The organism is Kitasatospora sp. SC0581 (genome assembly GCF_048159585.1).
In the GTDB taxonomy this organism is placed as follows: Bacteria; Actinomycetota; Actinomycetes; order Streptomycetales; family Streptomycetaceae; genus Kitasatospora.
Genome location: NZ_JBLRWA010000021.1, coordinates 57,672 through 114,416, shown reverse-complemented (window position 1 = coordinate 114,416; position 56,745 = coordinate 57,672). Strand labels below are relative to the sequence as shown.

At 74.0% G+C, this 56,745-nt stretch carries 48 protein-coding genes, 3 pseudogenes and 1 riboswitch (2 of these 52 running past the window's edge); of the genes and pseudogenes, 24 read left to right on the top strand and 27 right to left on the bottom strand.

The genetic code is table 11. The annotated features are described in order from the left end of the window. A riboswitch (M-box (ykoK) riboswitch) is annotated at positions 1–85 on the bottom strand (it extends 92 nt beyond the left edge of the window). Between the two features lie 202 nt (positions 86–287). The 3 genes from ACLWS4_RS26760 (at position 288) to ACLWS4_RS26750 (ending at position 2,935) form a co-directional block, all read left to right on the top strand. Continuing rightward, positions 288–1,067 carry a DUF4118 domain-containing protein gene (locus ACLWS4_RS26760; RefSeq protein ID WP_416875418.1) on the top strand — a complete coding sequence of 260 codons (780 nt, stop codon included), beginning with the start codon at positions 288–290 and terminating at the stop codon, positions 1,065–1,067. Between the two features lie 63 nt (positions 1,068–1,130). After that, on the top strand, positions 1,131–1,493 hold the full coding sequence (locus ACLWS4_RS26755) for a hypothetical protein (protein ID WP_198959392.1): 363 nt from the start codon (positions 1,131–1,133) through the stop codon (positions 1,491–1,493). 182 nt (positions 1,494–1,675) lie between these two features. Continuing rightward, on the top strand, positions 1,676–2,935 hold the full coding sequence (locus tag ACLWS4_RS26750; RefSeq protein WP_416875417.1) for an APC family permease: 1,260 nt from the start codon (positions 1,676–1,678) through the stop codon (positions 2,933–2,935). Positions 2,936–2,984: 49 nt separating this feature from the next. Here ACLWS4_RS26750 and ACLWS4_RS26745 read toward each other — a convergent pair whose 3' ends face one another. The 4 genes from ACLWS4_RS26745 to ACLWS4_RS26730 all read right to left on the bottom strand — a co-directional run bounded on the left by ACLWS4_RS26745 (position 2,985) and on the right by ACLWS4_RS26730 (position 6,216). After that, positions 2,985–3,623 (bottom strand): class I SAM-dependent methyltransferase, encoded by a 639-nt coding sequence (locus ACLWS4_RS26745; RefSeq protein WP_416875416.1) that lies wholly within the window; start codon positions 3,621–3,623, stop codon positions 2,985–2,987. Between the two features lie 140 nt (positions 3,624–3,763). Then, positions 3,764–3,964 (bottom strand): ferredoxin, encoded by a 201-nt coding sequence (locus ACLWS4_RS26740; RefSeq protein WP_380741111.1) that lies wholly within the window; start codon positions 3,962–3,964, stop codon positions 3,764–3,766. 3 nt (positions 3,965–3,967) lie between these two features. Beyond that, the gene (locus ACLWS4_RS26735; RefSeq protein ID WP_416875415.1) at positions 3,968–5,173 is read right to left on the bottom strand and encodes a cytochrome P450; all 1,206 of its coding nucleotides are present in this window, start codon (positions 5,171–5,173) and stop codon (positions 3,968–3,970) included. A gap of 200 nt (positions 5,174–5,373) precedes the next feature. Continuing rightward, on the bottom strand, positions 5,374–6,216 hold the full coding sequence (locus tag ACLWS4_RS26730) for a helix-turn-helix transcriptional regulator (RefSeq protein WP_416875414.1): 843 nt from the start codon (positions 6,214–6,216) through the stop codon (positions 5,374–5,376). Between the two features lie 125 nt (positions 6,217–6,341). On the opposite strand from ACLWS4_RS26730, the gene ACLWS4_RS26725 reads away from it, so the two are divergent. Then, entirely contained in the window at positions 6,342–7,079 is a 738-nt protein-coding gene (locus ACLWS4_RS26725; protein WP_416875413.1) for an SDR family oxidoreductase, read from the top strand. A gap of 91 nt (positions 7,080–7,170) precedes the next feature. Here ACLWS4_RS26725 and ACLWS4_RS26720 read toward each other — a convergent pair whose 3' ends face one another. Both ACLWS4_RS26720 and ACLWS4_RS26715 read right to left on the bottom strand, forming a co-directional pair. Next, positions 7,171–7,866, bottom strand: a complete 696-nt coding sequence (locus ACLWS4_RS26720) for a hypothetical protein (protein ID WP_416875412.1) — start codon at positions 7,864–7,866, stop codon at positions 7,171–7,173. Between the two features lie 43 nt (positions 7,867–7,909). Then, positions 7,910–8,584, bottom strand: a complete 675-nt coding sequence (locus ACLWS4_RS26715; protein WP_074003376.1) for a hypothetical protein — start codon at positions 8,582–8,584, stop codon at positions 7,910–7,912. Positions 8,585–8,963: 379 nt separating this feature from the next. Here ACLWS4_RS26715 and ACLWS4_RS26710 point away from each other — a divergent pair, with 379 nt between their 5' ends. Genes ACLWS4_RS26710 through ACLWS4_RS26680 form a run of 7 tightly spaced genes read left to right on the top strand, consistent with a single transcriptional unit; the run spans position 8,964 to position 17,219 of the window. Continuing rightward, positions 8,964–9,788 (top strand): alpha/beta fold hydrolase, encoded by an 825-nt coding sequence (locus tag ACLWS4_RS26710; RefSeq protein ID WP_416875411.1) that lies wholly within the window; start codon positions 8,964–8,966, stop codon positions 9,786–9,788. 23 nt (positions 9,789–9,811) lie between these two features. Beyond that, a complete protein-coding gene (locus ACLWS4_RS26705; RefSeq protein WP_416875410.1) occupies positions 9,812–10,807 on the top strand; it encodes a 3-oxoacyl-ACP synthase III family protein in 996 nt (331 codons plus the stop codon). Continuing rightward, positions 10,804–12,477 carry an AMP-binding protein gene (locus ACLWS4_RS26700; protein ID WP_416875409.1) on the top strand — a complete coding sequence of 558 codons (1,674 nt, stop codon included), beginning with the start codon at positions 10,804–10,806 and terminating at the stop codon, positions 12,475–12,477. The genes ACLWS4_RS26705 and ACLWS4_RS26700 overlap by 4 nt, the downstream gene beginning before the upstream one ends. Then, positions 12,474–13,469 carry an NAD-dependent epimerase/dehydratase family protein gene (locus ACLWS4_RS26695; RefSeq protein WP_416875408.1) on the top strand — a complete coding sequence of 332 codons (996 nt, stop codon included), beginning with the start codon at positions 12,474–12,476 and terminating at the stop codon, positions 13,467–13,469. The genes ACLWS4_RS26700 and ACLWS4_RS26695 overlap by 4 nt, the downstream gene beginning before the upstream one ends. A gap of 33 nt (positions 13,470–13,502) precedes the next feature. After that, on the top strand, positions 13,503–13,775 hold the full coding sequence (locus tag ACLWS4_RS26690; RefSeq protein WP_074003372.1) for an acyl carrier protein: 273 nt from the start codon (positions 13,503–13,505) through the stop codon (positions 13,773–13,775). Next, complete coding sequence (locus ACLWS4_RS26685; protein ID WP_416875407.1) at positions 13,772–14,995, top strand: beta-ketoacyl-[acyl-carrier-protein] synthase family protein; 1,224 nt, start codon at positions 13,772–13,774, stop codon at positions 14,993–14,995. The genes ACLWS4_RS26690 and ACLWS4_RS26685 overlap by 4 nt, the downstream gene beginning before the upstream one ends. Next, positions 14,967–17,219 (top strand): MMPL family transporter, encoded by a 2,253-nt coding sequence (locus tag ACLWS4_RS26680; protein WP_416875406.1) that lies wholly within the window; start codon positions 14,967–14,969, stop codon positions 17,217–17,219. Before ACLWS4_RS26685 ends, ACLWS4_RS26680 begins: the two co-directional genes overlap by 29 nt. A gap of 943 nt (positions 17,220–18,162) precedes the next feature. Here ACLWS4_RS26680 and ACLWS4_RS26675 read toward each other — a convergent pair. Then, a complete protein-coding gene (locus ACLWS4_RS26675) occupies positions 18,163–18,735 on the bottom strand; it encodes a hypothetical protein (protein ID WP_416875405.1) in 573 nt (190 codons plus the stop codon). 686 nt (positions 18,736–19,421) lie between these two features. Here ACLWS4_RS26675 and ACLWS4_RS26670 point away from each other — a divergent pair. Next, positions 19,422–20,570 carry a hypothetical protein gene (locus tag ACLWS4_RS26670; RefSeq protein ID WP_416875404.1) on the top strand — a complete coding sequence of 383 codons (1,149 nt, stop codon included), beginning with the start codon at positions 19,422–19,424 and terminating at the stop codon, positions 20,568–20,570. Positions 20,571–20,895: 325 nt separating this feature from the next. Here ACLWS4_RS26670 and ACLWS4_RS26665 read toward each other — a convergent pair whose 3' ends face one another. Together ACLWS4_RS26665 and ACLWS4_RS26660 are read right to left on the bottom strand one after the other, a co-directional pair. Beyond that, entirely contained in the window at positions 20,896–22,632 is a 1,737-nt protein-coding gene (locus ACLWS4_RS26665) for an amidase (protein WP_416875403.1), read from the bottom strand. Positions 22,633–22,782: 150 nt separating this feature from the next. Further along, positions 22,783–24,279, bottom strand: a complete 1,497-nt coding sequence (locus tag ACLWS4_RS26660) for an APC family permease (protein WP_416875402.1) — start codon at positions 24,277–24,279, stop codon at positions 22,783–22,785. Positions 24,280–24,375: 96 nt separating this feature from the next. On the opposite strand from ACLWS4_RS26660, the gene ACLWS4_RS26655 reads away from it, so the two are divergent. Further along, the gene (locus ACLWS4_RS26655) at positions 24,376–25,005 is read left to right on the top strand and encodes a TetR/AcrR family transcriptional regulator (protein WP_388050965.1); all 630 of its coding nucleotides are present in this window, start codon (positions 24,376–24,378) and stop codon (positions 25,003–25,005) included. Positions 25,006–25,162: 157 nt separating this feature from the next. Here the strand turns inward: ACLWS4_RS26655 and ACLWS4_RS26650 are convergent, their stop codons facing one another. Further along, the gene (locus ACLWS4_RS26650; protein ID WP_416875401.1) at positions 25,163–25,843 is read right to left on the bottom strand and encodes a TetR/AcrR family transcriptional regulator; all 681 of its coding nucleotides are present in this window, start codon (positions 25,841–25,843) and stop codon (positions 25,163–25,165) included. A 99-nt stretch (positions 25,844–25,942) separates the two neighbouring features. Between ACLWS4_RS26650 and ACLWS4_RS26645 the strand changes: the two genes are divergently transcribed. Continuing rightward, a complete protein-coding gene (locus tag ACLWS4_RS26645; RefSeq protein WP_416875400.1) occupies positions 25,943–26,908 on the top strand; it encodes an NAD(P)-dependent alcohol dehydrogenase in 966 nt (321 codons plus the stop codon). 407 nt (positions 26,909–27,315) lie between these two features. Further along, positions 27,316–27,633 carry a cytoplasmic protein gene (locus ACLWS4_RS26640; RefSeq protein ID WP_074003360.1) on the top strand — a complete coding sequence of 106 codons (318 nt, stop codon included), beginning with the start codon at positions 27,316–27,318 and terminating at the stop codon, positions 27,631–27,633. A 133-nt stretch (positions 27,634–27,766) separates the two neighbouring features. On the opposite strand, the gene ACLWS4_RS26635 is transcribed toward ACLWS4_RS26640, so the two are convergent. Continuing rightward, positions 27,767–28,540 (bottom strand): thioesterase II family protein, encoded by a 774-nt coding sequence (locus ACLWS4_RS26635; RefSeq protein ID WP_416875399.1) that lies wholly within the window; start codon positions 28,538–28,540, stop codon positions 27,767–27,769. Between the two features lie 173 nt (positions 28,541–28,713). Between ACLWS4_RS26635 and ACLWS4_RS26630 the strand changes: the two genes are divergently transcribed. The 5 genes from ACLWS4_RS26630 to ACLWS4_RS26610 all read left to right on the top strand — a co-directional run bounded on the left by ACLWS4_RS26630 (position 28,714) and on the right by ACLWS4_RS26610 (position 41,077). After that, entirely contained in the window at positions 28,714–36,426 is a 7,713-nt protein-coding gene (locus ACLWS4_RS26630; protein WP_416875398.1) for an SDR family NAD(P)-dependent oxidoreductase, read from the top strand. Positions 36,427–36,931: 505 nt separating this feature from the next. Then, on the top strand, positions 36,932–38,224 hold the full coding sequence (locus ACLWS4_RS26625; RefSeq protein ID WP_416875436.1) for a molybdopterin-dependent oxidoreductase: 1,293 nt from the start codon (positions 36,932–36,934) through the stop codon (positions 38,222–38,224). Beyond that, positions 38,221–38,733: a hypothetical protein gene (locus tag ACLWS4_RS26620; RefSeq protein WP_416875397.1), complete on the top strand. Its 513-nt coding sequence runs from the start codon at positions 38,221–38,223 to the stop codon at positions 38,731–38,733. The genes ACLWS4_RS26625 and ACLWS4_RS26620 overlap by 4 nt, the downstream gene beginning before the upstream one ends. An 86-nt stretch (positions 38,734–38,819) precedes the next feature. Beyond that, complete coding sequence (locus tag ACLWS4_RS26615; RefSeq protein ID WP_049658829.1) at positions 38,820–39,677, top strand: S-methyl-5'-thioadenosine phosphorylase; 858 nt, start codon at positions 38,820–38,822, stop codon at positions 39,675–39,677. A 62-nt stretch (positions 39,678–39,739) separates the two neighbouring features. Then, a complete protein-coding gene (locus ACLWS4_RS26610) occupies positions 39,740–41,077 on the top strand; it encodes a glycosyltransferase 87 family protein (RefSeq protein ID WP_416875396.1) in 1,338 nt (445 codons plus the stop codon). A gap of 35 nt (positions 41,078–41,112) precedes the next feature. On the opposite strand, the pseudogene ACLWS4_RS26605 reads toward ACLWS4_RS26610, so the two are convergent. The 5 genes and pseudogenes from ACLWS4_RS26605 to ACLWS4_RS26585 all read right to left on the bottom strand — a co-directional run. Further along, positions 41,113–42,092 (bottom strand): annotated as a pseudogene (locus ACLWS4_RS26605) (IS5 family transposase). 73 nt (positions 42,093–42,165) lie between these two features. After that, positions 42,166–42,411, bottom strand: coding sequence for an acyl carrier protein (locus tag ACLWS4_RS26600; protein ID WP_416875395.1), 246 nt, complete (start codon positions 42,409–42,411; stop codon positions 42,166–42,168). 47 nt (positions 42,412–42,458) lie between these two features. Further along, positions 42,459–43,130: a methyltransferase domain-containing protein gene (locus ACLWS4_RS26595; protein ID WP_049658826.1), complete on the bottom strand. Its 672-nt coding sequence runs from the start codon at positions 43,128–43,130 to the stop codon at positions 42,459–42,461. Continuing rightward, the gene (locus ACLWS4_RS26590) at positions 43,127–43,585 is read right to left on the bottom strand and encodes a TIGR04282 family arsenosugar biosynthesis glycosyltransferase (protein WP_416875435.1); all 459 of its coding nucleotides are present in this window, start codon (positions 43,583–43,585) and stop codon (positions 43,127–43,129) included. Before ACLWS4_RS26590 ends, ACLWS4_RS26595 begins: the two co-directional genes overlap by 4 nt. Before the next feature lie 168 nt (positions 43,586–43,753). Beyond that, positions 43,754–44,476, bottom strand: a pseudogene (locus ACLWS4_RS26585) (glycosyltransferase family 2 protein); the annotation flags it as partial. A 199-nt stretch (positions 44,477–44,675) separates the two neighbouring features. Between ACLWS4_RS26585 and ACLWS4_RS26580 the strand changes: the two are divergent. Next, entirely contained in the window at positions 44,676–45,449 is a 774-nt protein-coding gene (locus ACLWS4_RS26580; RefSeq protein WP_049650449.1) for a response regulator transcription factor, read from the top strand. Then, positions 45,446–46,603 carry a sensor histidine kinase gene (locus tag ACLWS4_RS26575; RefSeq protein ID WP_416875394.1) on the top strand — a complete coding sequence of 386 codons (1,158 nt, stop codon included), beginning with the start codon at positions 45,446–45,448 and terminating at the stop codon, positions 46,601–46,603. Before ACLWS4_RS26580 ends, ACLWS4_RS26575 begins: the two co-directional genes overlap by 4 nt. 2 nt (positions 46,604–46,605) lie before the next feature. On the opposite strand, the gene ACLWS4_RS26570 is transcribed toward ACLWS4_RS26575, so the two are convergent. The 4 genes from ACLWS4_RS26570 to ACLWS4_RS26555 form a co-directional block, all read right to left on the bottom strand. After that, on the bottom strand, positions 46,606–47,661 hold the full coding sequence (locus ACLWS4_RS26570) for an NAD-dependent epimerase/dehydratase family protein (protein ID WP_416875393.1): 1,056 nt from the start codon (positions 47,659–47,661) through the stop codon (positions 46,606–46,608). A 53-nt stretch (positions 47,662–47,714) separates the two neighbouring features. After that, complete coding sequence (locus tag ACLWS4_RS26565) at positions 47,715–49,196, bottom strand: flavin-containing monooxygenase (RefSeq protein ID WP_416875392.1); 1,482 nt, start codon at positions 49,194–49,196, stop codon at positions 47,715–47,717. A gap of 263 nt (positions 49,197–49,459) precedes the next feature. Next, positions 49,460–49,879 carry a RidA family protein gene (locus tag ACLWS4_RS26560; RefSeq protein ID WP_416875391.1) on the bottom strand — a complete coding sequence of 140 codons (420 nt, stop codon included), beginning with the start codon at positions 49,877–49,879 and terminating at the stop codon, positions 49,460–49,462. Positions 49,880–49,923: 44 nt separating this feature from the next. Then, positions 49,924–50,430, bottom strand: a complete 507-nt coding sequence (locus ACLWS4_RS26555; RefSeq protein ID WP_416875390.1) for a cupin domain-containing protein — start codon at positions 50,428–50,430, stop codon at positions 49,924–49,926. 85 nt (positions 50,431–50,515) lie between these two features. Between ACLWS4_RS26555 and ACLWS4_RS26550 the strand changes: the two genes are divergently transcribed. Next, entirely contained in the window at positions 50,516–51,019 is a 504-nt protein-coding gene (locus ACLWS4_RS26550; RefSeq protein ID WP_416875389.1) for a MarR family winged helix-turn-helix transcriptional regulator, read from the top strand. 338 nt (positions 51,020–51,357) lie between these two features. On the opposite strand, the gene ACLWS4_RS26545 is transcribed toward ACLWS4_RS26550, so the two are convergent. Next, the gene (locus tag ACLWS4_RS26545) at positions 51,358–51,672 is read right to left on the bottom strand and encodes a DUF6980 family protein (RefSeq protein WP_074003347.1); all 315 of its coding nucleotides are present in this window, start codon (positions 51,670–51,672) and stop codon (positions 51,358–51,360) included. Positions 51,673–51,878: 206 nt separating this feature from the next. On the opposite strand from ACLWS4_RS26545, the pseudogene ACLWS4_RS26540 reads away from it, so the two are divergent. Further along, positions 51,879–52,334, top strand: a pseudogene (locus ACLWS4_RS26540) (hypothetical protein); the annotation flags it as partial. Positions 52,335–52,364: 30 nt separating this feature from the next. On the opposite strand, the gene ACLWS4_RS26535 reads toward ACLWS4_RS26540, so the two are convergent. The 6 genes from ACLWS4_RS26535 to ACLWS4_RS26510 all read right to left on the bottom strand — a co-directional run. Beyond that, positions 52,365–52,910 (bottom strand): EF-hand domain-containing protein, encoded by a 546-nt coding sequence (locus ACLWS4_RS26535; protein ID WP_380776974.1) that lies wholly within the window; start codon positions 52,908–52,910, stop codon positions 52,365–52,367. A gap of 143 nt (positions 52,911–53,053) precedes the next feature. Continuing rightward, on the bottom strand, positions 53,054–53,575 hold the full coding sequence (locus ACLWS4_RS26530; RefSeq protein ID WP_380776973.1) for a pyridoxamine 5'-phosphate oxidase family protein: 522 nt from the start codon (positions 53,573–53,575) through the stop codon (positions 53,054–53,056). Then, positions 53,572–53,940, bottom strand: a complete 369-nt coding sequence (locus tag ACLWS4_RS26525) for a hypothetical protein (protein ID WP_416875388.1) — start codon at positions 53,938–53,940, stop codon at positions 53,572–53,574. Before ACLWS4_RS26525 ends, ACLWS4_RS26530 begins: the two co-directional genes overlap by 4 nt. Before the next feature lie 29 nt (positions 53,941–53,969). Further along, positions 53,970–55,175, bottom strand: a complete 1,206-nt coding sequence (locus ACLWS4_RS26520) for a GNAT family N-acetyltransferase (protein WP_416875387.1) — start codon at positions 55,173–55,175, stop codon at positions 53,970–53,972. Positions 55,176–55,220: 45 nt separating this feature from the next. After that, on the bottom strand, positions 55,221–55,958 hold the full coding sequence (locus ACLWS4_RS26515) for a class I SAM-dependent methyltransferase (RefSeq protein WP_416875386.1): 738 nt from the start codon (positions 55,956–55,958) through the stop codon (positions 55,221–55,223). Positions 55,959–56,036: 78 nt separating this feature from the next. After that, positions 56,037–56,745, bottom strand: partial view of a hypothetical protein gene (locus tag ACLWS4_RS26510; RefSeq protein ID WP_380744210.1) — the 3' portion only. It continues 254 nt past the right edge of the window; the window shows 709 of its 963 coding nt (coding positions 255–963); the start codon falls outside the window, past its right edge; its stop codon occupies positions 56,037–56,039.

Here is a 56,745-nt window from a genome sequence, read left to right as displayed (position 1 = left end):
GATCTGTCCTAACCCTGGGCGTCTCTCGACGTCGTCGGATCAGTGGCCTGTGTCCGTGAAGAAGCCTCACCGAACGAGGTGCCTTCTTCAAACCTCGAAAAGCATAGTCCTCCGCCCCGGGCATACTTGCGCACTTGGTAGAATCTTTACCTTTCCGCGTCATGTGGAGGGCGATGGCGCGAGTGGCCGGCGCTGCCGAGGGGCCGGCCCGCAAGGATCGCGTTAAGGCTTCGCCGGCCGCTTGCCACCGCCGCAGGGGCTGCTACACCGGAACCAGGAGGTGCGCGATGCCCTGGTACGTTCGGCAGGTCCGGCTCGTTCGGCGCCTGATGGCAGGGCCGTCCTCGCTGGTGGTGGCCGTGGTGATGCCGCTCGCGCTGAGTGCGGTGCTGCTGCCGGCGCGTGGCCACCTGGCCAACACCAACGTCGCCCTGCTGCTGGTCGTCGCGGTGGTGGCGGTGGCCGCCGTGGGGCACCGGCTGGCCGGTGCCGTCGCCGCGCTGAGTGCCGCCGCGTGGTTCGACTTCTTCTTCACCGCCCCCTACGAGCGGTTCAGTATCAGCGACTCGTCGGACATCACGACGGCGGTGCTGCTGCTCGCCGTCGGCCTCACGGTGTCCCAACTCGCCGCCCGTGCCCGCCGGTTCGAGGTCATCGCCGTCACCGACGCCGGCCACCTCGCGCGGATCCACGACGCGGCGGTCCTGGCCCGCTCGAAGCCCGCCCCGACCGTGGTGGACCACGTCCGGGCCGAACTGGTGGACCTGTTGGGCCTGCGGGCGTGCCGGTTCGAGTACGGCTCCCTGATCGGCCACCCGCCGCGCCTGGAGCACGACGGGTCCGTCGTCGTCGGCCGCAAGGTCTGGCCGACCGAGGAACTGGGCCTGCCCGCCGAGGAGGTGGAGCTGCGCGTGTTCGGCGGCAACGGCCGCTACATCGGCCGCTACCTGCTCGACCCCGTCCCCGGCAGCCGCCCCGACCGCCAGACCCTCCTGGTCGCGGTCACCCTGGCCGACCAGGCCGGCGCGGCCCTGGAGAACTCCACGGGCCACGTGACGGCCGCCTGACCCCTCACCTCGCCAATCCCGGGCACCCACCGCGCCGGGCGGTGATCCGGTCTAGCGTGAACGGTGCTGACGACGAGGACGAAGGAGGTGGCGGCCGTGCGGCTGGAGATGCTGACGGTTCCGCAGTGCCCGAACGAGTCGGTGCTGGCGGAGCGGCTCGCCGTGGTGCTGGCCGACCTGCCGGGCGTCGGGCTGGTGCGGCACGTGGTCGAGGACCAGGAGGACGCCGAACGCCTGGGCATGCACGGCTCGCCCACCCTGCTGGTCGACGGGAACGACCCGTTCGCCGCCCCCGGAACACCGCCGAGCGTGTCCTGCCGGCTCTACCGGAGTGCGGACGGCCGGGTGGACGGGGCGCCGAGCGTCGAGGAGCTGCGGCGGGTGCTCGGTGCCCCGGCCCGGTCCGCCACCCGCGAGGTCGGATGACGTGCTCCGCGGGGACCGACCCGCGGGCTCGTGCCCACTCACGGTGAGGCGTCCTGGCTCGCGGGCGGTGGCCAGACCCTCGCCTCGGTCCGGTCCGCGAGGCCGGCTCGACACCTTGCTCCTATAGCGTGCGCCGGAACCGAAGTCCGGAACGGCCGTGCGCCGTGGTCGAGGAGCGAGCGATGGGGACACCGGCAGCGGCCCGGGCCGGGGAGCTGGGGCGCCACCTGGGCGTGTTCGACGCCGTGGTGATCGGGCTCGGGTCGATGATCGGCGCGGGGATCTTCGCCGCGCTCGCCCAGGCCGCCGGCGCGGCCGGGGCCGGTCTGCTGCCGGGCCTCGCGCTGGCCGCGGTGGTGGCGTACTGCAATGCCACCTCCTCGGCCCGGCTGGCCGCCCGCTACCCGGAGTCCGGCGGCACCTACGTCTACGGCCGTGAGCGGCTCGGCGAGTTCTGGGGCTACCTGGCGGGCTGGGGCTTCGTGGTCGGCAAGACCGCCTCCTGCGCGGCGATGGCCCTCACGGTGGGCTCCTACGTGTGGCCCGGACAGGCGCACGCGGTCGCGGTCGCCGCGGTGGTGGCGCTCACCGCGGTGAACTACGTCGGCGTGCGGAAGTCCGCGTGGCTGACCCGGGGGATCGTCGCCGTCGTCCTGGCGGTTCTCGCCGCCGTGGTCACCGCCTGCCTGACCGGCCCCGCCGCCGAGGGCGCGCGGCTCGCCGTCGGTGCGGACGCGACCTTCGGCGGGGTGCTCCGGGCCGCCGGCCTGCTGTTCTTCGCGTTCGCCGGCTACGCGCGCATCGCCACCCTCGGCGAGGAGGTCCGCGACCCGAAGCGGACCATCCCCCGGGCGATCCCCACCGCGCTCGCCATCACGCTCGTCGTCTACGCCGCCGTCGCCGTGGCCGTGCTCGCCGTGCTCGGGCCCGACCGGCTCGCCCACACCGCCGCACCGCTCACCGAGGCCGTGCGTGCCGCCGGCGTCCCCGCACTCGCCCCGGTCGTGCGTACCGGGGCGGCCGTCGCGGCGCTCGGCTCGCTGCTCGCGCTGATCCTCGGGGTCTCGCGCACCACCCTGGCGATGGCCCGCGACCGGCACCTGCCCCACGTCCTGGCCGCCGTCCACCCGCGCTTCCGGGTGCCGCACCGCGCCGAGCTCGCGGTCGGCGCGGTGGTCGCGGTCCTGGCCGCCACCACGGACGTCCGCGGCGCGATCGGCTTCTCCTCCTTCGGTGTGCTGGCCTACTACGCCATCGCGAACGCGTCCGCCTGGACCCTCACCCCCGTGAAGGGCCCCGTGCGGATCGTGCCCGCCGTCGGCGCCGTCGGCTGCGTGCTCCTGGCCTTCGCCCTGCCGCCCTCCTCGGTCCTGTGGGGAGCCGCGGTGATCGCGGCCGGTGCCGCCGCCTACTGCCTGCGCAGGGCCGCCGCCAGCGCCTGACAGACGGGAGCACCGTCCCGGCGGCTGGGCAGGGCCCCGGGAGGTGGCGTTACGCCTGGGCGCGGCTCAGGACCCAGACGCCGTAGGTGTCGTTCGCGGGGTGCAGCTGGTAGGTGCCGGCCCGCAGGTCGACGCGCAGTCCGGCGGCGGCCAGGTCCGCCTCGAACTCCTCCGCCGGGTAGGTGCGGGCGTGCGGTGGCGGGTCCTGGAGGTGGAAGCCGACCAGGATCCGGCCGTTCTCGCCGAGCACGTCGCGCATCGCGCCCAGCGCCCTGCGTTCCGTGTCCTCGGCGAGGAAGACGATGACGTTGCCCACGCAGACGACCAGGTCGAACGGGCCGTCGTCGGGGCTCAGGTCGAGGATGTCGCGCTCCTCGATCGCCAGCCCGGGGTAGGTCTCCCGGGCCTGGTGGACCAAGGCCGGGTCGGGCTCGATCGCGACCACGTCGTGCCCCCGCCGCAGCAGCGCCGCGGCGACCCGGCCCATGCCGGCGCCGGCGTCGAGGACCCGGGCGCCGCGCGGCAGGAGGGTGTCGGCGAGCCGGGCCTCACCGTCGACGTCCTCGCCGGCGGAGATGAGGTCGGCGAACCGCTTGCCGTAGTTCCCGCTCTGCCCCGCCTCCTGCCAGCGGGTTCGCCGCGTCGTCGTCGGTATGGGCTCTCCGGGGGGCGGCGTGGTGCTGTTCATGTCCCGCATCCTAAGGCGAGACCGTCGGCGCTGGTCACGGCCACCGAACGCCCGGCCACGGGCCTTGGCGCCGCAGGCCCTCCCGGGGCCTCGGGCTCTGCGAGACGACCGGACGATCATGTGTCGGACCGGCCCGGCCGTCACAGCTCGGCCGACAGGCTGATCGCCGAGGCGGGGCACAGAGCGACCGCCTCGCGCACCGCGTCCAAGGCCTCGGCGGGAGGGTCGGGTTGCCGTACGACCGAGGTGCCGTCCTCCTCGCGCTGGTCGAAGACCTCGCCGGCCGTGAGGGCGCACATTCCGGAGCCGATGCAGCGGTCGACGTCCACGGTGATCCTCATCGGTCACACGTCCCAGGTGACGGGGAGGCTCTTCACCCCGTAGATGTCCGCGAGCTCCGGGCGCAGGGCGACCTCCTCGGGCGGTACGGCCAGCCGCAGCGTGGGGAAGCGGCCGAGCAGCGCGGGGAAGGCGACCCGCATCTCGATGCGGGCCAGCTGCTGGCCCAGGCACTGGTGGATGCCGTGGCCGAAGGCCAGGTGTCCGCCGTCCTGCCTGCCCAGGTCGAGCACGTGGGGATCGGGGAAGCGCTCGGGGTCGCGGTTGGCGGTGTTGAACGAGAGGATCAGCCGGTCGCCGGCCTTGACGGTCCGGCCGCCGAGTTCGACGTCCTCCAGGGCCGTCCGCATGAAGGTCTTGGCGACGCTCAGGTAGCGCAGCAGCTCCTCCACGGCCCGGTCGGCGAGCGCGGGATCGGCGCGCAGCGCGGCCAGTTGGTCCGGGGTGCGCAGCAGCGCGAAGGTGCCGAGGGCCAGCATGTTCGCGGTGGTGTCGAGACCGGCCGCGAGCAGGATCAGGCTGATCCCCTTCAGCTCCTCGTCGGTCAGGTCGCTGTCGGTGAGGTCGCTGAGCACGTCGTCGGTGGGGTTGGCGCGTTTGGCGGCCACCAGTTCCGCCAGGTACTCCTGGGTCGCGGCGTAGGCCGCCATGAGGTCCTCGTCGCTGGTCTCCCCGTTCATGAACGAGTCGACCTGCTCCTGGAAGGAGCCCCGGTCCTCGTACGGCACCCCGAGCAGTTCGCAGATCACGATGGCGGGGATGGGCTTGGCGAACGCGGTCACCAGGTCGGTCGGAGGCCCGGCGGCCTCCATGGCGTCCAGGCGGGCGGCGGTGACCTGCTCGATGCGCTCGGTGAGCAGCCGCATGCGCCGGACGGTGAACTTGCCCGTCAGGGGCTTGCGGTAGCGGCTGTGCTGGGGCTCGTCCATGAGGACGAACTCCCCGGGCGGCGCCGGCGGGATCTGGAAGTCGCCGTAGTCGATGGTCGGGTGGAGCATCAGGTCCTTGCGCGAGCTGAACCGGGTGTCGGCCAGCACCGCCCGGACCAGGTCGTAGCCGGTGACCAGCCAGCCGGGCTGCCCGCCGGGGAAGGTGTAGCGGCTCATCGGCCCGTGCCGGCGGGCGTCGATCAGCTCGGCGGGCGGGTCGAAGGGACAGCCGGGGCGGCGTGCCGCCGGCATGGTCGTGACGGTGTGCGGGGATTCCCCCATGGCCGTGCCTCGTTTCGCGTTGCCGCACGTTCGGATAACTGGAAAGCTACGGCTTTTCCTGACGTGGCGTCAATCGCATGAAAGGCATTATGCCAGCTCAGTAGCGGTAAACTGATGCAATGACGCTGAACTCGAACGCAACGGCCCGTTGCAATGGATGAAGGTTAAGGCAAACTCGCCGGGCGTCACGGAGCGGGCTGTCACCCGGCGGGCCGGTGGGCGCGGTTCGCTGTGGCGTGCACGGAGCCGAGCAGGCTGAGTGCCTCGGCGCTGGGGCTGCCGGGTTCGGCATGGTAGATGATCAACTGCTGGCCGGGGGCGTCCCGCACGTCGAACGCGTGGTGGGTGAGGGTCATGCCGCCGACGTCCGGGTGGTGGACGTGCTTGTGTTCGCGGGTCTTGCCGCGCACGGTGTGGGTGTTCCACAGCTGGGCGAAGTCCGTGCTGCGCGTGCTGAGTTCGCCTACGAGAGCCCGTAGGCGCGGGCTGCCCGGGTCGACGCCGGACGCCTGGCGCAGGTGCCCCACCACCGTCTCCGCCGTCCGGTCCCATCGGGGGTGGAACGGTCGACCTGCCGGGTCGAGGAAGACCATGCGGGCCAGGTTGTCCATCGCTTCGAAGGGGGAATACAGGGCCTCGGCCAGGGCGTTGGCGGCCAGGACGTCCAGGGCCGGGTCGATGACGAACGCCGGAGTGCCGGGGTAGCCGTCCAGCAGGACGCGCAGGGCGGGGGCGACCCGGTCGGTGGCGGCGACGGGCCGCCGGGACGGTGCGGTTCCGGACAGGTGGTGAAGGTGCGCCCGGGCGTCGGTGTCCAGCAGCAGCGCGCGGCTGAGCGCGTCCACCACCTGCGCGGACGGGTGGCGTTCGCGGCCCTGTTCCAGCCGGGTGTAGTAGTCCGCGTTCACCCCTGCCAGTACGGCGACCTCCTCGCGGCGCAGCCCGGCGACCCTGCGCACGCCATGGCTCGGCATCCCGACCTCGTCCGGCCGCACGGCCGCACGGCGTGCCCGCAGGAACTCACCCAGCTGGTTGTCGGTCATGTGCCCACGCTATGCCGAGGGCTCGGTGTGCTGCCTGGGTGTACCGCACCCGGGCAGCACACGGCCTGGGCCGCCTGGAACACCTCGCCCAGACTCGGTGCCCTACCGAGAGATGAGGGGCAGTCATGCACGACCGGACAGTCAAGGTTGTAGCGATCACCGGTGCCAGCAGTGGGATCGGCGAGGCGACCGCCCGCCGGCTCGCCGCCGACGGCCACCGCCTGTTCCTGGGAGCGCGGCGCACCGATCGCCTGGAGCGACTCGTCACGGAGATCACCGCCGCGGGCGGCACGGCGGTGACCCGGCGCCTGGACGTGACCGAGGCCGCCGACGTGCGGGACTTCGTGGCAGCGGCCGAAGAGCGGTACGGCCGCGTGGACGTGATGGTCAACAACGCCGGGGTGATGCCGCTGTCGCCGCTGGAGGCGCTCAGGACGGAGGAGTGGGACCGCATGATCGACGTGAACCTGCGGGGCGTCCTGCACGGCATCTCCGCCGCCTTGCCCGTGATGCGCGCCCAGGGTGGCGGGCACATCGTGAACATCGCCTCCGTCGGTGCGCACGAGGTCTCTCCCACCGCCGCCGTGTACTGCGCCACCAAGTTCGCGGTCCGCGCGATCTCCGAGGGCCTGCGTCAGGAGTCCACCGGTGACGTCCGGGTCACGCTGGTCTCGCCGGGCGTCACGGAGTCCGAACTCGCCGACGGCATCGCGGACCCGGCCGCCCGGGCGGCCATGCGGACCTACCGCGCCGTGGCCCTGCCGGCCTCCGCGATCGCGGACGCCGTCGCCTACGCGATCTCCCAGCCGTCGTACGTCGACGTGAACGAGATCGTCGTACGGCCCGCGGCGAGCGCCCAGTGACGGAAGATCCCGGAATGCTGCCGGCACCGGCGCTACGGCACCGGGCCGGGGCACGGCAGGTGCCGCGCCCCGGCCCGGTGCCGAGGGAGTCTCAGACGAGGCTGTTGAAACGCAGGACGATGTCACTGTTCGGGAGGCTGCTGAGGGTCCCGGTGCTGCATTTCGTGATGTCGGCCCCCGGGTAGAGGGTGCCGGTGACGGTGGCACCGGGCAGGACGGTGCTGTCGAGGGAGACCACGCCGTCGAGATTGTTGGTGATCTCGTTCTTCGAGGCGTCGGCCTGGACGCGCTGCATGCCGTCGGCGTTGATGGTGGAGACGCCGGCCGAGTTGCCGCTTCCGTCGGACCAGTTGACGACGATGGTGCCGGTGAGCTGGCCGACCTGGCCGCACGAGAGGGTGGCCGCCCCGGTGAGCGAGACCGTTCCGGCGGACAGCTCGGGTCCGCCGTTCTGCGTCAGGCACCTCTCGACGACGCCGTTGGTCATGGAGATGTCGACCGAGGTGGGGGTGTTGGTGACCGGCTGGGTGCTCTGGATCGTACCGTTCGCGCCGCACATGAGCTTGAGCAGGGGGGTGGCCCGGGGTTTGGCAGCCCCGTCGGCGCCGTCGGTCACGACCGGCGTGTCGGCGGCCGAGGCGGGGGCGGACTGCTGGAGCAGCACGGCCGAGGCGGCGGCCACGGCGGCCAGGGCGAGCGGGACGACGGCCAGGTGCCACCGGCGGGGCTTGGAGGGCGTCGTTTCCCGCGTCGGGACGGGGTCGGAGTCCCAGGAGTGCGAAGGCATGGTGTTCCTGTTCTGTGAGATCGGGCGGCTGGGAGAGGAGGGGTCAGAGGAGGGCGGAGAACGCGGCGTCGTGTTTCACGGTCATGCTGCTCAGGCCGTTGGAGCAGTTGCTGATGTCGCTGGTGGGCTCGAAGGTGGCGACGACGCCGGCCCCCGGCAGGACGGTGCTGCCGAGGGACACCGTGCTGTCGGTCGAGTCGAGGATCTCCTCGTGCGCGGGGTCGCCTTCGACGGGCTGTGCGCCGTTGGTGGTCACGGTGGAGGTTCCGACGACGCTGCCGGTCTGGTTCAGTCCGCTGTACCAGGTGATGGTCTCGGTGCCGCTGAACGAGCTGGGGGAGGAACACGAGATCGTGCCGGAGCCGGCGAAGGTGAACGTCGCCGACAGGACGTTCGCGGGCCCGCCGTTCTCGGCGAAACAGTCGTCGTAGGTGCCGACCGCGGTGATGGACACGCTCGTGGGGGCGTCCGTGATCGGCGCACTGGTGGTGACGACCGCCTGCCCGGAGCAGCTGAGCTTGGTCAGGAGCGTGTCGCGGTGGCCGGTGGAGCCGCTGGCGGCGGCCGGAGTGGGGGCGGTCTCCTGGATGAGCAGGCCGGCACCGGCGACCGTGGCGGCCAGGGCGAGCGGGACGGTGGCGAGGCGCCAGCGCCGGGTCGAGGAGTTTCCGGCGTGTGGACCGGACGGGGTGTCCGCGGCGGTGGGCTGAAAGCCCATAATGTCCTCCTTTTGATTGTGTATACGAACTGCTGGTGCCAGGATCACCACTGGCATGGAACTGCGCGATCCAGGCGGGACCGGATTCGCCTTTACGGTGCGATATTGATCCGACTGTCGCAGCGTGTGGGAAGAGTCATGAATGGGTTGACTTTTGCCACTAAAGATCGCTGACGATCTTTACTGTCCGGCAGTCGAGGGATAGCGGCGTGCGCCTGCCGGGTCTTCCGCCGGCGTCGGGCTACGTTCTGCGGCAGACCTTTCAGCGCCGGCCCGCCGGGCCGCCGACGGACCAGGGGAGACCCCCATGCTGCCCAGTCGACCTCGTCTGCCCGGCTTTCCGGGTACGGAGCACTGGCGGCGCGAGGAGGAATCCGGATTGCACTACGTCGACCAGGGGTCCGGCGACGTCGTGTTCATGCTGCACGGGAACCCGACGTGGGGATATCTGTGGCGGCGCCTTGTCACCGCGCTGGCCGAGGACTTCCGTTGCGTCGTGCCGGACCAGCTGGGCATGGGCCTCTCCCGGCGGAGCGTCGGCGCCGCCCCTATTCCCTTCGTGGAACGGCTGGAGCACCTCGACGTGCTGGCGGCCCACCTGATCGAGCGGTGCGGGGCACCGTCGGAGGGTTGGACCCTGGCGGTGCACGACTGGGGAGGGCCGATCGGTCTGGCCTGGGCGAGGCGGCATCCCGGGCTGGTGACCCGGCTGGTCGTGCTGAACAGCGTGGGCTTCCGCTGGCCCGAGGGTTACCGGCTGCCGCGCTCGCTGGCCCTGCTGCGCGACGTCGGGCCGCTCGGTGAGGCGGCGCACCTGCTGAACGCCTTCCCGCGGGCGGCGCTGCGGGCCGGGGTGGTCCGGCCACTGCCCGCCGAGGTCCGTTCCGCCTACCTGTGGCCGTACCGCGGCGCGTGGCGGCGGCGGGCGGTACGGGACTTCCTGCGGCAGATCCCGCGCAGCGGCGAGGACCCCGCCTGGTCCCTGGTCGATCCCGGTGGAGACAGCGCCGACCACGCCGGGCTGCCGGTGTTCATCGGCTGGGGCCTGCGCGACCCGGTGTTCACGCCGCTCGTCCTGGGGGAGTGGCGCCGCAGATTCCCGCACGCCGAGGTCCACGCCTTCGCCGACGCGGGCCACTTCGTCCTGGAGGACGTCGGCGAGGCCCTGGTCGGGCCGCTTCGGCGCTTCCTGTCCGCGCGGTGACGACCTATCACAGGGAGGTACCCATGCCCTCGCCCCACAGCAGGATCGGTCTCGTGCGGGTCCATGTCCCCGAGGCCCGCCAGAGCTCCCGCGAGATCGAGGAGGAGCTGTGCCGGCAGAGCCCCGGGGCCGCGCTGCCGGCGGGGCTGCTGGAGCACATGTTCGGGCTGCGCGAGCGGTGCGTGGCGGCGCCGGGGGACCTGCCGTCGGACCTGGCGGCCCGGGCGGGTGCGGCCGTCCTGGAGGACGCCGGCCTCCCGCCCGAGGCGATCGACCTGCTCGTCTACACCGGGATCAACAAGGACCTCGACGAGCCGGCGACCGCGAACGTGGTGGCCGCCAAACTCGGTGTCACCGCACCGGTCTTCGACCTGATGAACGCCTGCAACGGCGTGCTCAGCGCGCTGGAGAGCGCCGATGCGCTGATCAGGCTCGGCTCCTACCGGCGGGTGCTGGTGGTCACCGGGGAGGCGCCCAGCCGGCTCACCCGCTGGCGCGTCCCGGACCGCGGCCGGCTCGCGTCGGCGATGGCCAGCCTCACGCTGGGTGACATGGGGGCGGCAGTGCTGGTGGAGGCGAGCGAACGGCCCGGCATCCTCGGCAGCAGGTTCTTCGCCAACCCCGCCGCGTGGCCGAGCGCGGTACTGCGCAGCCCGTACGCCACCGGCCGGATGCACGAGTTGGAGGTCGACGACGCCGCGTTGACGGCCTCCTTCGCGGGGCTGCGGGAACAGACCGTCAAGGCCGCGGGCGAGCTGATCGGTGCCGTGGCCGACTGCGCGCTGTTCTGTGTCCACCAGCCCTCGGCGGCCATGACCCGGATCCTCTGCTCGACCACCGGTATCCCCGAGGAGGCCGTGATCCCCACCTTCGCCGACCACGGCAACGTCGCCACCGCCACCATCCCGCTGCAGTTGGTCCTCGCGCAGGAGCAGGGCCGGCTGCGCGAGGGCGATCTGGTGGGGATCGTCGGCCTGGCCAGCGGCACCAGTGTCGGCGTCATGGCACTGCGGTGGTGACCGCGGACTCCGGGGCCGTCCGGGCGGACGGGGCCTGGCCGGAGACGCTCGCCGCCCGCCTGGCCGGCTGGGCCGACCTGCAACCGGACCGTACCGCGCTCGTCTGGCCCGCTCCGCGCGGGCGTTGGCACACCGTCGACTTCGCGACGCTGGAGGCCGCCTGCCGCGCGCGCACCCGCGAACTGGGTGAGGCGGGGGTGAGCGCCGGGCAGAAGGCCGTGGTGATGGCCCGTGACCCGTACGAGCTGGTGGCCACCGTGTACGGGCTGCTCGCCCTTGGTGCGGTACCGGTGCTGATCGACCCGGCACTGCCCCGGCCGGCCCTGCGGGCCTGCCTGGAGGAGACCCGGCCCGAGGTGTTCATCGGCGACCCGCTCGCCCACCTGGCCCGGGTGCTGTTCGGCTGGGCCCGCCGGCACGTCACCACCACGCTGGTCACGGGACGTGCGCGGCGCGGCCCGCGGCCGGACCCGGCCCGGCCGGGTCCGCCGTGGCCGAGCCCGCCGCCCGCGACCTCGCTCGCGCTGATCGCCTTCACCTCCGGCTCGACCGGTCCGCCCAAGGGCGTCGAGTACGAGCACCGGCAGCTGGCCGCTCAGGTCCGCTCCGTCGCCGGGCTGCTGGAGCTGGGCCCCGATGAGGTGCTGCTCGCCGGGTTCCTACCCTTCGCCCTGTTCGGGCCCGCCACCGGCGCCACCACCGTCGTCCCGGCCGTCGACCACCTCAGGCCCGCGCGCACCCGTGGCGCGGACCTGGTCCGCGCCGTCGCCGACCACCGCACCTCGGTGGTGTGCGCCTCCCCCGCGGTGCTGCGGGCACTGACCGAGGGGTGCGAGGGCGGCCGGCTGCCGCTCGCCCCGGTACGGCGGATCTGCTCCTTCGGCGCCCCGCCGCCCGACCGGCTGGTGCGTGCGCTGCGCCGGGCGCTGCCGGAGGAGGCGACGCTGCTCAGCGCGTACGGCGCCACCGAGTGCCTGCCGGTCAGCGTGATCGACAGTGCCGAGCTGGCCGCCGCGCACGCCGATCCGCTGCACACCCACCGCGGGGTCTGCCTGGGCCGCCCGGTGCCCGGCATGGCGGCCCACGTCCTGGCGCCGGCCGGCCGGTCGGCCTCCGACCGGCCGATGGCGCGAGGGAGGTACGGAGAGATCACGGTCGGCGGCCCGCAGGTCAGCCGGGCCTACCACGCCCGCCCGGAAGCGAACACCGCCGCCAAGGTCGGCACCGGGGAGGACCTGCTGCACCGCACCGGCGATCTCGGCTGGCTGGACGAGAGCGGCCGGCTGTGGTTCCTCGGGCGCTCCGCGCACCGGGTGCACGGCACCGGGTTCGTGCTCGACACCGCCGTGGTCGAGCGGATCACCGACGCGGTGCCCGGCATCGGCCGCACCGCGCTGATCGGCCTCGGGCCCGTCGGCCGCCAACGGCCGGTGCTCTGCGTCGAGTTGGCGCCATCGGCGGCCAACTCCGGGACGGCTGTCCGCCAGAGTCTTCGGCAGGCCCTGTCGGCGGTGCCGGGCGGGCACCGGATCGCCACCGTGCTGGTCCACCGCCGGCTGCCCACCGACCCGAGGCACAACTCGCGCGTCGACCGCGCCCGCCTGGCCCGCTGGGCCCGCCGACAGCTGCGCCGACGAGGCCCGGGCGGCGTGCTGGGAGGCGGGCGATGAGGGTCCTGGTCACCGGGGGCAGTGGCTTCCTTGGTCTGGAGCTGTGCCGGCGCGTCGCCGGGCGTGGCGACATCGCGGTCTCGCTGCACCGCCGCTGGAGTCCTGAGCTGGAGCGGCTCGGGGTCCGTCAGCACCTGGGCGACATCGCCGACCCGGGTGCGGTCCGGCGGGCCCTCGCCGGGTGCGAGGCGGTGATCCACAACGCGGCCCTGGCCGGAGTCCGGGGGCCCGAGCGGCCGTACCGCGCGGTCAACGTCGAGGGCACCCGCAACGTCCTGAGCGCCTGTCGCGCCCTCGGCGTCCCTCGGCTGGTCTATACCTCCACCGCGAGCGCGGTCTTCACCCCTGACGGCATCACGGCAGGGGACGAGTCGCTGCCCCGGCCCCGGCGCCATCTGGCCGCCTACCCCCGCACCAAGGCCGAGGCCGAGGCGGCCGTCCTCGCCGCCAACGGCCCGGACCTGGCCACCACCGTGCTGCGGCCCCACCTGATCTGGGGGCCCGGTGACCCCCACTTCCTGCCCGCCCTCCTGCGGGCGACCGAAACCGGACGGCTGCTGATGCCGGGCCGCGGCGGCAACCTCGTCGACACCTGCCACCTCGCCACCGCCGCCCACGCCCACCTGCTCGCGCTGGACCGGCTGCGACCGGGCCACCCGGCGGCCGGGCGGGCCTACTTCGTCGCCCAGGGCGAACCGCGGCCGCTGCGCGAGGTGGTGACCGGGCTGCTCGCCGCGGCCGGACGCCACACGAGCTGGCACCCGGTGCCCTACCCCGTGGCGCTGGCCGCCGCCGTCCTGGCCGACGCCACGACGGCGACGGTCCGCCGCCACACCGGCCACGGCCTGAGCCGGTTCCTGCTCCACCAGCTCACCCGGCCGCACTGGTTCGACCTCACGGCGGCCCGGCGCGACCTCGGCTTCGAACCGCCCACCACCTTCGACCAGGGCATCGCCGAACTGACCCGCCACCACCGCACCACCGGCAGCTGAGCCCGCCCCCTCGCCCTCCGGAAAGGAACCACCATGGACACGACGCTCTCCGTGGACGCCGTCTGCGACACCGCCCAGACCCTGCTCGTCGAACGGTTCGGCGTATCCGCGGACGCCATCAGCCCCGACGCCACGTTCGAGGAGATGGAGGTCGACTCGCTCGCGCTGGCCGAGTTCGCCTTCGTCCTCCAGGACGAGTTCGGCATCCTGATCAGCCAGGAGGACGCCGACCGGCAGAGCACGCTCACCGACATCGCCCGGATCGTCCAGGCCCGCCTCGGCGACGCGACCGAACCCGTCGCGTGAACCGCCCCGAGATCGCCGTCACCGGCCTGGGGCTCGTCACCCCGGCCGGGGTCGGCACCGAGGAGACCTGGCGGCGGGTCTGCGCCGGAACCCCCACCGCGTCACCGGACCCTGACCTCGACGCCGCCCCGGTGGCGTTCTCCTGCCGCATCCCCGCCACGGACCTGGACACGGCGGTCGGGCGCAAGAAGGCATGGCGGATCGGACGGTTCGGAAAGCTCGCGCTGCTCGCGGCCCGGGAGGCCGTCCGGAACGCGCGGCTGGACACCGGCGGGTGGGACGGTGCCCGGGTCGCCGTCGTCCTCGGGGTGGGCTTCGGCGGCGCGCCGCACTGGGAGGACCAGCTGCGCCGATTCCAACAGCGCGGGCCGGCCCACGTCTCGCCGACACTGGTCCCGATGGTCATCGGCAACATGGCCGTCGGCGAGGTGGCCCAGGAGTTCGGCGCGCGCGGCCCGACCCTCGCCTGCGCCACCGCCTGCGCCTCCGGCGCCACGGCGCTGGCCGTCTCCCACGACCTGCTGGTCGCCGGGTCCTGTGACATCGTCCTGGCCGGTGGCACCGAAGCCGCCCTCAGCCCGCTGGTGGCGACCGGATTCCACCGGATGGGCACCCTGTCGGCACGCGGACACGACGTACCGGGCGCCTCCCGGCCGTTCGCCGCCGACCGGGACGGCTTCGTCCTGGCCGAGGGCGCCGCCGTCCTCGTCCTGGAGCGCGCCGCGGACGCGAAGGCGCGCGGCGCCCGGGCGCGCGCCGTGCTCGCCGGACACGGCGCCAGCAACGACGCCCACCACCCGACCGCGCCGCCCCAGGGCGCCGCCGGCGCCGAGCAGGCGCTGCGCACCGCGCTGCGCACCGCGGACCTGGGCGCCGACGACGTCGACCACGTCAACGCCCACGGCACCTCCACCCCGCTCAACGACGCCGCCGAAGCCGGCCTGATCTCCCGCGCCCTGCCGCACCGGCCCAGCGTCACCGCCCCCAAGGGCGTGCTCGGCCACAGCCTCGGCGCGGCCGGCGCGATCGAGGCGGCGCTCACCGTGCTGACCATCGAGCACGGACTGGTACCGCCGATCGCCAACCTCACCCCCGACCTCGCCGAGTTCGACATCGACTGCGTCACCGGGACCGCTCGCCGACAACGCATCGACGCGGCGCTCAGCAACTCCTTCGGCTTCGGAGGCCACAATGTCGTCCTCGCCCTGCGCCGAAGCTGACCCCCGGGCGAGCGCGGCCCGGGGCGCCCCGGCACCGCCGGACGGCGCCGGGGCCCGGCTCGGCGCACTCGTCGCCCGCCACCGCTGGGCGGTGCTGTGGACCACCGCCCTGCTGCTGGCCGTCGCCGCGGCCGTCGGGGCAGGGCTGCCCGCGCGGCTGTCCCACGGCGGCTTCACCAACCCCGGGGCCGAATCCGGCCGGGCGCTCGAAGCCGTCGAACACCACTACAACGCGGGCGGCACCAGCACGGTCGTGATCTTCCGCAGCGAGACCCTCACCGTGCACGACCTGGAGTTCGGCGAAGCCGTGCGCACCGCGCTCGGCGACGTCCCCAGGACCGTGATGGCAGGCGCCCAGCACTACTGGAACACCGGCAAGCGGGAACTCCTCTCCGCCGACGGGCACGCGGCCTGCGTGGTCGTCGGCCTGGCCGGCACCGGCGACCAGGCCAAGGACGCCTCCTACGAGCGGCTGCGCCGGCTGCTGCACGTCGACGGGTTCACCGTCGCCTACGCCGGGGAGGTGCCGCTCCAGGTCGACCTGGACCGCACCGTCGACGACGACCTCACCCGCGCCGAACTCTACGTCTTCCCCCTGCTGTTCCTCCTGCTGCTGCTGTTCTTCGGCAGCCTCACCGCGGCCCTGCTGCCGCTGGCCGTGGCCGGCACGAGCCTCGCGATGTCCTTCGCGGTGCTGCGCCTCCTCTCCCCGCTGGTGCCGGTCAGCTACATCACCCGCAACGTCGTCGTCATGATCGCCCTCGGGCTGTCGGTCGACTACGCCCTGTTCGTCGTCGTCCGCTTCCGGCGCGAGCTGCGCCACCGAGGCGACCCGCACCGGGCCGTCGCCGCCACCATGGCCACCGCCGGGCACACCGTGCTCTACTCCGCGACGGCCATCTCGCTCGCCGTCCTGGGCCTGACCCTGCTTCCGTTCCCCATCACCCGCTCCCTCGGCATCGGCGCCGCCGTCACCGTCGCGCTGGCCGGCGCCGCCAGCCTCACCATGCTGCCCGCCGTGCTGGCCGTGCTCGGCCCGCGTGTCGAGGCCGGGTGCGTCCGGCTGCCGGGCTTCGGGCGGGCCGGTCTCGGCCGCGCCTGGGCCGAGGGCGAGGAGACGGGATTCTGGTGCCGGCTGGGCCGGAGCGCCGTCACCCACCCCTGGGCCTGGCTCACCGCCGCCGTCGCGGTGATCGCCGTGCTGAGCGTCCCGGTCGTCGGGCTGCACCTCGCGGCGAGCGACCTGCGGACCCTGCCCGCCGGGGCGGCCAGCCGCAGAGCGCAGGAACTGCTGCACGAGGACTTCCCGGCGGCCGGGCTCGACCAACTCCAGGTCGTCGCCCACCTGCGGGACGACATCGGCGGCCAGCCGGGCAGGGACGCACTGGCCCGCTGGCAGCAGCGGCTCGCCGGGCTGCCGAACGCCCAGGACGTCCGACTTCGCGCCACCACCGCGCACAGCGCGCTGATGAGCGTCACCGTCCCCGCCGCCCCGGACGCCCCCGTCGCCGAGGAACTGGTGCGCGCGGTGCGGGCGCTCGACCCGCCTGACGGCGGTCGCGTCCTGGTCGGCGGACCGGCCGCCGTCAACGTCGACGTCCTGGACACCCTGAAGGCCAGGCTTCCGGCGCTGGTCGGGTACCTGCTGGTGGTCACGTTCGGCCTGCTCTTCCTGGCCTTCCGGTCGCTGCTGGTCCCGCTCAAGGCCGTCGTCACCACGACGATGTCCCTCGGCATCGCCTTCGCGGCCGTCACCTGGACCGTCCAGGACGGCCACGGCGCTCGGCTGCTGGGCCTTCAACCCGCCGGGTACGTCGGAGCGTTGGAGTCCGCCATCATGCTGATGTTCGTCTTCGCGCTCTCCGTCGACTACGAGCTCTTCCTGATCGCGCAGATCCGCGAGCTCCACCGGGGCGGCATGGACAACGCGAGCGCCGTGGTGACCGGCCTCGGGCGCACCGGCGGGCTGATCTCGGCCGCCGCCGCTCTGATCGTGCTGGTCGCCGCCGCCTTCGCGACCAGCCCCGTCCTGACCGTGAAGGAGATCGCCCTCGGTGTCGTGGTGGCCGTGGCCGTCGACGCCACCGTGGTGCGCATGCTGCTGGTGCCCGCCACCATGCGGCTGCTCGGCGAACTCAACTGGTGGACACCGCGCCTACGGCGGCGGACGGCACCGAGCGGGCCTCGTCCGGAGCCGTTGCGGGACCTGGGGGCGGTCGAGTGAGCGCGTGAGCGACGTGGCTGGCGGGCGGGGCGCCGCGCAGGATGAGGCCGTGGTCGGTGGTGGGCCGGCGGCTCCGCGGCTGACGGCGAGTCCGCCGGAGTGCTGTCCGGCGCTGGAGGCGTGGGCGGGGCGTGCGGTCGCGCGGGGCCCGTCGTGACGGTGTGGAGGGGGTAGTTCCTCTCCCGAGGCCGGGTGTTCGTTCCCACCTGCCGGCACCGCCGGACGCGGGGGTGCGGGCGGCGGGTCGGCGTCCGTCTCCCCCATCACGCGCTGTTCGGGGACAGTGACGCAACTGCCCGGTAATCCTGGGACGGTCGGCCAGGCCGGTGCTGCGGGCGACGGTGGCATCACTGGCGGCCAGGGTACGGAGGGCAGGCCCGGTTCGGGCGAGCGCGGTGGTTCGGGCGGCGCCGACGGAACCGGTTCCGTCGGCGCCGCCGCTCCGGTGGCCTCCGTCACCCCGCCCGCCGGTACCGGAGCCGGAGGAAGCGGTGGCAACGGCAGCGCCGGCGGCACGGGAGGCCAGGGAGGAAACGGCGGCGCCCCGAGCCCCAACCCCGGCTCGCAGCCGGGCGGCTCCGGCACCGGTGGCGATGTCGGCCGGCAGGGCGGCGCGGGTGGCCCCGGCTACGTCCTGATCACCTGGTAGCAACACCCTTGGCGTGGCCGGACCTTCACCGAGCGCCGGTCGGGGAAGGCCCGGCTACGGTGAGGAGCGGCGTCGGCAGGGCCCCGCCACCCAAGCCGCCAAGACGTCGAGAGCGGTGGGAGGAGCCCGAGCGGGGCGGGCCCCTCCCTGGTGGGTTGGTGGAGCGCGTCGCGAAGAGCCCCTCCGGCCCGGTGGGCGTGACCTCGGACGGGTCGGATCCGTGCGTGGCCGAAGGGGCGTCCGCCGCTTTCATGTCCGGGCTGGGATCGGGCCCGACCTGCCGGTGAGCGGGGCTCAGACCTGGATGAGACTGAAGTCGAAGAAGTTGTCCCCGGTGAGGGCTGTCACCCCGCCGGGGTCGGTGCACGAGCCGGTGAAACCGGTCGGCGCGAAGCTGCTGTCGTAGTTGTTGAGGGGTGCGACGGTGCTGGTCGCGTTGGTGATACCGGTCTCGTGGTTGGAGATGTCGCCGGAGTCCGAGGTGCCCTTTCCGCCGCCCTGGAAGGAGACTGTGGTGGTGCCGACGTTCCTGTTGGAGGCGTCGTACCAGGTGAAGGTCGCGTTGCCGTTGAAGGAATCAGTGGCGCCACAGGAGAGCGTTCCGGAGCCCACCGCGACGACGGTGCCGTGGTCGACGTTCGGATAGGCCCCGGACATGCTTTCGCAGTTGATGAGGTTGCCGGTGAGGGTGTAGCTGTTGGCGGCGGGGGTGTCGGTCACCCCCTTCGCGAATGTCAGCGCGGCGTCCTTCGCCTCGCAGGTGAGGTTGTCGACCAGTGACGTCGCGTGCGCGGTACCTGCGCCCGCCGCGCACAGTGCGGCCAGCAGACCGCTGGCCATGCTCGTGGCCATGAGGCTTCTCATCATCGGATGTTGCTCCTTCTGCTGAGTTCGGTTGTGCGATCCGGCCGCGTCCGGTCTCGGCGAGACTCGGAGGGCCAACTTGCGCTTCCGGCCGCCCGGTTGTCGGGATGATCGGGGTACGGTGACCGCCGGTCACGCCCTCCAGCGGTGTTCCGCGGGTGGAAGACCTGCGGTGGGAGGCCGGCTCTGGCGCGGTGGTTCCAGAGGCGGAGTGGTGCTGTTGCCCGGTTCAGGACTGCGGTGCAGTTCGGCCTTGACGGCCGCGGCGACACCGATCCCCTGACTCAGGGAAGTCGCGCGACTACAAAAAAGTCCGCATGCGTCCTATATGCCATGCCTCCGCTCCCGCCGCCACGCCGGCGGGGCCTTTGGGGTCGACCGGTCCTGCATTCCAGCGGTAAAGGCAGCACGACCGTCACCGTGTCACGGCTGGCGGGTGGGGAGCTCCGCCCGTTGGCCGACCCATTGGAACGACCCACCCGAACGAGGTAGTTCGCATCGAAAGCGCAGCGGTGCCATGGGAGTTGGCACACGATGCAGCCATGAGACTCCATGGTCCCCTCGGTTCCCGCCCCGGCGGGTTCCTAGTGTCATCGCCGATGTCGGCCTCGGGTGGTGGGCCCGCTTTCGGGCGCGCTCGCCGGCGGGCCCTGCTGTGCGTGTCCGCCGCACTGTGCTGCGTCCTGGGTGTGACCGCTGCCCCCGCTCAGGCCGAGGTCGGCAGGGCCGGGCCCCGGGCGGCGGTCGATCAGCCCCACGGCCAACAGGGGTACCTCCAGGCCGGAAAGTACTCGTTCACCGTGCCGGAGGGCGTCAGCACCATGACCCTGTACGCGCTCGGCTCCGGCGGTGGTGGAGCGGCCGGGGGCGGAGGCGGCGGTGGGGGCGGCGGTGGCGGTGGCGGGAACTGGACCTTCCTGGGCCAGGCCACGGGCGGCGGCGGGGGCGGCGGAGCGGGTGGCGGAGGGGGAGGAGGTGGCGGTGGCGGTGGCGCGGGGGTGTTCGTGACCTGCGCCGTGTCGGTCACTCCCGGAACGGTCCTCTCGGTCACGGTCGGCAAGGGCGGCCCGCCGAGGAGGAACAACTCCCAGGGCGGTACCGGCGGTGCCGGAGGCCGGGAGGGTGCCACCGCGCGGCCCGCCAAGCCCGGTGCCGCGGGCACCCCGGGCAGGGGCGCCAGTCTCGCGAGTCCGGACGGAAGCTACACCCACGTCCGCGCGAGCGACCGCTCCGTCGAGCTCCTCTTCGGCGGTGGCCACAGCGGGTTCCCCGGTGAGCCAGCCGGTGCGGGGCGGGGCGGCCGGGGCGGGGAGGCGTCCACCGGCTCGCTCGGCGGCGCGGGCGGAGGCGGTGGGACCGGAGCCGCGGGCGGTCCGGGCGGCCTGGGCGGAAGCGGCGCCGCGATCAAGGCGTCCCCGAAGACCTGTGGCAGGAACACGGTCTCGGTCAGCGTGGCCCGAGGCGGTTCCGGGGGCTCCGGCCAGGCTGGCACGGCCAGCTCCGACGCCGCCCCTGGCGGGCACGGCGCCAACGCTCTTCCCCCCGGCGGTCTCCCGGGTGGCGGGGGCAACGGCTCCCGCGGCGGCGAAGGCGGCACCGCCGGCGGCGCGGGCGGTATCCCGACGGTCACCCTGCCGGCCGGCGCCACCCTGCCGCCCGGCGCAGGGAAGGGGGGCGCCGGCAGCGACGGCACCGACGGCGGCGCCGGCGGCTCGGGCGGCCACGGCGGCGAGAACCCGCCCGGTGAGGACGACGTCCCCGGCGCCGGCGGGGCCGGAGCCCGGAACCCGTCCGACGCGGCCGGCGGCGGCGACGGCTACATCCTCATCGCCTGGTAGTACCCGCTGCCCCGTGCGGCGGTGTTCCGATCGGGGTTGCCTACCTCGCACCGGCGCCGGTGCGAGGACATGGACCTGTGCTCACCCCGGCGCCGTGAACGGTCCTTCCAGGTAACGCCGGGCGCAGGGGTTGGCTCGTGCGGTGCGCCCGGTCGAGTGCCTGGGCCGGTTGGCTCAAGGCTTCGAGCTGACCCGCGGATGGGGCGGAAGGGCCGGAGAGGCCGCCTCCACCTTCTGGTGGAAGCAGCCTCTCCGGTCTGTGGAATGATGGTCGGGAAGGTGTAAGCCCGCTAATTCCTCGCTGTCTTGACGGTTCGTCAGGTCGTCAGACGACCGGAAGGCGCGGGGTGCGCGGCGGCTCCGTGCGGCGGTGTCCGGTCGACTCGAAGGCGGCGGCGAGTCGGAGCAGGCTGTTGTCGTCGTAGGCGCGGCCCGCGAAGGTCAGTCCGACGGGCATGCCGGTGTCCGCCATGGTGCCCATGGGCACGGTGACCGTCGGGATGCCGAGGTGGCGGGGGGCGAGGTTGCCGTTGGCGACCCAGACGCCGTTGCGCCAGCCGAGGTCGGCGGAGGCCTCGTTCACGTCCATGTCCGCGGGGCCGACGTCGGCGACGGTGGGGAAGACCACGGCGTGCAGGCCGAGTTCGTCCATCCACGTCTCCAGGTCGATCCGGCGGGTCTCCTCCAGGCCGCGCAGGCCTTCCTCGAGGTGCGGCATGTCGGTGATCGACGCGTAGGGGTGGTCGCGCACCAGCCGCGGGTAGTCGGCGATCCCGTCGTCGAAGCCGGCGTAGCGGTCCGGCAGTTCGCCGGGGTGCTTGGGCCAGATGAGCGCGCCGTCGACGTCGGCGAGGGTCGCCAGCGCGGGGTCCCCGTTGGCGCGCAGGAAGTCGTCCCAGGCCCAGGCGGAGAGGTCGAGGATCTCGTGGGTGAGGAAGTCGCGGCTGACCAGGCCTCGGGTGAGGAGCGACGGCGCGCCGGGGCGGTCCGACTCGTAGTTGGTCACCACGGGGAAGTCGACCTCGACGACCTCGGCGCCGGCGGCCTCCAGGTCGCGGCGGGCGGCCTGCCACAGGGCGATCACCGAGGCGCGGGTGTCGATCGGCTGCCCGGTCTGGCCGCCGATGCCGCCGTCGGGGTTGGTGCCGGCGTCGGGGTCGGCGTTGATGTACATCCGGGGGACGCCGACGCGCCGGCCGGCGAGCGTCGCGCGCGCCGCCGCCGCGTCGGCGGGGGCCAGCGCCGGGTAGGAGGCCGGACGGACCTGGGACGGCGCGGGCAGCAGGATCCAGGGCTGGGCGCGCCACAGGTCGCCGCGGGTGTCCGGGTCGTCGGCGACGATGACGTCGAGCAGTTCGAGCAGGTCGGCCATGGTGCGGGTGTGGGGGACGACGACGTCCATGGTCGGGACGAGCGGCCAGTTGCCGCGCACCGAGATCACGCCGCGGCTGGGCGTGTAGGCGCACAGCGCGTTGTTGGAGGCGGGGGCCCGGCCCGAGGACCAGGTCTCCTCGCCGAGGCCGAAGGCGCCGAACGAGGCGGCCGTGGCGGTGCCGGAGCCGTTGGAGGAGCCGGAGCCGTAGGCGCTGGTCAGCCAGTCGGCGCTGTACGGGCTCTCCGCGCGGCCGTACACGCCGCGCTGCATGCCGCCGTTGGCCATCGGCGGCATGTTGGTCAGGCCGATGAGCACGGCCCCGCCGGCGCGCAGGCGCTCGATGGCGAAGGCGTCGCGCTGGGCCACGAGGTGCTCGAAGGCCGGTGAGCCGGCGGCGGCGGTGAGGCCCTCGGCGAGGTAGCTGTCCTTGGCGGTGTAGGGGATGCCGTCGAGGGGGCCGAGGGTCTCGCCGCGGGCGCGGCGGGCGTCGGAGGCCTCGGCCTCGGCGCGGGCGCGGGGGTTCGTCACGACCATCGCGTTGAGCGCGGTGGCGGTGCCGGGCCGGTCGTAGGCGTCGATCCGGGCGAGATAGGCGTCGAGCAGGCCGACCGCGGTGGTCTCGCCCTTCTCCAACGCCGCGCGCAGGTCGGCGATACCGGTCTCGACGACGTCGAATGCGCGTGTCATGCGGGTGCCTCCAGGGTTTTCGGTTGAACGGTCCGAGGTGTCGGGCCTCGAAGGTGCGGCGCTGGGCCGCTGGTGGGACGTGACCCCGCCCGGGGGTGGGATGCAGCTTCGCACGCGTCGGCCGAGCGGTGCCGCCCGGGCCGACGCCGGCTACAGGACGGCGGGGGCGAGTTCGGCGGTGTGCGGGTGCTCCTGGTCGGTGTCGGTCATGCGGCGGTCGGGGCGGCGGGCCAGCAGGTAGGCGAGGCCGGCGAGGGTGACGGTGCCGACGCCGAGCGGTGCCGCCCAGATCTGGTACCAGGGCGCTCCGGCCGGGGCGAGGATGGCGCGCGGCCAGCAGATGTTGACCAGCTCGAAGCCGGTCCACAGCACCGCGAGGACGTTGAGCGGGGTGCCGAGGCGTCCGTAGCCGACCGCTCCGGCGGGCTTCCAGGTGCCGCGCAGGCGGGCGACGAGGGCGACGAGGGCGAGGATGAAGAACGGCACGAAGATGGCCGCGCTGCCGAAGGTGATCAGGCTGCCGATGGCCGAGGTGTTGAGGCCGAGCACCAGCGCGGCGCAGCTGACCGCCGTGGCGGCGACGAGGCCGCCGATCGGTGCCTTGTGCCGGTTGACCTTGCGGACGTGGCGGGAGAAGGGGAAGACGTCGTCGCGGGCGAGGGAGTAGAGGCCGCGGGCGGCGCCGCCCTGGGAGGCCATCAGGCAGGCCGTGAAGCTGATCAGGACGACGAGGACGAAGGGCTTCTCGGCCCAGCCGCCGAAGGCGTGGGTGACGGCGGTGGTGACCGGGTCGAGGTCCTTGACCGCGACGACGTCGGCGGGGTCGGGGTGGGCGAGTTCGACGGAGACCGCGTTGAGGATGACGACGAGTCCGACGCTGAGCAGCGACCACCACATCGCCCTGGGGACCTGTCGGGCGGCGTCCTTGGTCTCCTCGGCGGTCGACACGCAGGCGTCGAAGCCCATGAAGGCCCAGCCGGCGACGGCCACGGCGGCGAGCAGGGCACCGGTGTCGCTGATGCCCAGCCCCTTCGGCGCGTTCAGGAAGTCGGTGAGCAGGGAGAGGCCGTGCTGCCGGAAGACCAGCAGCAGGGTGAGGCCGACCAGGACGGAGGCGACGGCTTCGGCGGCGATGCCCAGGCCGACGAACCAGCGCAGGAAGTTGATGCCGTAGGCGTTGACCAGGGTGCAGCAGAGGATGAAGCCGGCCGAGACGAGGACCTGTTCGGCGGGCGTCGGGACGGTGCCGAAGAGCGCGAAGAGCCAGGGCGAGGCGAGGTAGGCGACGGTGGTGTTGCCGAACATCACGGCGAACTGCCACATCCAGCCGCTCAGCCAGGCGACGGCCGGTCTGGCCAGGCGTCTGCTCCACTGGTAGGCGCCGCCGGCCAGCGGCCACTGCGAGGCGAGCTCGGAGTAGACGGCGACGACCAGGCACTGCCCGAGCAGGCACAGCGGCAGCGCCCAGACCCAGGCCCCGCCCGCGACGCTCATGCCGACCTGCACGGCGGCGTACAGCCCCACGACCGGGGAGACGACGGCGAAGCCCATGGAGATGTTTCCGAGCACGGTCAGGCTGCGCCGCAGCTCCTGCTGGTAGCCGAGCGTGGCCAGCCGGTCGGCATCGGTCGGGGTGGTCTCGGCCACGGGCTGCGCCTTTCAGATAAAACTAACTTTGTTAGCAACCGCTGTTGATCTGGCACGATAGCCTCCGGACATGGAGAGCGGAAGAGGGGATTTTCGGTGGGCCGACCGAGCAGGGCAGTGCTGACCCGCGAGCGGATCGCGCTCGCCGCGCTCCAGGTGGTGGACGAGGACGGCCCCGACGGCCTGACCATGCGGGCGCTGGCGGAGCGGCTCGGAGTCAAGGCGGCCTCGCTCTACAACCACATCCAGAGCAAGGACGAGCTGGTCGACGCGGTCTCCGGGCTGGTCAACGACGAGATCGACCACACACCGCTGGGTGATCCCGACTGGCGGGCCGGCCTCGCGGCGTACGCGCGCGGCTACCGCGCGGTCTTCCTGAGGCACCCGAACGCCATCGCCCTGCTTGCCCGCCGCCGCGTCGAAGCAGCCAGCGCGCTGCGCGGCTACAACGGGCTGCTCGCCCTCCTCGGCCGGGCCGGCCTCGGCCCCGCGGACGCGGCGGAGGTCGCCGCGGCGGTGGACTACCTGGTACTCGGCTCCGCGGTGGAGACCTTCGCGGCCGGCTTCACCCGGGCACCGGCCGAGTACCGGCCGGAGTACCCGGCGCTCGCGGACGCCCTGGACGGCTCCTTCGCCCGCGGCGGCGGTGCCACGGGCCTCGACGACCGCGGGTTCGAGCTGGGGCTCGGCCTGCTGCTCGACGGCGTGGAGCGTCGGACGCCGTAGGGCTGGGGCGGTTCGTCGTTCCCCGGGGAGGGGAGTGAAGCTCCTGGTCCCCGACGCCAGCGTGAGAGCACCGGCCCCGAGCACTCCGCAACCGGACGGGCGGGACGCCGGCGGAGCCGTCGGACTGGCCTGCCCCTGCGGCAGGTGCTGTCTCGTGTCAGCCCCTGAGGTGCCGCTGCCGCTGTGAACTGTCCGTCACCATCGGGAGGTTGCGCAGTGTCAGCGCGGCCGGCGGAGGCAGCGGTCCGTTGGCCGCGTCGGCGCGGAACGACTGGAGCAGGTAGGCCACCAGGCGCCGGGACGCCGCACCGTCGTCCGGCAGGGCGGTCACCAGGGCGCAGTGTGCCAGCAGGACCACGGTGAGGTCGGAGGGGTGGAAATCGGCCCGCAGCGAGCCCGAGGCCTGGGCCCTGCGCACCAGGGTCGTGAGGTCCCGCTCGGCCCGTCGCCGGGACTGCGCGTGCTCCGGCGTGCTGTCCGGGAAGGCCGTGACGAACGCGGCCGGGAAGCCGCGTTCCTCCCGTTGCAGGGCGCAGACCGTCTCGACCAGCTGCTGGAAGCCCTGCCACGGGTCGGGGGCGGCCAGCGCCTCGGTGAGCGCCCGCGAGCAGGTCTCCATCTGCCGCGCGAACGCGCCCCGCACCAGGGCGTCCCGGGTCGGGAAGTGCCGGTACAGCGTCGCCACGCCGACCCCGGCCCGACGGGCCACGGTCGCCATCGGGGCGTCGATCCCGTGCTCCGCGAAGACCGCACGGGCGGCGACGAGGACGCGCTCCCGGTTGCGCCGGGCGTCCGCCCGCACCCCGTCCCGGGCTGTGATCCGAGAGGATTCCGCCATCACTGTCTCTCGCTTCCGGTCGAAACGGACGATCGCGTCCACTTGAGAGCCTACGGTCGCTGCCAGATCCCTACGGCCCCCGGCGGCAGAGGCGGAACGATGAACGACCACATGATGAAGGCAGTGCTCTACGACCGCTACGGCGGCCCCGACGTGCTCTACACGGGCCGCGTGCCGCGCCCCGAGCCGGCCCGCGGCGAGGTCCTCGTGAAGGTGCGCGCGTTCAGCGTCAACGGCGGCGAACTGGCCGTCCGCTCCGGCCGTCTCCGCCTCCTGAGCGGCCGGACGTTCCCCAAGCGCGTCGGCCTGGACTTCACCGGCGAGGTCGCCGCACCGGGAGCCGGAGTCACCCGGTTGGCGGCCGGCGACCGCGTCTGGGGGGTCCTGGGCCGCACCTCCGGGTTCGGCAGCGCCGCCGAGTACGTCACCGTGCCCGCCGAGCGGGTCGGCCGGCTCCCCGACGGCCTCGACCCGGTGGACGCCGCCGCGCTGCCCGTGGCCACCGCCGTCATCACCGCCCTGCGGGACAAGGCCGGGCTGCGCCCCGGCGAACGACTCCTCGTCCGGGGCGCGGCGGGCGGTGTCGGCAACGCCGCCGTCCAGCTCGGACGGGCGTACGGCGCCGAGGTCACGGCTCTCGCCCGCGCGGCGAGCCTCGACTTCGTCCGCGGGCTCGGCGCGCACCGGGCCGTCGACCACCGGACCGTGCGGCCGGCCGAGTTGGGCCGCTTCGACGTGGTCCTGGACGCCGTGGGGACCGACCTGCGGGCCTTCCGGCACCTGCTGACCCCCGGCGGGCGCATGGTCGCCCTCGCCTTCGACCCGAAACGGCCCGCCGCGACGTTCGGCTACGTCGCGGCCAGCACGGTCCACGGACACCGCCGGGTCCGCTTCTTCAGCGGCGACCCCAAGCGGGCGGACTTCGACGACCTCGCCCGCCACGTGGCCGAGGGCAAGCTGCGCCCCGCGGTGGACACGGTCTTCCCCCTGGAGGAGACGGCAGCGGCACACCGGGCGCTGGAGGCGGGCGGCGTCCGGGGCAAGTACGTGGTCAGGGTCGCGTAGGAGCCGGTGGAGGCGCTGAGCGCAGTCACCCGTACGGGTTCGTGCGGCCCCGTCCGAGCAACGGTTTCATCCGGCTGACCAGGGGTTGTAGGACCAGTACGTCCACGTTCGGCGCAATCGCGGGTTGGGGCCGGTTGGCGGTGTCAGGCTGCGCCTCGTTCTTGATCGCGGCAGTGTCGGAGGCCCGGGGTTGTCGTCGCGCGTGGCGGTCCGCCGAGGGTCGTCATCGCCCCGTTCGCCGCCGTCGCCGGCCGCCCACGGCCGGTTGTTCTCCCTCAAGTCGAAAGGCCCAGCATGACGCAGAGCACCGCCCAAGCTCCCGCTTCCACGGGCCCCCGGGGTCCCGACAGCCTGCCCGGACAGCGCGGCGCCGATCCGGCGCCGGCCGGCGAGGCGGCTGCCGCCGTATGACGGGCCAAGGAGATGCCGAGGACCAGGACCCCACCGTCACCGACCCTGATCTCTACCGCATCGTCTTCGAGAACGCGCGCGTCCGGGTGCTCGAGTACCGCGACACCCCGGGGGTCAAGACCGGGCTCCACTACCACCCCGACAGCGTCATGGTCGTCCTGAGCACCTTCCGACGCCGCATGACCGAGGGCGACACCGTGGTCGAGGTCGAACGGAAACGGGCACCTGAGGCGAACTGGCTACCGGCCCGGACCCACGTCGGCGAGAACATCGGGACGACGGACACCCACATCATCTTCGTCGAACTCAAATGACCGGCTGACAGGGTCCCGAAGCCGACCGGGCGGAGGGGAGGTGTTTCGCCCGGGTGGTACCGGCAGGGCTCGGCCGCCCGGGCCCTGGACGTCTCGCACGACCGGGGGGGGGTGACCTCGCGCGACCGTCCGGCTAGTGAAGGCGTCGCAGGCCCTCGCGCAGGGCGCGGGTGATCGGTTCGACGGCCTGTGGGGAGTCGAGGAAGTGGTGGGGGACGGGGAGGACGTGGTGGGTGAGGGGGTGACGGGTCATCGGCTGCCAGCGTGGTACGGAGGCGGCCGGGACGATGGCGTCGTCGCGGGCCGTCCACACGGTGACGGGGTACTCCAGGGGCCTGGGGCGCGGGTCGTACGCGTAGGTGTCGATCAGGGTGAGGTCGGCGCGGACGGCCCGTAGCGCTTCGCGCCGGTCCGCCTCGCGCTCCTCGGCGGGCAGCGGGATGGCCAGGGTGGCGGTGAGCGCGGTCAGGGCGTGGTCGGTCAGGGACCGGCCGGCCGCGTCGAAGGCGGCGTACTCCGGCGGCGAGAAGGCGGCGCACACGTGCAGGGCGAGGGCGGGCCGGCCGCGCTGCTGGAGGCACCACGCGACCTCGTAGCCGATGACGGCTCCCATGCTGTGCCCGAGGATCACCAGGGGTTCCGTCGTGTAGCGGGCCACGGCGTCGGCCAGTTCGGCGGCGAGGTCGGCGAGGCCGGGGGCCGGGGCGGCGCCCGGGTCGGCCTTCCTACCGGGGTAGCGGGCGGTCAACGCCCGTACCGTCGAGGTGAGATGACGCGGCCACAGGGAGAAGTCGGTGACGCCGCCGCCCACCCCGGGAAGCAGCAGGACGGCGACCTCCGCCTCGGTCCATCCCCCTCCGGCCGACAGCTCCCACAGCGGGCCGTCGCCGAGCATCCTGCCCCTCACGCCACCCTCCCTCCCCGTGTGCACCCGTTCCGGTGAGGCAGCCTTCCCCGGACGGGGCACACCGATAGCCGGAACCACCCGATCGTGGTAACCGCGGGACTTCGACGTGTCCCCGCGCCCGGGCTGGGCAGGCTCGGGCGGAAAGGCCTGGTCAGGGCGGGAAGGAGGCGGTTGTGCGGGGTACGGAGAACGTCTGCGGGGGCGGTGGCGTCCAGGTGCGGGACGTGGCGGTCATCGGCGTCTCCTGCCGCCTCCCGGGCGGCCTGAACGACCTCGGTTCGCTGTGGTCGGCCCTGATCGAGGGCCGGGACGTGGTCACCCGGATGCCTGCCGAGCGCTTCGACGCGCGGGAGTTCACGGATCCCGATCCGCGTCGCCCGGGCCGGAGTTACACGGCGGCGGCCGGGGTGCTCGACGACATCGCGGGCTTCGACGCGGAGTACTTCTCGATCTCCCCGCGCGAGGCGGCCCGGATGGATCCCCAGCAGCGGCTGCTGCTGGAGCTGGCCGTCGAGGGCCTGGACGACGCCGGCCTCGACCCGGCGGCGCTGGCCGGCTCCGGCGCCGGGGTCTTCGTCGGGGTGTCCAACCACGCCTACGGCAACCTCCAGCTCAGCCGGCTGGAGACGGTCGACCGGCACACCATGACCGGCCTGGCGAGCGGCAACACCGCGGGCAGGCTCTCGCACGCCCTCGACCTGCGCGGTCCCAGCCTGGCCGTGGACACCGCCTGTTCGTCCAGCCTGACCGCCCTCCACCAGGCCTGCGGGTTCCTCGCGTCCGGCGGGGAGCTGGCCCTCTCGGCCGGGGTCAACGTCCTCATCGGTCCACACGAGTTCGTCGGATTCTCCAAGGCCGCGATGCTCTCGCCCACCGGCCGCTGCCGGGCCTTCTCCGCGGCCGCCGACGGGTTCGTCCGGGCCGAGGGCGGGGTGGTGCTCGTCCTCAAACCGCTCGATCGGGCGATCGCCGAGGGCGACCGCGTCCACGCCGTGATCGCGGCCACCGGCGTCAACAGCGACGGCCGCACCGCGGGCCTGGCCCAGCCCAGCGTCCAGGCACAGGCCGCCCTGCTGCGCCAGGTGTACGGCGGGCCCGGCCCGGACGCCCGCGAGCTGGTGTACCTGGAGGCGCACGGTACCGGCACCCCGGTGGGCGACCCGTTGGAGCTGGAAGCCGTCGCGGCTGCGCTGGCCGGCAGGTGCGCGCCGGGCAGGCCGCTGCCGATCGGGTCGGTCAAGACCAACCTGGGGCACCTGGAGTCCGCTTCGGGGCTGGCGGGGCTGCTCAAGGCGGTGCTCGTCCTGCGGCACCGCGTCATCCCGCCGTCCCTGCACGGCCTGCCCGTCACGTCGGCCGTCGACTTCGCCCGGCTGGGCCTGCTGCCCGTGCCCGCCGCCCTGCCGCTGCCCCCGGGCCCGGGCGGACTGGTCGGCGTGAACTCCTTCGGGTTCGGCGGCTCCAACGCCCACGCCGTCCTCGCCCCCGCGCCCGAGGCGGCCCCTCGCGGCGCTCCGCCCGCCGGATCCCACCCCGTCCTGGTCAGCGCGCGCGGCCTCGCCGCCCTCGCCGCGGCCGCCACCGAACTCGCCGACCACCTCGACGCCACGGCCGCGGACGGCCACGCGTTCCACGACGTCGCCCACACCACGCTCAACCGGCGCGGCAGGCAAGCCTTCCGCGCCGCCGTGATCGCCTCCGACGCCCGGACCGCCGCCGCCCGGCTGCGCGCCGTGGCCGACGCCCCGCCGGTGCCGGTCCTGGCAAGCGGTGCGATCGGCTTCGTCTACAGCGGCAACGGCGCCCAGTGGGCCGGCATGGGACGCCGGTTGCTGACCTCCCCGGCAGCAGGAGGCGCGAGCGGCAGCCCCTCCGGGACGGCGGCCTTCCGACACGCCGTCGGCGAGGTCGACGCGGTGCTGTCCCCGCTCCTCGGCTGGTCCGTCCGCGAGGAACTGACGCACGGCACCGACGCCGCCCGGCTGGCACGGACGGAGGTGGCACAGCCGCTGCTGTTCACCGTGCAGGTGGGGCTCACGGCCGCGCTGGCGGCGTACGGGGTGCGCCCGGCCGCCGTGGCCGGGCACAGCGTCGGTGAGGTCGCCGCCGCCCACGCGTGCGGTGCCCTCGACCTGGCCGCCGCCGCGCAGGTGATCGCCCACCGCAGCCGCGTGCAGGCCCGCACGGCCGGCAGCGGGCGCATGGCGGCCGTGGGCCTGCCCCCCGACCAGGCCCGGGAGGAGCTGGCGGCCTTCGGCGACGCGCTGGAGCTGGCCGCCGTCAACAGCCCGCAGGACGTGACGGTCGCCGGAGACGAGGCCGCCCTCGTCCGGCTGGCCCGTCGGCTGGCCGAGCGCGGCGTCCACTTCCAACGGCTCGATCTCGACCACGCCTTCCACACCGCCCGGATGGACCCGGTCGAAGCGGACCTGCGCGCCGCCCTGGACGGCCTGCGCCCGGGCCCAGCGACGGTGGCGTTCGCCTCCACGGTGACCGGTGCCCTCCGGCGGGGCGAGGACCTGACGGCGCGGTACTGGTGGGAGAACGTCCGCCGGCCCGTGCAACTGCCGCCCGCGGTCAGGGCGCTGGCGGCGGGCGGCTGCGACGCCTTCGTCGAGATCGGCCCGCATCCCGTCCTCGGCCACTACCTGCGCCGCACCCTCGGCGCCGACGGCACGGCCCCCGTCCTGGTCCTGCCCTCCCTCTCACGGGACCGGGACGGCGCCGAGGACATCGAGCGGACGGTCGCCACGCTGCTGGCCGCCGGCGCCCGCACGGACACCGGCGTCTTCTTCCCCGTGCCGGGCCGGGTGCGCAGCCTGCCCGCCCGCCCCTGGCAGCGCGAGCGCCACTGGCACGGCGCTCCGGACTGGTTCGGACGGGGCTGCGGCGACGGAAGGCACCAGCACCCCCTGCTCGGCGAACGCACCGCCCACGCCGAGCCGTTGTGGCAGCTGCGGATCGACCCCACCCGGCACCGGTGGCTCGCCGACCACGTCGTCACCGGAGCCGTCGTCGTCCCGGCCGCGGCCTTCGCCGAAGCCGCCCTGGGCGCCGGCAGGGTCCACCACCAGGGCCCGGTGCAACTGGAGGACCTCGCCGTCGAACGCGCGCTCACCCTGCCGTTCGACAACCCCGCCATGGACATCCGCCTGCAGACCTCCCTGGACACGGCGGACGGCACGGTGCGCATCGCGAGCCGCGACGGCACCGGTCCCTGGCGCACCCACGCCCGCGCGGTGGTCCGCCGCCTCCTGCGGGAACGGCCCCCGGCGGAAGACCTCCGCGCGCTGCGGGACCGCCTGCCCACGAGGCTCCGCGCGGACGACGCCCGGGCCCGGGCCGCCGACGCGGGCATCGTCTACGGCCCCGCCTTCCGCGCCCTCACCGCCCTGTACGTCGGGGACGGCGAGGTCCTGGCCCGCTACGAGCTGCCGGAAGCCCCGGAACCCGCCGAGGCTCCGGACAGCGGCGGGGCCTCGGGCAGGGGTGGGGCTCCGGACAGGGGTGGGGCTTCGGGCGGCGGCGGGGCGTACGTCCTGCGCCCCGTGCTGCTCGACAGTGCCCTCCAGGCCGGCGCGCCCTTGCTCGCCCAAGGGGGTGAGGCGCCCGACGCCCTGTTCCTCCCCTCGGCCGTCGCGGCCCTGCGGGTGTGGGAGGAGGCACCCGCCAAGGGCTGGGTGCGGGTACTCCGCCGCGACGCCGGGCCCCGCGAAGTGTGCTGGGACGTACGGCTGCTGGACGACCAGGGCCGGGTCACCGCCGAAGCGGACGGCTGCCGGCTGCGCAGCTTCGACGCCGCCCGTACCGCGCCGGCACACCTCGCCACCGTCCTGCGCGCCTCGCCCGGCCACAGCGGACCCCTCCCGTCCCCGGCCGGCATGCCCGCCCTCCGCGACCTGGTCCGTGCGGCCCGGCACTCGCTGGACGGCCCCGCCTGGGACGCCCGCCGGTACGCCGGGGCCGCCCTGCTGGCCGACCGGCTCAGTGGGCACTTCACCCTCCGCGCCGCCCGCACCGTGGCCCCCGGCGCCACCTCGTACACCCCTGGGAGCCTGATCGCCGCCGGGGTGCTCCCGGTCTATCGCCGGCTGCTGCACGCCTCACTCCGCCAGGCCGAACGCGTGGGCGTGCTGCGGCGCGACGCGGACGGAGCGTGGACGGCGGCGGTGCGCCCCGATCCGCACGGCGCCCTCGCCGAGCTGGTGCGCGCACACCCGCAGTGCGCCACGGAAGCGGTGCTGCACTCCCACTGCGGCACCGTGCTGCCCGACGTGCTGCTCGGCCGGCGGGACGCCGTGTCCGTGCTGTTCGACGAGAACACCCGTCACTGGGTGGAGAGTTACTACTCCGGCACCACCGTCACCCGACACTGCAACGCCCTGGCCGCCGCTCTCGTCCGCCGGCTCGTCCGGCACTGGCCCGCCGACCGCCCGCTGCGCGTCCTGGAAGTGGGCGCGGGCACCGGAGGCCTGACGGCCGCGCTCCTCGACGCGCTGCCACCGGAGCGCACCCACTACACCTTCACGGACCTGTCCGACGCCTTCCTCCCGCGCGCCCGCGTCCGCTTCGCCGGCCACGACACCCTCGCCTACCGGCCGCTCGACCTGGACCGCGACCCCGAATCCCAGGGATTCCAGCCGGGTTCGTACGACCTCGTGGTAGCCGGCAACGTCCTGCACGCCACCGCCCGGCTGCGCGAAACCACGGGGCGGGTGGCCCGCCTGCTCGACGAGGGCGGGCACCTGGTGGCCGTCGAAACCCACGCCCTCGACCGCCTCCTGCCCTGCTTCGGCCCCCTGAAGAGCTTCTGGAACGCCGACGAACCCGACCTGCGCCCCGATTCGCCGCTGCTGACCGCCGCCCAGTGGCAGGACCTGTTCACCGCCCACGGCTTCGCGGACACGGCCCGGCTCGGCGTCGATGCGGTGCGGGCCGGTACGCCAGAGGCCGACTACTCCGTGCTCGTCGCCCGGCGCGGCGCCGTACCGGGCGGGAAGCCACTCGCGCCGCCCACCGTCACCGCCGTGCCCCCGACGGTCGCGACCTCGACGGCCGGAGCCGGTGCCATGGAGCAACCCGGTGCCATGGAGCAACCCGCTTGCCGGGGTCCCGCGACGTCGTGGGTCATCGCGGCCGAGCACCCCGAGGACCCGCTCACCGAACCCCTCGTCGCCGCACTGCGCGCGGCCGAGACCGGCCCCGTCACCGTCGTCCGGGCCACCGCCGACTCCGCCGACTGGCTCGACGGCCTCCGCGCCGACCCCGTGCGGCCCGTCCTGGTGCTCCTGCTCTCGGGCAGCGACACCTCGACCGGTGACACCTCGGACAGCGAGGAGGACGCCGGTCGGCAGGCACTGGCGGCCGCCGTGACCCGCACCGCCATCCTGCGCGCCGTGGCCGAGGCCTGCGCCGTGCTCCCGCCCGCCGCCGACCCCGTGCTGTTACTGGTCAGCCCCCCGTCCGGTGCGCTGCCGACGCCCGGTGCCCGGCTGTTCCCGGCGGACTGCGTGCCGTGGGCGGTGTCGCGCACCCTCGCCAACGAGAAGCCCAGGCCGGCGGTCCGGCGGCTGGTCCTCGAGCCAGGGCCGTCGCCCCGGCTCGACGCGCGGCGGCTGGCCGACGAGTTGCTGAGGCCCGGAGCGGAGGACGAGATCGTCCTGCGGCCCGCCGGCCGGTTCGTCCCGCGCCTGCGGGAACTGCCCGCGCCGACCGGCCCGGCGGGTCGGCGCCCCTACCGTCTGCGCCTGCGCCGGCCGGGGCTCGGCCACGCCCTCGACTGGGTCCCCGCCCCCGAGCCACCGCCACCGGGCCCCGGTGAGGTGGTGATCGAGGTCCGGGCGGCCGGGCTCAACTTCCGTGACGTGCTGCTGGCCACCGGTTCCCTGCCGTCGGGTGCCGAGCCCGCCGTCCCGGGCGAGTACCGGCTCGGTCTGGAGGCCTCGGGCGTCGTCGCGGCGGCCGGGGAGGGAACCACCCTCCGGGTGGGGGAGCGGGTCTTCGCCTGCGCGCCCGGGGCGCTGGCCTCGCACCTCCTCGTACCCGAGGCGGCCACCGGGCGGATGCCCGACGGCATGATGTTTGCTGAGGCCGCGACGCTGCCCGTCGCCTTCTTCACCGTCCAGCACTCCCTGGAGCACCTGGCCCGCCTCACCGCGGGCGAAACGCTGCTGGTGCACGGCGCCGCCGGCGGTGTGGGCCTCGCGGCCCTGCAGTACGCGCGGCAGGTCGGGGCGCGGGTCATCGCCACCGCGGGCAGCCCCGCCAAGCGCACGCTGCTGGAACTGCTGGGCGCCGAACACGTCCTGGACTCCCGCACGCTCGCCTTCGCCGACCAGGTGATGGAGCTGACCGAGGGGAAGGGCGTCGACGTCGTCCTCAACTCCCTCGCGGGCGAGGCGCTCTCCCGCAACCTCGACCTGCTGCGGCCCGGTGGCCGCTGCGTCGAACTCGGCAAGCGCGACATCCACACCGGCGGCCGACTGGCGCTGCGGGCCTTCCGCAACAACCTCTCGTTCCACGCCGTCGACGCCCTCCAGATGTTCGCCCGGCAGCCGGAACTCTCCGCCCGCCACTTCGACGACCTCGCCCGGCGCGTCCACCAGGGGGTCTACCGCCCGCTGCCGCACCACCTCCACCCCGCCGAGGACGTCGCGGACGCGTTCACCCTGCTGCGGCGCTCCCACCACGTCGGCAAGGTGGTCATCGCCCTCGACCCCGCACCGCGCCTCACCGCACCTCCCCGGCGCCTGGCCTGCGACCCCGGCGCCAGCTACCTGATCACCGGCGGACTCACCGGTCTCGGCGCCGAGGTCGCCCGGTTCCTCGCCGACCGCGGAGCCCGCCACCTGGCCCTGGTCTCCCGCCGCGGCGCCGCCACACCGGGCGCCGACGAGCTGCTCGCCGCGCTGGCCCGCCAGGGCGCCACCGCCACGGCGTACGCCGCCGACGTCGCTGATCCCGACGCCCTCGGCGACGTCGTCCGCCGCATCGCGGCCACCGGGCATCCGCTGCGCGGCATCGTCCACTCCGCCGTGGACGTGCGCGACGCGCTGCTCACCGAACTCGACGACGCGACGGTCGAATCGGTCCTCGCGGCGAAACTCCGCGGCGCCCTGCTCCTGGACCGGCTCAGCCGCGGCCTCCCGCTGGACTTCTTCGTGGTCCACTCCTCCGTCTCCGCCACCGTCGGTCACCGTGCGCAGGCCGCCTACGCCGCAGGCAACCTCGCCATGGAGGGCGTCGTCCGCGCCCGCCGAGCCGCCGGCCTGCCAGGTCTGTCCATCGGCTGGGGCCTGATCGGCGAGGTCGGCCTGGCGGCGGACGAGGAAGTCAGCCGGGTCCTGGAACGCATGGGCCTCGCGCCCATGCGCACCGACCGGATCCTCGCCGCGATGGAGGACCTCATGACGCGCCCGCACGGCGGCCACGGGGAAGGCGGGGACGGCGGGGGTGACGGGGAAGGCGGGGAACCCGTCGTTCTGGTCGGCCACTTCGACTTCGCCCGCCTCGCCACGCTGCTGCCCACGGTACGAGCACCCCGCTTCACCGCCGTCCTGCCCGCCGAGGAACCGGACGCCGTCCGGAACGCCGCCAGGCGCCCCCTCGGGTCCGACCGCGCAACCGCTCCCGACTCGGCCGACCTCACCGACCTGCTCGCGACCCTCGTTGCCCGCATCACCCACCGCGCACCCGACCGCATCGACCGAACCCAGGGGCTCGACACGCTCGGCCTGGACTCCCTCATGGCCACCGAACTGGTCGTCGCCCTCCAGGGCGAACTGGGCGTCGACATCCCCACCATCGAGGTCGTCAACGCCGGCAGCATCGACAACCTCGCCGACCGCGTCCTGACCCTCTTGGACCCGGCCGCCGTCCGCCCGTGACCGCGGCGCTGCGCGACCGGTTGCTGCGCCTTGCCGGCGCGGGGGTTCGGACGGCCGAGTCACGGTGCCACGACTGAGGATGATCTGACATGTAGTCAAATCCATGGGGCGAGCCGCCGGATGCTTCCTCGATGACCGACGGCGACCTGAAATTCCGTAATAAGTTGATTGCTGCTTCATGGGTGATCTGCGGCATACGGTCGTGTCAGCGCGGCCAACCCGCCTCCGCACGCACCCGCGAAGGAGCGCCACCCTGAACGCCCACGACGACGCCGACGGACCCCACCGCCCGCAACCCGGCCCCGAGCGGGAGCCCGGGCCGGCCCCGGCACCGCAGCCCTCCGCGGACAAGCCGGCCGCCGGACCTCCGCCACCGCTCCCGCAGCCCGAGCAGCCCGAGCAGCCCGACCAGCCCCCGGCGCCGCCGCGCGACCACACCGCGGAGGGACGGCGACCGGCCCCCCACGCGCCGACGCCCACAGCCCCCAAGCCCAGGGGATCTCGCCTGCGTGCCGCGCTCGCCGCAGGCCCCCCGCCCGGGCCCGCGCGCCCGGAGTTCTGGCGCAGCCCCTTGCGCGGCCCCTGGCTCACCTCGGTGTTCGGCCTGGTGCTGCTGCCCGGGATCACGGTGGTGTTCGTGACCGGGCTGCTGTCCTACGCCGCCTACAACCCCGACCTCGCCGCGGTCAACGACCAGACCCCGGACAAGGGCTGGCTCGGCTTCTACCTCTTCTCCTGGCCGACCAGCCCCAGCTGGCTGTACCGGCTGAACCAGGGGATCCACGTGACCCTCGGCATCGTGCTGGTCCCGGTCCTGCTGGCCAAGCTCTGGTCGGTCATCCCCAAGCTCTTCGCCTGGCCCCCGCTCCGCTCGCCGGCCCAGGCGGTCGAGCGCCTGTCGCTGCTGCTCCTGGTCGGCGGCGCGCTGTTCGAGTTCGCCACCGGCATCCTCAACATCCAGCTGCACTACATCTTCCCCGGCTCCTTCTACACCCTGCACTACTACGGTGCCTGGGTCTTCATCGGCGCCTTCGTCGTCCACGTGGTGTTCCGCGTCCCGGTCATGGTCCGGGCGCTGCGCAGCCGGCGCCTGCGCACCGAACTGCGCACGGGCGCCGCCGACACGCTGCCCGAGCCGCCCGACGGCACCGGTCTGGCCTCCCCGCGCCCCGCCCCCGCGACCCTCTCCCGGCGCGGAGCCCTCGCGCTGGTCGGTGCGGGCTCCCTCGCGCTGTTCGCGGTGACGGTCGGTCAGAGCATCGGCGGATGGTGGCGCAGGACCGCGCTGCTCGCCCCGCACGGCCAGGAGCCCGGCGACGGCCCGAACGGCTTCCAGATCAACAAGACCGCCGCCGCCGTCGGCATCCGCCCCGCCGACATCGGCCCCGACTGGCGGCTGACCGTCCGCGGCCCCGGCCGCGAAACCGTCCTCACCCTGGACCAGCTGAGGAGCCTGCCGCAGACCACCGCGGCCCTGCCCATCGCCTGCGTCGAGGGATGGTCCACCCCCGACCAGGACTGGACCGGCGTCCGGCTGACCGAGCTGGCCGCGCTCGTCGGCCTGACCGACAGCCCACCGGACGTCTTCGTGGAATCCGTCGAACGCGGCGGGTCCTTCTCCTCCACCGTCCTGCGCGACAACCAGGTCCGCGACGCCCGCTCCCTGCTGGCCCTGCGCGTCAACGGAGCCGACCTCTCGCCCGACCACGGCTACCCGGCCCGGATCATCGTTCCCGCCAACCCCGGTGTCCACAACACCAAATGGGTCACCCGCCTCACCTTCGGAGCCACCGGATGAAGCGCCGCAGCGGCCTCCGCGAGCGCTACGGCGCATCCCCCCTGCACCTGCTCCTCCTCCTGTGTTCCTTCGCCCTGGCCCTGTACGCCGGGATCCGCCTCCTCAAGGGCGATCCGCTCGGCGTCGTGATCTGGTTCGTCGGGGCCGCGCTGCTCCACGACCTGGTCCTGCTGCCGCTCTACACGCTCACCGACCGGGCCGCCCAGGCCCTGACGGGTGTCCGCCAGGCTCCCGCGGGCGGTACGCACCGGATGCCGGCGGTCAACTACGTCCGCGTCCCCGCGTTCCTCTCGCTGCTGCTGCTGGTCGTCTGGTACCCGCTCGTCCTGCGTCGCGTCCCCGGGTACCGCTCCGCCACCGGCCTGGACCCGGACGTCTTCCTCGGGCGCTGGCTGCTGCTGACCGCGGCGTTCTTCGCCGTCTCGGCGCTCTTCCTGCTCGCCGCGACGGCCCGGCGGGGACGGTCGCACAAGCCCCGCCGCGAGCCGGCGGCGCGGGGACGTTCGTGATCCGTAAGGCATGGTGCCCCGGTTCCGGCCCGGTCCGTTCCTAGAGTTGGCCGGGAGGCTGTTCCCGAGAAGAGAGGTGGACCGGGATGACGGTCGACCAGGACGTCCCGCCGAGCGCCGAGGTGGGCGTCATCGGTGGCTCCGGGCTCTACGAGCTGCTGGACGACGTGACCGAGGTACGGGTGGACACCCCGTACGGCGAACCGAGCGACGCGGTGTTCGTGGGAGAGGCGGCCGGCCGCCGGGTCGCGTTCCTACCCCGGCACGGGCGCGGCCACCGGCTTCCCCCGCACCGGATCAACTACCGCGCCAACCTGTGGGCGCTGCACACGCTGGGTGTGCGGCAGGTGGTCGCGCCGTGCGCGGTGGGCGGGCTGCGCCCGGAGTACGGGCCGGGCACGCTGCTGGTGCCCGACCAGTTCGTCGACCGGACCTCGGGGCGCCCGCAGACCTTCTACGACGGCCTGCCGCTGCCGGACGGCACGGTGCCGGAGGTAGTGCACGTGTCGATGGCCGACCCGTACTGCCCGGCGGGGCGGAAGGCGGCACTGGACGCCGCCCGGGAGGCGGCCTGGGAGCCGGTCGACGGCGGAACGCTGGTGGTGATCGAGGGCCCGCGCTTTTCCACCCGCGCCGAGTCCCGCTGGTTCACCGCCAACGGCTGGTCGGTGGTCGGCATGACGGGACATCCGGAGGCCGTCCTCGCCCGTGAACTCGGGCTCTGCTACGCCTCGCTGGCCCTGGTCACGGATCTCGACGCCGGGGTGGAGAGCGGCGCGGGCGTCACCCACGGCGAGGTGCTGAAGGAGTTCGCCCGCAACGTCGACCGGCTGCGCACCGTGCTGTTCAAGGCGGTGGAACGGCTGCCGCTGGTGCGCGAGTGCCCCTGCCCGCACGCCCTGGACGGTCTCACGACCGGTCTTCCGGGGGTCCCCGGCGTCTGACGCCCCACCCCGGCGAGGGAACGCCGGGGCCGCGAGACTTCATCACCGGGAGGTTGGGCAGGATGATCGACCGTACCGTTCCGTCCTGCGCGCTCGCGCTCGCGGCCCTGGTCAGCGCTCTGGCACTGACCGTCACCGACGGCGGCTTCGTGCCGCTCGCCGTCTGGTACCTCCTCGACACGGCCCTCTTCGCGGTCGCGGTGGTGCTGCTGCGCGGGGTGCCCGGCCGGCTGGTCGCGCCGCTGGTCCTGGCCGGCGCCGTGGCCGTCGCCGCCGTCGGGCTGCTGGCCCCACCCCGCACCAGCGACGACGCCTACCGCTACGTCTGGGACGGCCGGGTCCAGGCGGCCGGGATCTCGCCCTACGCCCACACCCCGGACGATCCGGCGCTGGCCCGGTTGCGTGACCCGGGGCTCTTCCCGGTCGGTGACGGCTGCACGGGCTGGGACGAGCGGCGCACCACGGCCGGGGACTGCACCCGGATCAACCGGCCGGCCGTGCACACCATCTATCCGCCGGTGGCACAGGTCTGGTTCGTCGTCGTGCACCCGTTCGGCGGCGGGGTCCGCGGGGTGCAGGCCGGCGGTGCGGTGCTGGCGGTGGCGACGACCGCCCTGCTGCTGAGGGTGGGGCGGGAGCGGTGGCGGGCCGCGTTGTGGGGGTGGTTCCCCGGCGTGGCCGTGTGGGCGGTCAACGACGCGCACGTGGACACGCTCGGAGCCCTGCTGACGGTCGCCGGACTCGGCTGCGCGGCGCGGGGGAGGGCCGTGCGAGGGGGGCTCCTCCTCGGCGGCGCGGTCGCGACCAAGCTGCTGCCGGCCCTCGTCCTCCCCGGCGCGCTGGCGGGCCTGTCGGCCCGGCGCCCTTCCCGGAAGGACGTCCTGCTGGTCGGATCCGCGCTCGGCGCCTTCGCCCTGTCCTACCTCCCGTACGTCGTGGCCTCGGGCGCCTCGGTCCTGGGCTACCTGCCGGGCTACCTGAAGGAGGAGGGCTACGAGCAGGGGCACATCGACCGGTTCGGGCTGCTGAGGCTGGTGCTGTCCGACCGCCTCGCGCCGTGGGCGGCGGCGTTCGTCCTGGCGGCCGTGGCGGTCCGGGTCCTCCGCCGGGGCGACCGGAGTGAGCCGTGGGCCGGCGCGCTCCTGGTGACGGGCACGGCGCTGCTGCTGGTCGCGCCCTCCTACCCCTGGTACGGGCTCCTGGTGGTCGCGCTGGTGGCGCTCGACGGCCGCTGGGAGTGGCTGGCCGTCCCGGCCGCCGGGCAGGCGCTCTACCTGGTGCAGGGCCCGGTGGCGCAGCAGTTCGCCTACGGCACGGCCCTGTGCGTCGTCCTCCTGGTCCCGCTGCTGCGCCAGCTCCGTACGGGGCGGGTCGCCGCCGTGGCGGGGGCCGGGAACTGACCGGCGGCCGAGCTAGGGCCTGTGTGATGTTGTGATCAGTTGGGTGGTCGCACGAGGTCGTCTATCCAGATCATGGAGGCGCGGAGGTGGAGGCCTGCGAGGTAGCTCTCGGGCTTCTTGTCGAACCGGGTGGCGATGCCCCGCCAGGCCTTCAGCCTGTTGATCAGGCGCTCGACGGTGTTCCGCTCCTTGTAGAGGTCGGTGTCGTGGTCGACGGGTCGGCCGCCCCTGCTGCCCTTCCGTTTCCGGCTGGCGGCCTGGTCCTTCTTCTCCGGGATGACGGCCTTGATGCCGCGTTTACGCAGGTAGGCGCGGTTGGCGCGGGACGAGTAGGCCTTGTCCGCGGCGACCGCGCCGGGCCGGGTGCGGGGCCGGCCGACGGGCAGGCGCACGCGCACCTTGTCGAGCACGGGGACGAACTGCGGGCTGTCTCCGGCCTGCCCGGCGGTCAGGACGAGTGCCAGCGGACGGCACCGGCGGTCGGCGGCGAGATGGACCTTGCTGGTCAGCCCGCCCCGTGACCTGCCGAGCTTGGCCTGCTTCAAACGGAGTTCGCGTCGCCGTCGGATGCGTCTGCGCTCGTCCTGTCCGTTCTGTTCCGGTGGCCCGCCCCCTTTTGCCGGGCCGTCTCCTGCTCGCGCGCGGCCTCCTCCAGGGCCTGCATGACATCGTCGTCGACGAGCATCCCGGCGGCGTCGTGGTGGGCCCGGACGGTCGTGGAGTCGACGCTGACCAACGACAGGTCCGCCTTCCCCTCGCGGGCGGCCGCGGCGATCAGGCCTTCGAGCAGGGCACTGAACACGCCGGCGTCCCGCCAGACCCGGAACCGGCCGAAGACCGTGGACCAGGGGCCGAACTCCTCGGGCATCTCCCGCCACTGGGCACTGGAGCGGAACCGCCAGATCACACCCTCGAACTGGTCACGAAGCCGTTCGGGGTAGGGCCCGAACCTGCCGATCGGCAGATATGGCTCGATCAAACTCCACTGCTCGTCGGTGAGTTGCCTGCGCGTCACATCCAACAGTCCTACCGGGTTCTGCCCCGGAGCGGGGCAGAACCCGAAGATTGATCACAACATCACACAGGCCCTAGGTGGCAGCGCCTTCGACGTTCCGGCGAACCCACTGGGCCAGGCGGGCGGGCGAGCCGAAGTTGTCGGGGTTGATCTCGTCGAGGTCGGCCGAGAAGCCGAACGCCTCCTCGATCCACACCACCACCTCCATGACGGCCGTGGAGTCCAGCACGTACGAGAGGTCCGTGTCCGCGGCGATGTCGTGACCCGGCCCCAGCTTCTCGGAGATGTGGCTGATGATCCGCTCTTCGATGGTGGTCATACGGGTGGCTGCCCTTCGTTCGATCACGAGTTCTCAGTCACTGGTTCTCAGCGGGCGGGCGCGGTGCGGCGGCGCAGGGTGAGGAAGCGTCGGCCGTGGGAGGTCCATCGTTCCGCTTCGACGAGCCCGGCGCCGTGGGCCCGTCGTGCGGCGGCCCTGGCGCCGAGGCGTGCCCAGGCGAAGGGCGGGCCGAGCCGGCCGTCCGGGCCCTCGACCCGGACGGTGACGCGTTCGTCGACCTCGCGCGGTTCGACCTCCACCAGCAACAGCCCGTCCGGCGCGATGAGTTCGGCTGCACGGCGCAGCAGGGCCTCCGGGTTCCCGCCGATGCCGAGGTTGCCGTCCGCCAGCAGGGCCGCACCCCAGCGGCCCTCGGCGGGGAGCCGGTCGAACACCGAGCGGCACAGGGCCGCGCCGCCGAGGCCGAGGGTGCGGGCGACGGCCGCCGGGGTGACGTCGACGCCGAGGGCCGGGACGCCCACGGCGAGGAGCGCGGCGACCAGCCGGCCGGGTCCGCAGCCGAGGTCCACGACCGGCGCCGACAGGTGGAAGCAGCGCATCAGGAGGCTGTGGTCGCCGCCGGCGGCCGGTGCGCACCAGCGTTCGATGTCGAGCGGGATCCGGCGTCCGTCGTCGCCGCGCAGCCACAGCGGACCGCGTCCGGTGCGGACGGCGTCGGCGAACGGGTCGTCGATCCATGCCGTCGAGGTGCCGGTCAACCCGCCACCTCGGGGACGGTGCGGAACGAGTGCAGGCGGGCGGCGAACCGGCTCCGCGGCGCCTGGGAGGCGACCAGCAGGGCGTCCTCGACGGTGTCCACGTCGGTGGCTTCGGGCAGGGTGCGCACCGTCAGGCCGGCCGCCCCGAGCCGGTCGAGGAGCGCCTGCCCCGTGTCCGGGGTCGACATCGGCACCCCGAGGAGGAGCCGGCGGGCGAGGTCCTCGGTCGGCCGGGCCAGGCCGAGGGCCCAGAAGCCGCCGTCGGTCGCGGGCCCGTACCAGGCGTCGGCCCCGGCCCGGCCCGCCGGGGAGAGCGGCTCGGCCAGGGTGGCCGCGCTGAGCTGCGGGGTGTCCATGCCGACCAGCAGCGCGGGCGCGTGCGGGGCCAGCCGGGCCGCGTGGCCGAAGGCCGCCGCCAGCCGGGCGTCCAGTCCGCCGCCGCTCTGCGGAAGCACCTGCCACCCGGGCGGCAGCCAGCGGCCCGGTTCGCCGTCCAGGACCAGCAGGCGCCGCCCGGCCGGCACGGTGGCCAGGGTGTGCAGGGTGTCGGAGAGCGCGGCCTCGGCCAGCGCCGCCGCCTGCTGGGGCGTGCAGGCCGGGGTGAGCCGGGTCTTCACCCGGCCCGGTACGGGCGACTTGGCGATGACCAGCAGGGTGGGCGGCGGGGCGGCGAGCACGGCCCGCATGTCCCGGATCGCCTGCCGGGTGCCGCGCACCGTGCCGGTGACCTTCGAACGGCCCGCGCGCGGCAGGTAGTCGACGGAGGTCTCGGTGATTCGCATGCCGGCGGCCGAGGCGGCGAGCACCATCTCCAGCGGGTATCCGGAGCGGCGGTCGCCCAGGCCGAGCGCCAGCAGGCGTTCCCGTCGGGCGGCCCGCATCGGGCCCAGGTCGTGCAGCGGGGCGCCGGTGCGGGCCCGCAGCCGGCGGGCCAGCACGGTGTTGGCGAGCCGTGCGTGCACGGGCCAGGCGCCCGTGCTCACCGGCCGGCGGCGGCCGAGGACGAGGTCCGCCGTGCCGTCGGTCACCGGAGCGGTGGCCCGGGGCAGTTGGGCGGGGTCGAGCGAGCCGTCGCAGTCCAGGAAGCAGACCAGCTCGGCGGTGGCGGCGAGGAGCCCGGCGTGGCAGGCGGCGCCGAACCCGCGCCGGGACTCCTCGACCACGGTCGCTCCGAGCGATCGGGCGAGTTCTGCCGAGCCGTCCCGCGAACCGTTGTCCACGACGATGGCCCGCCAGCCGGGCGGGATGCGCCCGAGCACCCAGGGCAGCGCCTCGGCCTCGTCGAGGCAGGGCAGGACGACATCGACACCGGACGAACGAGGGGTAGCGGAGGTCACGTCGGCCACGCTAAGGGCGGGTCGGCCCGGGACGGTGGTGCCGCAGCCTTACGGAAGCCGAACGTCGCGCCGACGGCCCACCGGGGAGCCGTCGGGGCCCGCGCCGGTGCGCGGACGGGTGTGCGGACGGGGCCCAGGATCTTACGGAGGTCGAACGGGGGGACGGCGGCGGCTTCCGCACCGGCGCCCGGCGCCTATTCTCGGCGGGGTGAACGAGCCCTCCGCCAACGAGCCCTCCGCCATCGCCGGGCCGTCGGCCGCCGGCCGCATCCTGGTGATCGACGACGACCCGACCGTGGCCGAGGTCGTCGCCGGCTACCTCACCCGGGCCGGCCACCACGTCGACCACGCCGCCGACGGTCCGCGGGGGCTCGCCCTCGCCCGGGCCCACCAGCCCGACCTCGTGGTCCTGGACCTGATGCTCCCGGGCATCGACGGCCTGGAGGTGCTGCGGCGGCTGCGCGGCCAGGCCGCCGGCGGTGAGCTGCCGGTCGTGCTGCTCACCGCCAGGAGTGACGAGGCCGACCGCGTCCTCGGCCTGGAGCTGGGCGCCGACGACTACGTCACCAAGCCGTTCAGTCCACGCGAACTCGTCCTGCGGGTCCAGTCGGTGCTGCGGCGCTCGCGCGTGGCGGCACCCGCGACGGGCGCCCCGGCCGGGCCCGTCCGCTCCGGGGACATCACCGTCGACGGGCCGGCCCGGCGCGCTCACCGTTGCGGGAGGGAACTGTCCCTGACCGCACGGGAGTTTGACCTGCTGGCCTTCCTCCTGCGGTTCCCCGGGACGGTGTTCTCCCGTCAGGAGCTGATGGCCCGCGTCTGGGGCTGGGACTTCGGCGACCTCTCCACCGTCACCGTCCATGTGCGGCGCCTGCGCGAGAAGATCGAGGACGATCCCGCCGCCCCGCGGATGATCAGCACGGTGTGGGGCGTCGGCTACCGCTACGACCCGGTGTCCGGTGCCGGGGAGGACCGCGGGTGAAGGACCTGCTGCTGATCGCCCTGTTCGCCGCGCTCGGCGCCGGCGGAGCGGGCCTGCTCGGCTGGCCGGCCGTCCGGCTGCTGCGCAGGCGCTCGATGGCGCTCTCGCTGTTCTGCGTCGCCGTCGTCACCGTGCTCGCGGTCGTCTCCGGCACCTTCGCCGTCGCGCAGGCCATGTTCCTCTCCGCCCACGACCTCGCTGTCGTGATAACGGTGCTCGCCATGGCCGCCGTCGTGTCCCTGGGCACCGCCGCCCTGCTGGGCCGACAGGTGGTCGCCGGCAGTCGGGCCCTGACGGCCGCCGCCCGGACCGTCGGCAGCGACACCGGCTTCACCGCGCCCGTCCACCCGCTGGGCCGCGAACTGGCCCAGCTGAGCGAGGAACTGTCCGCCACCAGCGCCCGGCTCGCCGAATCCCGGGGCCGCGAACAGGCCCTCGAACAGTCCCGGCGGGAGCTGGTCGCCTGGATCTCCCACGACCTGCGCACCCCGCTGGCCGGGCTGCGGGCGATGGCCGAGGCGCTGGAGGACGGCGTCGCCGAGGAGCCGGACCGCTACCTCCGGCGGATCCGCACCGAGGTCGAGCGGCTCACCGGGATGGTGGACGACCTCTTCGAACTCTCCCGCATCCAGGCCGGAACGCTCGCCCTCTCGCTCTCCCGGGTCTCCGTCTACGACCTGGTCGACGACGCGCTGGCCGGTGCCCACGCGCTGGCCCGGCAGCGCGGCGTCCGGCTCGAAGGCCGACAGGTGGAGCCCGAACCGGTCGAGGTCGACAGCCGCGAGATCACCCGGGTCCTGGGCAACCTGCTGGTCAACGCGATCCGCTCGACCCCTCAGGACGGCGTGGTCACGGTCTCCGCGCGGCGGGAGGCGGACGAGGTGCTGCTCTCGGTCACCGACGGCTGCGGGGGCATCCCCGCCCAGGACCTGACCCGGGTCTTCGAGACCGGCTGGCGTGGCACCGCGGCCCGCACGCCCAGGCCGGCCGATCCCGGCGGGCGGTCCGACCGGCCCGAGGCCGGCGGCAGCGGTGCCGGCCTGGGCCTCGCCATCGTCCGCGGCATCGTCGAGGCCCACGCCGGGCGGGCCCGCGTCCACAACGTGGCGGGCGGCTGCTGCTTCGAGATCGCCCTGCCGTCCGCCCGGAGCTGACCTCAGACCCGCAGCGGTGCGGCGGCGAACTCCGCCATGCCCCGGTCGAACGGGACGCGCGGCAGCCAGGCCAGTTCGGCGCGCAGCCGGTTCGAGTCGGCGGTGACGTGCCGTACGTCGCCGAGCCGGTACTCGCCGGTCACCGTCGGCGCCGGACCGCCGTGGGCCGCGGCCAGCGCGGCCGCCATCTCACCGATGGTGCGCACCTCGCCGCTGCCCACGTTGTACGCCCGGACGCTGCCCGGCGGCCGGTCGCCCACGGCGGCCAGCGCCGCGAGGTTGGCGGCGGCGACGTCCTCGACGTGGACGAAGTCCCGGCGCTGGCGGCCGTCCTCGAAGACCCGGGGCGCCTCGCCGCGGGCGAGGGCGGAGCGGAACAGCGACGCCACCCCCGCGTACGGGGTGTCGCGCGGCATCCCGGGGCCGTACACGTTGTGGTAACGCAGCGTCAGCACTGTTCCGCCGCAGGCGCGTGCCCAGGCGGCGGAGAGGTGTTCCTGCGCGAGCTTGGTCACCGCGTAGACGCTGCGCGGGTCGGCGGGTGCGCTCTCCGCGACCAGGCCCGGCCGCAGGGGAGCGCCGCAGACCGGGCACGGCGGCTCGAACCGTCCGGCGTCCAGGTCGGCGGGCCGCCGCGGCCCCGGTGCCACCTCGCCGTGCTCCGCACAGTGGTAACGCCCTTCCCCGTAGACCACCATGGATCCGGCCAGGACCAGCCGTCGGACGCCGGACCGCGCCATCGCGGCGAGGACCACCGCCGTGCCGAGGTCGTTGCAGCCGACGTAGTGCGGTGCGTCCTGGAGGTCCAGTCCCAGGCCGACCATCGCCGCCTGGTGGCAGACCGCGTCCACCCCGGCGAGCGCCTCCTCGACGGTCTCCGCGTCCCGGACGTCCCCGCGCCGGAAGTCGACACCCGCGGGCAGCGCGGGCGGGTTTCCGGTCGGATGGACCGCGGGCAGCAGGGCGTCCAGGACGCGCACGTGATGCCCGGCCGCGACCAGGGCGCGCACCACGGACGCGCCGATGAAGCCGGCACCGCCGGTGACCAGGATTCTCATGCCGCCGACGCTAGCGTCCGACCGGGCCCGCGGCCGGTCGACACGGGGCGGCGTCACGGACCGGTAAGACGCGCACTCCCGGGCCCGCCGAAGGCGAGGACGCCGTCCTCGATCGGGTCGGACAGCAGGACCTTCCGGTCGTGGTGGTAGTCCATCACCATCCGCCAGGGGAACTCGCGCCCCTGGCGCGGCATGACGTCCTTCGCCCGCCGGATGTAGCCCGAGGTCAGCTCGTCGACCACGCCCGCGTCGGTCGCGTTGGCCGCGTGGTCGACGGGCACGGCGACGGTGCGGCCGGTGGCGTCCAGGTGCCTGAGCAGGCGCACCAGGTAGGCGGCGGCGAGGTCGACCTTCAGGGTCCACGAGGCGTTGGTGTAGCCGAAGACCCAGGCCAGGTTGGGGATGCCCTCGAGCATGACGCTCTTGTAGGTGCAGACGTCGTGCAGGTCGCGCGGTTCGCCGTCGACGCTGATCGTGGCGCCGCCGAAGGCCTGGAGGTTCAGGCCGGTGGCGGTGACGACGACGTCCGCGGCGAGTTCCCGGCCGGAGGCGAGCCTGATGCCGGTGGGGGTGAAGGTCTCGACGGTGTCGGTGACGACGTCGGCGCGGCCCTCCCGGAGCACCCGGAAGAGGTCGCCGTCGGGGACGGCGCACAGCCGCTCGTCCCACGGGTCGTAGGCCGGGCTGAAGTGGGTCATGTCGATGCGCGGGCCGACCGCCCGGCGCACCCCGGCCAGCAGCATCCTGCGCGTCGCGCGGGGGAAGCGCCGGGCGGTCCGGAAGAGGGCGCGCTGCAGGCCGATGTTGCGTCGGCGGGTCATCCTGGCGACCAGCGGGCCGGGCAGGAACCGCTGCTGCCAGGCGGTGATCCGGTCGACCGAGGGCACCGAGAAGACGTACGAGGGCGAGCGCTGGAGCATCGTCACATGGGCCGCCCTGTCGGCCAGCGCCGGGACGAGCGTGACGGCGGTCGCGCCGCTGCCGATCACGACGACCCGCTTCCCGGTGTGGTCGAAGTCCCGCGGCCAGTGCTGCGGGTGGATCCGCACGCCCTCGAACCGCTCGGCGCCGGGGAACTCGGGCAGGTGGCCCCGGTCGTAGTCGTAGTAGCCGGTGCAGGTGACGAGGAAGGAGCAGACCCAGGTCTCCCGCTCGCCGGTCGCCTCGCGCAGCGCGGTCACCGTCCACCGCTGGTGCTCGCTCGACCAGTCGGCGGCCAGCACCCGCAGTCCGTGGTGGATCGCCTTGTCGACGCCGTACTCGCGGGCGGTGGCGGTCACGTAGTCGCGGATCGACTCGCCGTCGGCGAGCACCCTGGTCCCGTTCCAGGGGCGGAACCGGTAGCCGAAGGAGAACATGTCGGAGTCCGAGCGGACGCCCGGGTAGCGGAACAGGTCCCAGGTGCCGCCGATGCCGGGGCGGCGCTCCAGGATCGCGAAGTCACGGCCGGGGAGCTCCCGGCGCAGGCGGCAGGCGACGCCGATGCCGGCGACTCCGGCGCCGATGACGAGGACGTCGGTGCGGTGTGTGGTCATGGGTCCACTGTCGTGGTTCGCGGGGCGGCCGTACCGTCTTTTCCCGACAAGCTTTCGGCATTGCGCGACAGGGGCGGGCGACGGGCAGTCCCATCCGGGCCACCTCGGTCCGTCGCCGGCTCCGCGACCTGCGCGCAGGACGGTTCCACCGGCGGCGGCCCGGACCGTGTGAGTGGCCCGGGCCGTGTGGGCGGTCCGTGTCGGTTCGAACGGCGGCGGTGCGGCGAGGGGTCCCGCCGGCGGGTGGGACCCCTGCGGGTAAGTCAGTCGGTTGCCTCCGCTGTCGGTCGGATGGCGATCGCGTCGATCTCGAAGAGCATCCCGGGCAGGGCGAGCGAGGCGACTCCGCTGAGTGTCTGTGCGGGCAGTCGGTCGCCCCAGGCGCCGGCGAGGGCTTTGCCGAGGACGGCGAGCTTCTGCGGGTCGTGGTCGACGATGTACGAGCCGAGGCGGACCACGTGCTCGAAGCCGAGGCCGACTCCGGCGAGCGCGGTGCGCAGGTTGGCGAGGGCGAGTTCCACCTGGGCGGCGAAGTCGCCGGGCACGACCTGGCCGTCGGCGTCGGAGGCGTACTGGCCGCCGATGAACACCGGTTCGCCGGGTGCGGAGGCGGCGTGGCTGTAGCCGAACGGCGTCGGGTCGTGCAGGCCGGGCGGGTTGGTGATGGTGCGGGTGTCGGTCACGGGGTTCCTCTCCTGGTGTCGGGCCGGGCTCGTTGCCGGGCGGTCTACGGCTCGGACCGGGCGGCTTCCTCCCGGGCGTCGCGCCAACTCGGCGACTCCAGGAAGTGGTTGTCGAAGAGGTCCTGCTTGGCGAGCAGTTCCTCGACCGTCGCCTCGCCCGCGCGGATCCGCTCCAGGAGGCGGAAGTAGTCGAAGCGTTCCACGCCGGGGGTGATCACTATCAGTAGGTCCGCCCCGGAGTCCGGCGCGGCCGCGAAGGCGTGCGGCAGGTGGGGCGGTACCACCACGAGGTCGCCGCCGCGGGCGGTGACCACCTCGTTCCCGACGAGCACCTGGGCCGAGCCGTCGACGACGAAGAACAGCTCCGAGGAGCCCCCGTGGTAGTGCGGGGTGGCGCCGTCCTTGCCGCGCCCCAGCGTGACGCGCAGGGTGCTCAGGGCGCCGCCGGTGGCGCTGGAGTCCGCCAGCAGCCGCCCCTGGCCGCCGAGCATCGAGACGGTCTCGGCTTCGTCGCCCCGCACGACCACGGCTTCCGGTCCGATCAACGTCATTGGTCTCTCCCCACGGTGAGCACTCCGATAGTTCCTCAGCTGATAGTACTACGTCTAACTATCTCCCATCGAATAACATTCCCCCATGGATCACGTGGACGTCATGCTCGACCAGTGGAGCCGGGAGCGCCCGGACCTCGACCTGGCGGCGGTCGGCACCGTCGGCCGCCTCGGCCGTTTCGCGCTGCTCGCCGGCCGGGTCGTCGAAGAGGTGTTCAAGCAACACGGCCTCCAGCGCGGCGAGTTCGACGTTCTCGCCACCCTGCGCCGCTCCGGCGCGCCGTACGAACTGATGCCCTCCGAACTCGCCGCGCTGCTGCTGATGTCACGGGCCGGCATGACCAGCCGGATCGACCGGCTGGCATCGGCGGGCCTGGTGGAACGCCGCACCGACCCGGCGGACCGGCGCAGCGTCCGCATCGCCCTCACCGCGGCCGGACGCGCCCTCGTGGACGCCGCCTTCACCGACCACGCGGCCAACGAGACCGCGCTGCTCTCCGCCCTCTCGGGCGAGGAACGGGCCACCCTGGACGGGCTCCTGCGCAAACTGCTCGCTGACGTCGAGGGCACGGAGACCCCGGCACCCTGACAGCCCCGCCCGACGCCCCCACCCGAGGTCCAGCCACCCGCGACCGCTCCGGGACGCCGTCGGCCGCCGTACAAGAGGAACGCGTACGGCGGCCGACACCCGGTGCGGTGTGCCGTCCGTGACGACTGCCGCACCCTGACGTACTCCGCTTCCGACGCGTCCCGTCCGGGATCCTCCCGCCGTGCATTCACCGGCGTGGCGGGCCCGACCGTGGTGCCGGCGCCCAGCGTCGAGCCCGGCGGCACGATGCTGCGCGGGCCGGTGGTGGCGCCCGCCCGCACCCGCAAGGCCTGGTCCCTCCGACCAGGGCGTGTCTCAGAAGTGGATCAACAGCCGCTTCACTCCTGACGAAGCGAAGCGAGCCAGCTCGCGTCCTGGAACTCGGCCGGGAGCTGGTCTTCCCATGGATCGATCCCGCGACGCTCCAGTTCGTCGAACCAGCGATCCCGCTGGGACTCGGGGAGGCGCTGTCCACACCACGGGCAAAAGTCGATCCTGATGATCGATGCACCACCGTCGTGGATGATCAACCCGTAGTCCTGGAACTTGGTGCTGAAGCGAATCAGCGCGTCCGGGCAGGCGAAGGGGTCGTCGTGCTGGTCGCAGTGCCAGTTCACCTGGCCCGTCATCGCCTCGCAGCAGTGGTCGGTCATAGCCTTGGCTCCTCATCGATCAGCAGGACGATCGGAAGTAGATCACGGCCTGAGATGATCTTCGGATGGGGCGGGGAGATCTGACGAACGCGCAGTGGGCGAGGCTGGCGGCGATGTTGCCGGCAAGCAAGAAGCCAGGACGGCCTCCGGTCTGGTCAAGCGGCAGCTGATCGACGGCATACGGTGGGGGCGGTACGGGTGCGCCGTGGCGGGACGTGCCCGCCCGGTACGGCGAGTGGGGGACGGTCTACGGGCTCTTCCGCCGCTGGCAGCGCGACGGCACGGGGCCCGAATCCTCACCGGTCCCCGCGGACCGGGTCCGCAGCCGGAGGAAGCTCGGTTCTCACGGCGGTCGGCCACCCACGTTCTGCACGACCGACTACCGCGGGCGCCGCGCGGTGTCCCGGAGTCGGGTGCCCGTCAGGCCCGGAGGACCGCCTTCCCCCGGATCGCAGCGTCCGACTGATCGTCATCTCCCGTGCCTTAACGTCGACTTTCCCCTTCCTTGCGTGAGAACGGGGCGGGGATCCTGCTGTGCGGCAGGCTCCCCGCCCCGCTGCGGAGGGTCGGGCTTCGGCTGGCGGCTACCCCCTGCGGCGGCGCCGCGTCCTGGGCCCGGAGACCCTGTGCCACGAGTAGCGGCGCGGGACCGGATCCGGTGAAACCGATCCAGCCGATCCGGCCGTCAGCCGTCAGCCGATCGGTCCGAGGAGGAAGTTGCCCGGCGCGGAGGGGTCGTCGCTGAGGTAGAACTCGATGATCGCCTCGCGGAACTCGTCGAGGCTGATCACCCCGTTCCCGTCCCGGTCCAGCCGTGGGAACGCCTGCTCGGAGTGCACGCGGGGCACGCCCAGCTGCTCGTACATGTGGACGTACTCCTCCTTGCTGAGGACGCCGTCGCCGTTGGTGTCGTAGGCGTTCAGCAGGGCGTCGGCGATCGCCAGCACCGTGCCCTCGAAGTGCGCGGGCGTGGTCACGTCGGCCTTCATGACGGTGAGGAACTCCTGGCGCGAGACCTGTCCGTCGCCGTCGGTGTCCCCGTGCTCCAGCAGGAGGTCCCACCAGCGCGCGAAGGCGTCGTGCAGGGCCCGGATGGTGGCCTGGTCGTCCCTGGTCGCGGTCCGGGCGAACACGTCGGCGGTGCCGCGCAGGTCCTCCTGGGACAGCTGTCCGTCCCCGTTCAGGTCGAACCAGTCGAACAGGGTGTTGAACTTCTTGCTCTTCACGGCCGACGTCATGTGGTCCTCGATTCCCTGGCCGCGCGGGCGGCGTGCGGCGGCATGCGGCGAACGGTAGAAGGGGCGCTCCGGGGGACGCCCCCGCAACGCGGGGAAGCCACCGTCGCGGGTGACGGCGGGAGGGCGGCGGTGCGCCAGGTGGCTCAGCCCGGCCCGGTGAGGGCGTGGAGGGGGACCTCGACGCGCTGGTCGTGCTTGTCGACGAGCCAGCGGTCGATGTCCAACAGCCACCAGCGGTCGACCTCGACAGTGTAGAAGCGGCGGGGGCCCGAACCCCGGAAGTCGGATGCGGGCAGGAGCCATTCGCTCCGCACGGCGGGATCGGGGAAGTTCAACTCGTAGTAGAGCCGGTGGTGTTCCGCCACGCCCTGGTCGTCGGTGGCGCGGCAGGTGCCGGTGAACTGGGCCCCGTCCAGGCCGAGTCCGGGCAAGCCGGTCAGGTAGAGCGAGCCCGCGACGCGGGGGTGGCAGCCGATGTTGCGGGAGTGCAGGGCGGTGCGCAGCGAGTAGTAGAGCAGCCGCAAGGGGGCGCCGGGAGCGCGCAGCGGCACGAAGTTGACGGTGGAGGCCCACGGTTCGGTGCCGTCGGTGGTGGCCAGGGTCATGAACCGGGCGTGGGTGAGCAGGTGCCCGCTGCGGCGCAGGAGTTCGTCGGGGCCGGTCACGGGGTGCGTCCCGGTGCGGGGGTGCGGTCGAAGCCGAGGGGGACCGGGGGGTCGCTGAGCAGGGTGGCGTCCAGCAGGGTCCACCAGCGGGTCTGTTCGGTGCGGCGGTGTTCCCAGGCCGGGTCGCGGCCGCGGTCGGCGACCTGGCGGCGGTAGCGGCCCCAGCCGGCTTCGTCGGCGAAGCTGACGGTGTGTTCGATGGTGTGGACGTGGGCGCCGACGGTGCGTACCGCCCACCGGGTGCGCAGGACGGTGTCGAGTCCGTCGTAGTACCAGGACTCGCGGGCGCGGACCCACTCCCAGAAGGCGTGCGGGTCCGTCTCCGCGTCCGGCGCGGGCTGGATCAGGTAGACCAGGTGCAGCACGGCGGGTCTCCTTCCGATGTCGGCGGCGGTCAGCCGGAGGCGGGAGCGTCGGGGCCGTCCTGGGCCCAGCCGTTCCACTCGGGTGCCAGGGCCCAGGGGCGGGCGGCACACCGGCCGGTCCAGAGCCGGGCGGTGTGGGCGTTGTGCCGGGCCGCCGTCCGCCGGTCGCAGAACCGCCCGTGCAGGGGCAGGACGACGGCGGCGAGCGGGGAGAGCACGGCGCCCTGCCGGATCTTGATCTGCCAGGCGGAGACGGCCAGGCGGTAGCGGCGGAAGCCGCCGGCGGCCGCGTAGTCGACGGGGGCCTGGTAGCAGAGCACGAAGTACTCGCTCCGGGGCTGGGCGGCGCGGTAGTCGAAGCCGAAGTAGCGGCCGTAGAGCCGGTCGTGGTGGGTGTAGCAGACGTTCACGGCGACGGGGCGGCCGTCGCGGACCGCGAAGCAGCCGACGGCCCGGTCCAGCACGCCCGTCGTGGCCTGGGCCGCGAAGGAGCGGAGCATCCAGGCGGGGTCGGTGGTTCCACCGTGCCGGGCACGGGTCTGCGTCACCAGGGCCGCGGCCTGCCGGGCGACGTCCCCGTGGGCCAGGGGCCGCCACTCCACGGTCGTGCCGCCGCGCTCGCAGGCGCGGCGTTCGGCCCGGCGGTGGGTGCGGTCGGGCTGGCTCATCCGCGCCGACTGCTCGGCGTAGCCGCCGGCCGGGACGGCGACGTTGGCGTCCGCGTCGTGCAGCAGGACGACGGCCCGGGGGTGGATCCGGGTGAGCTCCCGGGCGTCGCCGGCGGCCAGGTAGGGCAGGACCACGCCGTCGAGGCCGCGGTCGCGGGCCAGCCGCAGCGCCGCTTCCAGCAGGACTTCCAGGGCGCGGTCGCGGTCCTCGCCGCGGGTGCGGACCAGTTCGTTGTAGGTCGAGCGCCGGGCTCCCAGCCACAGCCATCGCGCGGACCGGGCGACCGCCAGGCCCGGGAACAGCGTGGGCAGGTGGAACAGCCCGGGTTCGTCGTTCTCGCCGGGCCAGACGGACAGGGCGCCCAGCAGCCGGCCGCCGGAGGCGGCGGTGAGCGCGCCGGTGTCGCCGTGGGCGAGTTCGAGCGCGCGCACCCAGGCGCTGCTGTTGTAGAAGTTGTCCGGGCCGATCAGCCGGTCCCACCGCGCGGGGTCGACCGCCGCGGGGGACGGGGGGAATCCTGCCTCGATCGGGCCGGTGCGGCGGTGGTCCCGTGGTGTGGTCGCCATGGTGGTGTCTCTGGGATCGGGCTCCGGGGGTCGGGTTCTCCGGGATCAGGTCCTGGTGCAGCTGATGATCGCCGCGTGGGGGCAGGCGAGGTACGGCCGCCAGAAGTCCTCGCCGTGGCGGGCGGTTCCTTCCCCTGAGACCCGGAAGGCGGGCCAGGAGATCGAGGCGAAGCCCGTCTCGCGCAGGGCCCGTTCCAGGGTGGTCCGGCTCCAGTACCGTGCGGTGATCCGTTCGTCGTAGCGGCCGAAGCACAGTTCCAGCGTCACCCGCGAGGCGTCGTGGCGCGACTCGGTCTCCACCAGGCGCAGGCCGTAGCGCTCGTAGTAGGCGCGCTCGCCGTGGAAGTCCGGGTTCACCGGCAGGGTGACGAACCGGCCGCCCGGGCGCAGGGTCCGTGATGCCAGGGCGCACAGGGAGAGCAGTGCTCCGTAGTCCTCCGCGTACGGCAGGACGTACACGGCCAGGCACGCGTCGAAGGCGCCGTCCTCGACGTGGTCGCGGCGCTCGGTGTACTCGATGCCCAGCGGCTCGTCGCGTTCGGCCCGCCGCGCGACGTCGAGCATGCCGCCGGAGACGTCGTACCCGACCACCCGCGCCGCGCCGCGTCGCTTGAGCTCCCGGCTGTACAGGCCCGTACCGCACCCGATGTCCAGGACGCTGCGGCCGGTGACCGTGCCCAGTGCGGCGAACACGCTGAACGACTCCAGGTGTCGGCGCCAGGGCAGGAGGAACATCTCCTCGTACATGTCACCGAGGGTGTCGAACCGGTCCGCTCCGCCCATGCCTTCGATTGTCCGCCCGATCTCCGGGGCGTGCCCGGCCCGCTACCGCCGCGGGTCCCGAGACCGCCGCCGGCCGGGCTACCGCCCGCTCCCGGCCGTCGCCCGCCCGCGCAGGGAGACCCCGAAGCGGGTCCGGAGCCGGTGCACCTCCCACCACGCCACCGCGGTCACCGTCGCGGGCCCGCCGACCACGGCGGCCAGCCGGACGGCCGGCGGGCCGGGCGGCAGGCCGCCGAACACCAGCCCGATCAGGGCGAGTTCCCAGACCAGGACGCCGGTCAGGACGGGCGGGAACACCGGGTGCACCCGGTCCATGGTGAAGGCCGTGCGAACCACCGTCGGCGAGGCGAAGGCCACGAACATCAGCACCCAGATCGGCAACGCCAGGACCAGCAGGTTGAACAGCGGCCCGAGGAACAGCCCCTGGACCGACCCCTGCGCCTGACCGGCGAGCCACAGCAGCACCGGCACCGCCGCGCACGCGCCCAGGTACTGCGAAGCCATCAGGACCGCCGGCCGCACCTGGGCCCGCATGGCCGGGCGCGCGGCCGGCCCGGCGAGCCGGAACAGCACCCCGACCACCACGGGCGCGGTCACCAGCACCAGCAACGGGGTGACCGTCAGCCGGGTCTCGAACTGGTCGTCGAGCTGGTCCCAGTCGTCCGCCGTCCCGTACACGAGCAGCACCACGAGCGCCGCCCCGAGCGCCAGCCACCCCCGTATCCTCTGCACCCGCAGCACCACCTCGTCGGTGATCCCCCGGGGCCCGGGCACGATGAACACCCGT

Coding starts and splice junctions, on each gene's coding strand:
- ACLWS4_RS26760 (WP_416875418.1), top strand. CDS start 288: ATGCCCTGGTACGTTCGGCAGGTCCGGCTCGTTCGGCGCCTGATGGCA.
- ACLWS4_RS26750 (WP_416875417.1), top strand. CDS start 1,676: ATGGGGACACCGGCAGCGGCCCGGGCCGGGGAGCTGGGGCGCCACCTG.
- ACLWS4_RS26745 (WP_416875416.1), bottom strand. CDS start 3,623: ATGAACAGCACCACGCCGCCCCCCGGAGAGCCCATACCGACGACGACG.
- ACLWS4_RS26740 (WP_380741111.1), bottom strand. CDS start 3,964: ATGAGGATCACCGTGGACGTCGACCGCTGCATCGGCTCCGGAATGTGC.
- ACLWS4_RS26735 (WP_416875415.1), bottom strand. CDS start 5,173: ATGGGGGAATCCCCGCACACCGTCACGACCATGCCGGCGGCACGCCGC.
- ACLWS4_RS26730 (WP_416875414.1), bottom strand. CDS start 6,216: ATGACCGACAACCAGCTGGGTGAGTTCCTGCGGGCACGCCGTGCGGCC.
- ACLWS4_RS26725 (WP_416875413.1), top strand. CDS start 6,342: ATGCACGACCGGACAGTCAAGGTTGTAGCGATCACCGGTGCCAGCAGT.
- ACLWS4_RS26720 (WP_416875412.1), bottom strand. CDS start 7,866: ATGCCTTCGCACTCCTGGGACTCCGACCCCGTCCCGACGCGGGAAACG.
- ACLWS4_RS26715 (WP_074003376.1), bottom strand. CDS start 8,584: ATGGGCTTTCAGCCCACCGCCGCGGACACCCCGTCCGGTCCACACGCC.
- ACLWS4_RS26705 (WP_416875410.1), top strand. CDS start 9,812: ATGCCCTCGCCCCACAGCAGGATCGGTCTCGTGCGGGTCCATGTCCCC.
- ACLWS4_RS26695 (WP_416875408.1), top strand. CDS start 12,474: ATGAGGGTCCTGGTCACCGGGGGCAGTGGCTTCCTTGGTCTGGAGCTG.
- ACLWS4_RS26690 (WP_074003372.1), top strand. CDS start 13,503: ATGGACACGACGCTCTCCGTGGACGCCGTCTGCGACACCGCCCAGACC.
- ACLWS4_RS26680 (WP_416875406.1), top strand. CDS start 14,967: ATGTCGTCCTCGCCCTGCGCCGAAGCTGACCCCCGGGCGAGCGCGGCC.
- ACLWS4_RS26675 (WP_416875405.1), bottom strand. CDS start 18,735: ATGATGAGAAGCCTCATGGCCACGAGCATGGCCAGCGGTCTGCTGGCC.
- ACLWS4_RS26665 (WP_416875403.1), bottom strand. CDS start 22,632: ATGACACGCGCATTCGACGTCGTCGAGACCGGTATCGCCGACCTGCGC.
- ACLWS4_RS26650 (WP_416875401.1), bottom strand. CDS start 25,843: ATGGCGGAATCCTCTCGGATCACAGCCCGGGACGGGGTGCGGGCGGAC.
- ACLWS4_RS26645 (WP_416875400.1), top strand. CDS start 25,943: ATGAACGACCACATGATGAAGGCAGTGCTCTACGACCGCTACGGCGGC.
- ACLWS4_RS26640 (WP_074003360.1), top strand. CDS start 27,316: ATGACGGGCCAAGGAGATGCCGAGGACCAGGACCCCACCGTCACCGAC.
- ACLWS4_RS26620 (WP_416875397.1), top strand. CDS start 38,221: ATGAAGCGCCGCAGCGGCCTCCGCGAGCGCTACGGCGCATCCCCCCTG.
- ACLWS4_RS26615 (WP_049658829.1), top strand. CDS start 38,820: ATGACGGTCGACCAGGACGTCCCGCCGAGCGCCGAGGTGGGCGTCATC.
- ACLWS4_RS26610 (WP_416875396.1), top strand. CDS start 39,740: ATGATCGACCGTACCGTTCCGTCCTGCGCGCTCGCGCTCGCGGCCCTG.
- ACLWS4_RS26600 (WP_416875395.1), bottom strand. CDS start 42,411: ATGACCACCATCGAAGAGCGGATCATCAGCCACATCTCCGAGAAGCTG.
- ACLWS4_RS26570 (WP_416875393.1), bottom strand. CDS start 47,661: ATGAGAATCCTGGTCACCGGCGGTGCCGGCTTCATCGGCGCGTCCGTG.
- ACLWS4_RS26565 (WP_416875392.1), bottom strand. CDS start 49,196: ATGACCACACACCGCACCGACGTCCTCGTCATCGGCGCCGGAGTCGCC.
- ACLWS4_RS26555 (WP_416875390.1), bottom strand. CDS start 50,430: ATGACGTTGATCGGACCGGAAGCCGTGGTCGTGCGGGGCGACGAAGCC.
- ACLWS4_RS26550 (WP_416875389.1), top strand. CDS start 50,516: ATGGATCACGTGGACGTCATGCTCGACCAGTGGAGCCGGGAGCGCCCG.
- ACLWS4_RS26545 (WP_074003347.1), bottom strand. CDS start 51,672: ATGACCGACCACTGCTGCGAGGCGATGACGGGCCAGGTGAACTGGCAC.
- ACLWS4_RS26535 (WP_380776974.1), bottom strand. CDS start 52,910: ATGACGTCGGCCGTGAAGAGCAAGAAGTTCAACACCCTGTTCGACTGG.
- ACLWS4_RS26520 (WP_416875387.1), bottom strand. CDS start 55,175: ATGGCGACCACACCACGGGACCACCGCCGCACCGGCCCGATCGAGGCA.
- ACLWS4_RS26515 (WP_416875386.1), bottom strand. CDS start 55,958: ATGGGCGGAGCGGACCGGTTCGACACCCTCGGTGACATGTACGAGGAG.